This window comes from Vagococcus fluvialis, from assembly GCF_003337315.1.
Classification (GTDB): Bacteria; Bacillota; Bacilli; order Lactobacillales; family Vagococcaceae; genus Vagococcus; species Vagococcus fluvialis.
Window position 1 is genome coordinate 57,672 of record NZ_QPJV01000006.1, and the last position, 57,671, is coordinate 115,342.

Consider the following 57,671-nt stretch of genomic DNA (forward strand, 5'->3'; position numbering starts at 1 on the left):
TCCATAAAAATAGTGCGAAGCAATTCTCTTGTTGGTAAAGGGTTTATGTGATTAATTTGAGGCATAACATTCTCAGAAAAAAAATAGGGCAGAGAAGTCTTTTTTAAAATATTATCTATAGTAGGATTTGCATCCTCATTTCCGGCAATAACAATAGGAATATGTAATTTAAGACGCGTCAGTTGTTTTATATCATTGATAATTCCTGTTGTGTTCCCTCCAGTTGTTCCACCACTAACTAAAATAATATCTGGAGCAAGTTCCTCAATCTCCTCAATGTCAGCCTCTTTTAAGCCGTAACTATAAACATTTAACATTCTTGTACCAGCACCTAGTGCAACTCGTTTACTCGCTTCCGCAGTTAAAGTTTTAGATAACCCAATAGCAATCATTTTAAATCCGCCTTTAGCTGAAGAGCAAGCTAATTGATGTTTGAAGGTTATATGAGGTTTGTTTATTTTCTCTAATAACTCACCCTTAGCTAACTCAAAACCTTCCATTATATTAGTAGAAACAGTTGTCTTACTTTTAGCTGTAGCCAAAATTTCTTCTATTTCTAAATCAACAGCTGTTAATTTAGTGAAGGTACTACCGAAATCTATTAATAAACAGGCTTCCATTTATAACAGTCCTTTCTATTGTAAAATCAAAATAGGTATTATTTATAGAAAATAAAAAATTAATCAGAAAAAAATATTTGTTATTTTATTTTTATTTTTTTAAAAATAAACGTCTAAAACTCGTCTAAGAGAATAGAATAAGATATTAATAAGCACTATTAAATTAGATAATTCATTTAAAATTATTTAGGTTAAGTTCAATTTGAATAGAAAAGTAAGAAACTTGATTATTTTTATCTATCTAAAATAGGAAATAACTATAAGGGGAGCAATCATCTGAAAGGTTTTAGCGCTCTTAGTTCATAATAGAAAGTTTGGTGTCAAAAAAATGTCAAAAATTTTTTAGTCTGATTGTTAAAAAAAATACAAAATAAAACAGTCGGTTTTTCATTTTTAAAATTGTTGGTTAAAAAGAATAAAAGTAGTGTCAAAAGCTTGTAATTTAAGCCTTCTTAGTGGTTGACACTCTAATAAGCTGATGTTATTCTTTGGGTGTCAATGAAAGCGTTATATTTTTTTAGGTAGAGTGAATAATAACAAACTAAGGAGGTTCATCTTGAAATAATTTTATTTATTTTATTTAAGTATAAGGTATAGTTAACTTAGTAAACAAAATTCTTGTTTATTAATAAGTATAAAATAGAAAGGATGTTGTCTCAATGGCAAAAATTATTGAATGTGTTCCAAATTTTAGTGAGGGTCAAAATGAAGCAGTTATTAATGGATTAGTTTCAGTTGCTAAAAGCGTAGGAGGCGTAACACTTTTAGATCATTCTTCAGATGCAAGTCATAACCGTAGTGTATTTACTTTAGTAGGAGATGAAGAAGGAATCCAAGAAGTGGCTTTCCAATTAGTAAAATATGCAAGTGAAAATATTGATATGACAAAACATCACGGAGAGCATCCTAGAATGGGAGCAACTGACGTTGTACCATTTATTCCTATAAAAGACTCATCAGTTGAAGAATGTATTGAAATTTCTAAAAAAGTTGCAAAACGAATCAACGATGAATTAAATATACCAATCTTCTTATATGAAGATTCAGCATCAGTACCAGGACGTAAAAACTTAGCAAGAGTTCGTAAAGGACAATTTGAAGGTATGCCTGAGAAATTATTAGAAGAAGAGTGGGCACCAGACTTTGGTGAAAGAAAAATTCACCCTACAGCAGGAATTACAGCTGTTGGAGCAAGAATGCCTCTTGTAGCCTTTAATGTTAACTTAGATACAGATGATATTACAATTGCAAATAAAATAGCTAAAATTATCCGTGCTTCAGGTGGTGGATTCAAATATGCTAAAGGTATTGGCGTTATGTTAGAAGATAGAAATATTGCTCAAGTATCAATGAACATGGTGAACTTTGAAGGAACTCCATTATATCGTACATTTGAAACAATTCGTTTTGAAGCAAAACGTTATGGTGTCAACATTATTGGAAGTGAAATTATTGGTTTAACACCAGCTAAAGCTTTAATTGATTGTGCTGAGTACTACTTACAAGTAGAAGACTTTGATTACGGCAAACAAGTATTAGAAAATCATTTATTAGGATAAGGAGAGATCATCTAAATGAAATTAGTAGACTTAACAGTAAAAGACTTTGTAGAAGTACTAGGCTCAGACGCTCCAGCTCCTGGTGGAGGATCAGCTGCAGCATTAGCAGCTTCAATGGGAATCTCATTAACTAAAATGGTTTGTGAATTAACAATCGGAAAGAAAAAATATGCTGAATTTGAAGATGAAATTAAGTTAGTATTCGATGAATCAAAAGCCTTACAAAAACATTTATTAGATGCTATTGATAAAGATACAGAAGCCTTTAACGCTGTTTCAGCAGTTTTTGATATGCCAAAAGAAACAGATGATGAAAAAGCAGCAAGAAGAGTTGCTATGCAAACAGCTTTACAAGGAGCGGCTGAATCACCATTTTACATGATGAAATTAATGGTTAATGCCTTAGATGTCACTAAACGTGCTGTTGGAAAATCAAATACTAATGCAGCAAGTGATTTAGGTGTTGCTGCACTTAACTTAAAATCTGGGCTTCAAGGAGCTTGGTTAAATGTGTTAATTAATTTATCAAGTATCAAAGATGAAGAGTTTGTTTTACAACACCGTCAAGAAGGTGAAAAATTACTAGCTAAAGGTAGCCTGCTAGCAGATGAGATTTACGCAGAGATTTTGAAAGTGGTTTAATTAAAAAGATTTTTTTCTAAAACAGAAAGGATGAACGTTTATCTATGTCACATTTATCAGATATCGAAATTGCAAATCAAGTAGAAATGAAACCTATTAAAGAAGTGGTGAAACCTTTAGGAATTGAGGAAGATCAACTCACTTTATATGGTAACTATAAAGCCAAATTAAGTGCGCATGAATTAGAAGCTTTAAAAGAAAAAGAAGATGGCAAGTTAATCTTAGTAACAGCTATTACACCAACTCCAGCTGGAGAAGGTAAGACAACAACTTCTGTTGGTTTAGCTGATGGTTTTAATAAACTAGGTAAAAAAGCAATGATTGCTTTAAGAGAACCTTCTTTAGGACCAGTTTTTGGTGTTAAAGGTGGAGCTGCTGGTGGAGGTCATGCACAAGTAGTTCCAATGGAAGATATTAATTTACATTTTACAGGTGACTTCCATGCCATCGGTGCAGCAAATAACTTACTAGCTGCTTTAATTGACAATCATATCCACCATGGTAATGCTTTAGGTATTGATAGCCGTAATATTACTTGGAAACGAGTAGTGGATATGAATGACCGTCAATTACGTCATATTGTTAATGGTCTTCAAGGTCGTGTGAACGGTGTGCCACGTGAGGATGGTTATGATATTACAGTAGCATCAGAAATTATGGCTGTTTTATGTTTAGCTAACGATCCAGAAGATTTAAAAGTTAAATTAAAACGAATGATTATTGGTTATAATTTTGAAGGTCAACCAGTTACTGCTGGAGATTTAAAAGCTGAAGGTGCTATGGCAGCTTTACTAAAAGATGCGATTCATCCTAACTTAGTCCAAACACTAGAACATACACCAGCGATTATTCACGGTGGACCATTTGCTAATATTGCTCATGGTTGTAACAGTGTTATTGCAACAAAATTAGCTTTAAAATATGCAGATTATGCTATTACAGAAGCTGGATTTGGTGCTGACTTAGGTGCAGAGAAATTTATTGATATTAAATGTCGCTTAGGTAACCTTAAACCAGATGCTGTTGTTTTAGTAGCAACAATTCGAGCACTTAAAATGCATGGTGGAGTTCCTAAGAAAGAATTAGAACCAGAAAATGTTGAAGCCGTTATTGCTGGGTTAACTAACTTAGATAAACATATCCAAAACATTCAAGAAGTATATGGAATGCCAGTAGTAGTAGCTATTAACAAATTCCCACTTGATACAGATGCTGAATTAGTAGCTGTCGAAGAAGCTTGTAAAGAGCGTGGGGTAGATGTTGTTCTTTCAGATGTATGGGCAAATGGTGGTGCAGGAGGAACAGATTTAGCAGAAAAAGTTATTGAATTAACTGAACGTCCTAACAACTTCCAATTTGTTTATGATTTAGAAGATAGTATCGAAGAAAAATTAAACAAAATTGTTCAAAAAGTTTATGGTGGTAAAGGGGTAGACATCGTACCAGCTGCTCGTAAACAATTACAAAAATTAGAAGAGCTAGGGTTTGGTAATATGCCAATTTGTATGGCTAAAACACAATATTCGTTCTCTGATGATCAAACATTAATTGGAGCACCAAAAGATTTTACGGTTACAATTCGTAACTTAAAAGTATCAGCAGGTGCAGGATTTATCGTTGCCTTAACAGGTGCTGTTATGACAATGCCAGGTTTACCAAAATCTCCAGCTTCAGAAAGAATTGATATTGATGCTGAAGGTAATATTACAGGTCTATTCTAAGACTGGGTAAGTAATATGAAAATAATTATAATCTCTGAGGCAGATTATAAAACCTCAACTTGGAGTGGAGGAGAGACAACAGAATTGTTTCTCTTCCCACCAAATGGGGATTATGCCAAAAGAGAATTTGATTTCAGATTATCAACAGCAACTGTTGAGTTAGAGGAAAGTGACTTTACAAGTTTACCTGGATTTGAAAGGTTGATTATGTCTTTAGATAATTCATTAGAATTACATCATCGAAATGTAGATAAGCTAAGAGTCGTTGAGCTTGAACCTTTTGAAGTCGATCAGTTCAGTGGAAGTGATTTAACAAAAAGTTTCGGTAAATGCCAAGATTTTAATCTTATTTATGCTAATGGTTATAAAGGCAATATGAAAACTAAGTATAGTGGAGATGTCACCCAGATATTAAGCGGTGTGACGTGTATTTACTATGCCCTAAAATCAGCAGAATTGAAGATAAAGACTGAAGAATTGGAGCAACAAATAAAAATTAACACAGGAGAATTACTCGTTTTAAGTGAGTTAAAAACGACAACTAATATAGAAATAAATAGTGATAACAAAAAAAGTGAACCTTTAGTAATAGAAGTTAATATTAACCGATCATAAATGATAAGAGAAGATCAAAAATTGTCAAAGCATTCATGACTAAACTTGAAATAGAACGTAAGTGAACCGTCCGTTTCGTCATAAATTTGATTTGGATAGGAAGTCTTTTGATAATCTCTTCATATATATATACAAGATTAGATTAAAAGAACCAAAGTTAGATGATATGACCGATTAGAAAGGGGAAACACTATGAGTTCAGAAACAGAAAATGCAAAATTTAGTTTAGGAGGAGCGACGTTATACGGAATAAACGCCGTTGTCGGCTCTGGGATCTTCTTATTACCAAGAACAATTTATATGGATTTAGGTCCAGCTTCATTACTTGCCATGCTTTTTGATGCTGTTTTAGTTTTATTATTAGCTGTTTGTTTTGCTGAAGTGTCTTGTTACTTTGATAAAAATGGAGGTGCTTTTCAGTACTCAAAATCAGCTTTTGGAGATTTCTTTGGATTTATAGTTGGTTTATTAGGTTGGTTTGTAACTATTATAGCCTGGTCAGCAATGGCATCAGGTTTTGCTAAATTATTAATTATGGCTTTTCCTGCATTAACAGGAATGAATACTATTATTAGTATTGCACTTGTTATTACTTTATCAATTATTAATAGTACTGGATTAAAAACATCAAAAATTTTTACAGTGACAATAACAATTGCTAAGTTAATTCCAATTATTGCCTTTGTTTTTATTGCAATATTCTTCCTTAAAGGTGGCTTTGATAATGGAAACTTTACACCGTTTCTACAGTTAAAAGAAGGAATGACTTTATCAAAAGCCTTAGCTTCAACGTCAATGACAATCTTCTATGCCTTTATTGGATTTGAAGCATTACCTGTTGTAGCAGGTGAGATGAGAGATGCTAAGAAAAATGTACCTAAAGCGATTATAGGTTCAATTAGTATCGTATCAGTTCTTTATTTTATGATTATTGCTGGAACGATTGCCATGTTAGGTGTTGGGATTTTAGAAAGTGGTGCACCAGTACAAGATGCCTTTGGTATGATGGTTGGGCCATGGGGTAAATGGTTAATTTCAGTGGGTGCTTTGATTTCAATCTTAGGACTTAACGTAGGTGATTCTATGATGATTCCTCGTTACGGTGCATCAATTGCAGATGAAGGTTTACTACCTAAAGTTGTTTCTAAGAAAAATTCTAAAGAAGCGCCTTATATCGCTATCATTATATCTTGTGTATTAACTTGTTTATTATTACTAAGTGGTAGTTTCGAACAATTAGCTGAGCTAAGCGTTGTGTTTAGATTCATCCAATACATTCCAACAGCTTTAGCAGTAATATTCTTACGTAAGAAAAACCCAGATATGAAGACAGCTTTTAGATTACCATTTGGTCCGGTGATTCCTATATTAGCAATTGCAGTAAGCGTTTGGATGTTAGCTCAAGGTGCGGATGCTAAGAGTCTGATTGCCGGAGCTGCAGGTATTGTTATTGCAGCAATTGTTTACTTTGCCTTAAATGGAAAAAGAAAACAAGCAAGTTAATTAAGTGATATTAAGGATAAATAAATGGTAATATGAATGAGTTAACTAAATAAAATAGGTTTAAGTCAGTAGGAGGACATGAAAATGAGTGAAACAATTATATTAAATGGTAAAGATTTAACATTGGAACAAGTAATTGAAGTGTCACGTGGTGGCGTTAAAATAGAATTATCAAGTGAAGCGGTTGAAGCAGTAAATGCCTCAAGAAAAATTATTGATGATATTGTAGAAAGTAAACGTACTGTTTACGGAGTTAATACAGGATTTGGTTCATTAGTTAAAGTGAGTATTCCTCAAGAAGAAACACGTCAACTACAAGAGAACTTAATTCGTACTCACTCAAGTGGTTTTGGAGATCCATTAAAAGAAGATGAAGTTCGTGCGATTATGTTAATTCGTGTCAACTCATTACTTAAAGGTTATTCAGGAATCCGTTTATCAACAATTGAAACATTAATGGGTATGTTAAATAATGGAGTGGTTCCTCATATTCCTGAAAAAGGATCATTGGGAGCATCTGGAGATTTAGCGCCATTATCTCATATGGTCTTACCAATGTTAGGATTAGGTCGTGCTTACTTTAACGGTGAATTAATGACTGGTAAAGAAGCAATGGAAAAAGCTGGTGTGCCAGTTATCCATTTAGAGGCAAAAGAAGGTTTAGCATTAATTAATGGAACAACTGTTTTAACAGCTATCGGTGCTTTAGCAACTTATGATTCAATTGAATTATTGAAACTAGCTGATATTGCTGGAGCTTTATCATTAGAAGTTCATAACGGTATCGTTAATGCCTTTGACGAAGAATTACATATTATTCGTCCACATAGTGGTCAATTAGCAACAGCTAAAAATATTCGTCATTTAATTGCTGGTAGTACATTAACAACTCCTGCAACAGCTGAACGTGTGCAAGATGCTTACTCATTAAGATGTATGCCTCAAATTCACGGTGCAAGTAAAGATGCGATTGCTTATGTGAAAGAAAAAGTAGAAATTGAAATTAACTCTGTAACTGATAACCCAATCATTACTCGTAGTGGTGATGTTATCTCTGGTGGTAACTTCCACGGTGAACCAATGGCGCAACCTTTTGATTATTTAGGAATTGGGGCAGCTGAAATTGGAAATGTTTCTGAACGTCGTGTAGAACGCTTAGTAAACACTAACTTAAGTGGCTTACCATCATTCTTAGTTAAACATCCAGGTGTGAACTCTGGTTTCATGATTACTCAATACGCAGCAGCATCATTAGCATCAGAAAATAAAATCTTAGCTCATCCAGCAAGTGTTGACTCAATTACGTCTTGTGAAAACCAAGAAGATTTTGTAAGTATGGGAACGACAGCAGCTCGTACGGCTCGTGATATTTTAATTAACTCACGTCGTATTGTTGCTACTGAAATTATGGCAGCTTGTCAAGCGATTGATTTTGTTTCAGATCGTGGTGTTATGGGTAAAGGAACACAAATTGCGTATGATACATTTAGAAAATATGTTAACTTTATTGATTATGATAAAGACATTGAAATCTATGATGAATTAGAAAAAGCAACAGAAGTTATTACAAGTGGTGTTCTTCTTAAAGCTGTTGAAGAAGCCGTTGATTTAGAAATAGAATTCGATTTTTCTAAATAAGTAGCAGAATAAGTGATAAAAAAGGGAGTTGCTCTTGTGTGGACTCTCTTTTTTTTGTACTATGAACATAATGATAAATAGAGGAAGTGGTTTATAAAATGGGTTATCAAAAACCAAAGGGAACTATGGATATTCTACCTGGTGAAGTAGAAAAATGGCAATACGTAGAAAGTGTTGCAAGAAATGTATTTAAAAAATATGATTTACACGAAGTTAGAACACCAATGTTTGAACATTTAGAAGTTATTATTCGAGGTGTTGGAGATACAACTGATATCGTAACAAAAGAGATGTACGATTTTGAAGACAAAGGCGGACGCCATATTACTTTAAGACCTGAAAACACAGCACCACTTGTTAGATCATATGTAGAAAACAAATTATTTGGGCCAGAGCATCAAAACCCATATAAAGCATTCTACATTGGACCAATGTTCCGTTACGAACGTCCACAAGCTGGTCGCTTGCGTCAATTCCACCAAATCGGAGTAGAGATTATTGGAAGTAGTAATCCAGCTGTTGATGTGGAAGGTATTTTATCTGCCTTAGATTTTTACAAAGAACTGGGAGTAGAGCATACAAAATTAGTTATTAACTCTCTTGGAACAAGAGAATGTCGTATGAAATACCGTCAAGCTTTAATTGATTATTTAGAGCCTAAATTTGATGAGTTGAGTAAAGATTCCAAGCGCCGTTTACATGACAACCCTTTACGTGTTTTAGATAGTAAAGATGAAAAAGATAAAGTGATCGTTGAAAATGCACCTTCTATTTTAGATTATCTAGATGAGTATTCGGCTAATTTCTTCAATGAAGTTAAAGCATTATTAGATGGTTTAGGTGTTGACTATGAAATTGATCACCGCATGGTACGTGGATTAGATTACTATAACCATACCGTATTTGAAATTATGAGTAATGCTCCAGGATTTAATGGTGCCATTACAACTATTTGTGCAGGTGGACGTTATGATGGATTAGTTAAAGAATTTAATGGACCAGAAACTCATGATGCAGCTTTTGGCTATGCCTTAGGTTTAGAAAGAGCAATCATTACAATGGAAGCTGAGGGAGTTGAGATTCCAACAGCGACTGATGTTGATGTCTATGTAGTTGGTTTAGGTGAAACAACTAATATGGAAACGCTGAAATTAACTCAAGCAGCAAGAAATGCAGGTTTTGTTAGTGAGCGTGATTATTTAAACCGCAAAGCAAAAGCGCAATTTAAATCAGCTAATAAAATGAATGCTAAAGTAGTCTTAACTATTGGGGAAGACGAATTAGCTAATAAGATTGTTCGTGTTAAAGATATGGCTAAAAAAGAAGAAGTAGAGATTTCTTTATCTGAAATGTATGCTGATTTTGGTCAAATTATTGGTAAAATAATCGCAGGTTAGAGAAGTAAGAAGGAGTTTTAATTCGTGCATCCGCAATTGAAAGAAAAAGAAGGAACTATTTCAGAATATACACATAAGCTAACGGTTGCTTTTTTGTATGCCTTATTGTATGCTGTGGCATTAAATTTTTTCTGGCGACCAGCTAATATTTATACAGGTGGAATAACAGGTTTTTCTCAAATTTTAACAACTTTATCAGAGAAATTTTTAGGATTTGAACCCTCAATTTCTGTGATTTATTATATTTTAAATGTTCCATTTCTAATTTATGGTTGGTTTAAAATGAATAAAAAGTTAGTTATTTTCACCTTAATAAGTGTTACTTTTGCAACTTTCGCTATAGCTTTAGTACCGCGAGTTGTGTTAACTGAAGATCCAATAGTCTGTGCATTATTTGGTGGAGCTGTTGGAGGGAGTGCTTTAGGTTTAGCCCTTAAAAATGGTATTGCAACTGGTGGTCTTGATATTGGGATTATTGCTATCAGACGTAAAACTGGCAAAAGTATAGGTTCAATTTCAGTGATTATCAATACAATTATTGTTATTGCTGCTGGTTTTTTATTTGGATTTCCCTATGCTTTTTATAGTGTGATTTCTATTTTCGTTAGTGGAAAAGTAACTGATTTTGTTTATACAAAACAACAAAAGATGCAAGTCTTAATCATTACTCGTCAACCTGAAAAAGTTATTGCTTCACTTAAAAAAAGACTTTTAAGAGGAATTACAGTTTTAAATGATGAAGCTGAAGGTGCTTATGACCATGCGCAAAAATCAGTTCTATTAACTGTTATTACAAGGTATGAGATGCAATTATTAGAAGAAGCAATTGAGGAAGCTGATCCAAAAAGTTTTGTTAGTATATCAGAAAATGTTCATACAATTGGTAAGTTTGATGACTTTGGGTTGTAGTCAAAACTTAAGGAGAGCACTATGCTAAATATAAAAAAATATTTGTTTCATGATTTAAAACAACAAGAATTACAGGAATTAGTGTCACTTTATAATCAAATAAGAAAAGAAACGACTACTTGGCTTGATAAAGACGAGGTTACTTTAGAAGATTTCAGTGATCAAGTTGAAGTCGAAACTATTTATATTGCTTATGAAGAAGAAAAAATGGTTGGATTCTTAACTTTTTATGTTCCTGACAATTTTATCCATTTGTTTTTTGTTGATGCAACTAGTCAAGGCAGTGGTATAGGAAGTAAATTGTTAGCAGAAATTGTTTCTGATTTTGAAGGTGAAGAAATTAGTTTGAAATGTTTGATTCACAATAATGCTGCTATTTCATTTTATGAACGTAAGGGATTTACTATAGTTGAGACACATGAATTAGAAAAGAATCAAGGATATCATTTAATGAAAAAATAGGATTGGCTTATGCCAATCTTATTTTTTTCTTTATTTAGTAAGTGATAACAGAAGTATTCTAGAATTTTTGTTACACTTAATGGATAAGAAGATTAGTAAAAGGAGGCCTGTTTATGAAGATATATGGTATATTTTTTAATCCAAATGCTGGAGATGGAAAATCAGAAGAAACAGCTAATCTATTAAAAGAAGAGCTAAGCAAAATTCAGATTGAGTCGAAATTTTTAACAGCCCCTAGTGAAGAGTTAGCTATTGAAAAAATAATGACTTCCTTAGAAACTCTAGATGGCGTAGTGGCAATCGGTGGAGATGGTACACTAAATTGTGTAGGGACAGCATTTATTAGAAGTCAAAAAAGCATTCCCCTTGGCATTATTCCAGGAGGAACCATAAATAATTTTGCCAAGAGATGGCATATTCCACTTAATGTAGAAGAAGCAATTAAAGTTATTATAGAGGGAAAAACAAGAAAAATTAGTATTGGAAAATGTCATGACCGGGCTATAATCAGCTCCTTTACATTTGGTCGCTTGGCAGACATGTCAAATGATGTCAGACAAAGTGAAAAACAAAAATACGGTTTAATTGTTTATCCGTATCAAGCTTTAAAACATATTGGTAGAAAAACTTCTTATTTAATACGTTACAAAACAGAAAAAGAAACAAAAGAATTGAAAACGTGGGTAGCTTTAGCGACAACCACTTCTTATGTCGGTGGGTTACATTATACGATTCACGATGCTAATGCTTTTCATGTTAGTATTTTAAATAATATGTCTTTTTCTAAAGTATTAACTTATTTAAGATATGCGTTTACAGGTGAGCTGAAAAAAGGCAAAGCTGTAACCTATATTGAAACGGAAAAGTTAGAGTTAACCAGTATGGAACAAGGTGTAGATATTCAGTCAAGAATAGATGGAGATAAGGGGCCAAGTTTACCACTAACTTTAGAGTGGGAAAAAGATTTTATCGATTTAATGATACCTATTAAAAACGACTAATCCTTTTTAGGATTAGTCGTTTTTAATTAAATCAGTTGTTGTTTTTTAACAACAACTTCCCCTCTTTTATAAACATCTTCAACTAAGTTAGTTGCAAAGAAATAAAGTGGATAATCTACATTTGGTGCGTCCCAAATGGCAATATCAGCTTGTTTTCCTTCTTTGAAACTACCAATTTTCTCACCTAAACCAACAGAGTAAGCCGCATTAATTGTTACAGCATTAAAGACTTGGATAGGTGTTAACCTCATTTTGAAACAACCAAGTTGCATAATGAATTGTAAGTTAGAAGTTGGGCAACTTCCTGGGTTATTGTCAGTTGATAGGGTAATAGCCATATCAGCTTCTAACATTTTTTTAGCAGGAGCATAAGTATCAGCCATTAAACTGAAAGTAGTTCCTGGTAGTAAGTTACCAATGACATTATTTTCACTCATTTTTTTAATACCTTCATCAGTTGCAGCCATTAGATGCTCAGCGCTTACTGAATGAAGCTCAGCTGCTACATCAACGCCACCAATTGAATCAATCTCATCTGCATGAATACGTAATTTAAAGCCCATTTCTTTAGCAGCAGATAAAAGACGATGAGATTGTTTAGCAGTAAAGACTCCTGTTTCACAGAAAATATCACAAAATTCTGCTAAGTTATCTTCTTTTACTTTAGGTAACATCTCAGCAATAATCATTTCAATAAATGCATCCCCGTCACCGTTATACTCAGGTGGAATAGCGTGAGCTGCCATGAAGGTTGATACTAAATCAACTGTATGGGTATGATTTAGTTCTCTAACAACTTCTAATTGACGTTTCTCAGTTTCCCAATCTAGTCCGTAACCACTTTTAGCTTCAACAGTTGTTACACCATGAGCTAACATTTGGTTAAGTAGACGTTTTGATTTATTGTATAAATTATCAAAAGAAGCTTCACGAGTTGAACGAACAGTACTTAAAATACCGCCACCTTCTTTTAAGATATCTAAATAACTAACACCATTTAATTTTTTAGCAAATTCATTTTCACGACTTCCACCGTATACTAAATGAGTATGGCAATCAATTAAACCAGGAGAAGCCAGTTTTCCACTGTAATCAACTAATTTAGTTCTTTCACCAATTAAACTAGCATCAGGTGTTCCTTGACCTACTTTTAAAATAAGACCATCTTTAATGGCAATATAGCCATTTTCAATAATTGTAGCTTCACTCATTTCTTTTCCTTTTAAAGCTCTCCCTAAATCAGTAGGGCAGAAAATCTGACTGAAGTTTGTTAAAATTTTGTCTGCGATCATGTTGTTTTTTTCCTCCTTTGATTTACAATATATTATAACAATATTTATTCGTAATTACTTTACTCTTTGCCCATCTAATTTTAGTCAAATTTGAGAAAACGGTTTTTTGACGTTTTATTTTTTAAAATAAATTGCATTTATCTTGCAGATAGACTCTAAATTGACTAAAGTAATTTATAGTATGGGTATAACCTAAAGGAACGATAACTTTAAAGAAGATATCGTAACGTATCATATTTTGTTGACTTTTTTGAAAAATATTAAGGAGGAAGTAAAATGATTAGTAACCAAACTATTAGTGAGGCAATGACAATTAAGTTGCCAGAAGTTTTACCAGATATGCCTGTATTCCAAGAGGGAATTAGACGGGCTCCAGATAGAGGATTTAGACTCTCAGAAGCACAAACTAAATTGGCATTAAAAAATGCGTTGAGATATGTACCAGAAAAATTCCATGATCAAGTAATTCCAGAATTTTTAGAAGAGTTAAGAACTCGCGGACGAATTTATGGTTATCGTTGGTATCCAAAAACTCGTGTTTACGGAAAACCAATTGATGAGTATAAAGGAAAATGTGTTGCTGCTAAAGCAATGCAAGTTATGATTGATAACAACTTAGATTTTGATATTGCTCTTTACCCATATGAGTTAGTAACTTATGGCGAAACGGGACAAGTTTGTTCAAACTGGATGCAATATCAATTAATCATGCGCTACTTAGAAGAAATGACTGATGAGCAAACATTAGTTGTTGAATCAGGACATCCATTAGGCTTATTTGCTTCTAAAAAAGATGCACCTCGCGTTATTATTACAAACGGTTTATTAGTTGGTGAGTATGATAATATTCATGACTGGGAAATCGGAGAACAAATGGGTGTAACTAACTACGGACAAATGACTGCTGGTGGTTGGATGTATATTGGACCTCAAGGAATCGTTCATGGAACATTTAATACATTATTAAATGCTGGACGTTTGAAATTAGGAATTGCTGATGACGGTGATTTAAGAGGGAAATTATTTATTACATCAGGACTTGGTGGTATGAGTGGTGCTCAAGGTAAAGCTGGAGAAATTGCTAAAGCTGTTGCAATTGTAGCTGAAGTTGACCGCTCTCGTATTGATACTCGTTTAGAGCAAGGATGGATTTCTCACGTAACTGAAACACCAGAAGAAACAATGAAACTTGCTAAAGAGTATATTGAAAAGGAAGAAACAACTTCAATTGCTTACCATGGTAATATTGTTGATTTACTTGAGTACATTGACGAAAATGATATTCATGTAGATTTATTATCTGACCAAACTTCTTGTCATAATGTATACGAAGGTGGTTATTGTCCAGCTGGAATTTCATTTGAAGAAAGAACACGACTTTTAGGTGAAGACCAAGAAACATTCCATAGATTAATTGATGAAACTCTAAAACGTCATTTTGAAGTGATTAAATCATTAACATCTAAGGGAACTTATTTCTTTGACTATGGTAACTCATTTATGAAAGCTATTTATGATACTGGAATTAAAGAAATTTCTAAAAATGGTATTGATGATAAAGATGGATTTATCTGGCCATCATACGTAGAAGATATCATGGGACCTATGTTATTTGACTATGGTTATGGACCATTCCGTTGGGCATGTTTAAGTCGTAAACATGAAGACTTAATGGCTACAGATAAAGCAGCCATGGAAGTAATTGACCCAACACGTCGTTATCAAGATCGTGATAACTATAATTGGATTCGTGATGCTGAAGATAATAAATTAGTTGTTGGTACAGAAGCTCGTATTCTTTATCAAGATGCTATGGGTCGTGTTAATATTGCCCTTAAATTTAACGAAATGGTAAGAGAAGGAAAAATTGGACCTGTTATGATTGGTCGAGATCATCATGACGTATCAGGAACAGACTCACCATTCCGTGAAACATCAAACATTAAAGATGGAAGTAATATCACAGCTGATATGGCAACACAATGTTATGCTGGTAACGCTGCTCGTGGCATGAGTTTAGTTGCTCTTCATAATGGTGGTGGTGTTGGTATTGGTAAATCTATTAACGGTGGATTTGGTTTAGTACTTGATGGTAGCGAGTTAACTGATGAAATCATCAAATCAGCTATCTCATGGGATACAATGGGTGGAGTAGCTCGTCGTAGTTGGGCACGTAATGAGAATGCTATTACAACTTCAATTGAGTACAATGAAATGCGTAAAGGTAGTGATCATATCACAATACCTTATATTGCAGATGAAACTAAAGTAGATGCAGCAGTAAGTAGTTTGTTTAAATAAAAAATGATCTGAACTTCCTATCCAAATCATTTGAATATTAGTAAACTTAGGGAGTAAAGTTGATAGCTTTACTTTCTAAGTTTTTTTATTAGTAGGTAATTGTAACGATTGTTTATTTTTGCACAAAAAAAAGTTATAATTGTGTAAGGGGTTACTTTTTTAGTGGGAGGGAATTAAATGTCAAACAAATTAACATGTCAGTTACTAGGAAACCCGGAAATTAGATTGAATGATGAACTAATGTTATTTTCGTTTTCTAAGATAGATGCCTTACTTTATTATTTATTAGTCACTAAATCTGCAAGTCGGGATGAGATGGCAGGTCTTTTTTGGCCAGATAAAAATGATCAAAATGCCAAGAAGAATTTAAGGAATGCTATCTATCAAGCCAATAAAATGTTTGGTATTGAAGTGATTAAATCTCCAAACAAGGCATTGCTGACTTTGAGTGAAGAATTAGATATAGAAGTTGATATTGATTTGTTTATGCAACATCCTAGGGAGCAACTAGAATTATACAAAGAATCATTTTTAAAAGGTTTCTTTCTTAAAGATTGTGAGAGTTTTGAGTTTTGGGTTGTTAAAATGAGAAGTTTTTACGAAAAAATATTTCTTCAAGAATGCTTTAAAAAAATAGAAACTGATATTGAAACAGGTCATTTTGATGATGTTGAAAAAAATGTGCAACGTTTAATTAACATAGATGAGTTTGATGAAACGAATTATCAATTATTAATGAAGTTTTACCAAATGAGTTACCGCGATGAAAAAGTAGTAGAAACCTACTATAACCTATCTAATTTATTAAAAATAGAATTGGGAATTACACCTAATAAACAGAGTAAACAAATCTATGAAACTTCTCTAGAAAGGCTTAATGAAGAACAGAATAAAGGTAAACAGCGATTTAGTGGTGTGTTTCATGGAAGATTTACTGAATTAAAAGAGATAGAAACAACAATTAATGCATTTAAAAACAACTTACCTTACGAGCACTTACAAATAAGCGGCGAGGCGGGTATTGGAAAAAGTACGCTAGTTGATGTGGTTTTAGATCATGTAGCAGATGATTTTACGATTATTGAGACCCAATGTTATCAAGTGGAAGAAAAGTATGCGTTTAGGCCTTGGAAAACTGTTATTAGTGAGCTGTCTAACTTAGTAAAAAAAGAGAAGATTGTAGAGTTTGAAACATGGCAAGAAGTATTGACGATGTTTTTCCCGAACTTAGATGACCACTTATTAAAAGGGAAAAATGACCATTTAACAGAAGAAATTCCTTTAGAATCTTTATCAGAGATTTTAAGTGAAACCTTGAATTTATTAGGTGCAGATAAAAAAATTATTGTGTTATTTGAAGATATTCAGTGGATGGATACTTCTAGTATGGATTTACTGACATCGATTTTATTAAACGTCTCTTCAAATGTTCTATTTATGTCAACCTCTAGAAATGAACAAAAAAATGAGTTAGAAAAATTTACAAATAATTTAGTTAAATGCCAATTACTATCAGAGATTACATTGAAGCCTTTTACTTTTGAAGAAACAGAAAGCTTTATATTTAAAATGTTACCAGATCATAAAATTAACCAACAAGGGATTAATAATGTCTTTGAACATACTGAAGGGAATTTATTCTTTCTAATTGAGTACATTTCTTTACTAAAAAGTAATGCTAATTTAAATACGATGACTGTTAAAATGAAGGATGCTTTAAAAAATCGATTCCTCTATTTAACGGAAGATGAACAAACTGTTGTTAATTTAGTTTCTTACTTTTATGACTATGTACTGTTTACAGATTTAGTAACGATTTTAGAATTACCTGAAATTCAACTAATTGATATTGTTGACTCTTTAGTTGCAAAAAATATATTAAAAGAATTGAATGTTGAAGGAGAAATGGCAGTTACATTTACTCATGTCAAATTAAGACAGTTTATCTATTTAAATCAATCAATAGCGAAAAAAAGAATTTACCATAAAAAAATTGCCGAGTGTCTTGAAAATAGTTTAACTAATGGACATACAGATTATTTGATTTATGACAATTTAGCTTTTCATTATAAAATGTCTCGTCAGGAATTAAAATCTTTAACATATAAACTGATTTACTTAGAAAAACATTTAGGCTTTTATCATGAATTATTTCCTGTTGAAGTTAACCGAGAAAATAAAAGTATGAATAGTCTACTCTTTAATCAAGAAAATGTGTTAAGAGATTTTGAAAGTATTAGAGGGATTTTTAATCAACTTGAAGAAACATATAAAGATGATGAGACTTATAAAGAATTGTTCTGTCAGTTCCTGTACTTAGAAGGTCGATTTTTAATTAAGTATGGTGAATATGAAAAAGGTGTCGCTTGTATTGAAAAAGTCATTAATCAATCTAAAGAGTTAAAAAATAATACATACCTACTACCAGGTTATAAACAAATGATTTATTATTACATTCAAATAGATGAACCAGAAAAAATGATTCACTATATTGAACTTGCTTTAGATTTATCAATTAAGCAAAATAACCATCAATCGATTGGTGTCTTATTAAGACTTAAAGGATTAAATCAGATGATGAATGGCAATAATTTAATGGCTGAAAAACTATTAAAAGAATCGATTAACACCTTCATGTTAACAGATTCCATTGCTAAAAAATATGCCGTTAATATTGCTGCTGCTTATAATTATTTAGGTGAGATTAGATTTAATGAATCTCGATTTGAAGAAGCTTATGATTATTTTTTAGAAGCGATTAATTTATGTTCAAATAAAAAATCATTATCTAGTTTATCAGTTTTTTATACGAATGCTGGAGCAGCACTTTTTGCTCAACAAAAATATGAATTAGCAGAAGATTTTTTACTTAGTTCTTTGGCAATATACAAAGAATTAAATACATTTTGGAAACGTCCTAGATTAGATGCTTACTTAGCTTTAGTTTACTATTATAAAAATGATTCTAAACAAATAAAACATTTTTTAGATAAAGGACAAGAGTTTGCTGAAACTATGAAAAATGAAAGAGATATTGGGATAGTTGCTTTTTCTAAAGCCTTAGTTTCTTATTATTTATCTCAAAATGAATCACTTTTAAAGGAACAAGATTGGTCAGAAACCCTTATAAAAAGAGGTGATGAGTACGCACAAGAAGCATTAATGTTTTTAAATGATTATCAGGATGACTATGAAAAAAGTTTAATCAAAGAAATATTTTAATAAGTAAGAAGAAGCTGAAAAATCAAATTAACTCAGCTTCTTTTTTTATATATTATAAGGCGAATATCTTTGTTTAATGCTACAATTAAGAGGGATTAAATTAAAAATTAAGGAGTTGAGAATGTGTTAAATTGGATCATTGCTATTATTGTCATTATATTAATTATTTTAGTTGCAGGTTGTATGTACGCAGGGAGCTTTTTTATTAATGCAGCCCTGTTTAAAAACTCAACATGGTATGTTAACACAGGTCATAAATTATTAAACCCAGATAATTTTGATAAAGAAAGAACTGTTTATACAGATATAGAAGATTCCCAAAATGAAAAGGGGCATAAGTTTTATGAAGAAGAAATGACCTCAGAGTGGCAAATTTCTTTAGCTGGAGAAACTCTTTTTGCTAGAGAATTTTATAAACATCCTGAAACTCATCAATGGGTAATAGCTGTTCATGGGTACCGTTCATCTGGAAAAAGAGATATGAGTTTTCCGGCACTGACTTTTTCAAATGCGGGTTACAACGTACTTGTACCAGACCTTAGAGCTCATGGGAAAAGTACAGGCGAAAAAATAGGAATGGGCTGGTTAGAGAAAGAAGATGTTAAAGCTTGGGTAAATGAAGTTATAAAAAAAGATCCCCAAGCTAAAATTATTTTATTTGGTGGTTCTATGGGAGCATCAACTGTCATGATGGCAAGTGGAGATCAATTACCAGAACAAGTAAAACTGTTAGTTGCAGATTGTGGTTATTCATCTGTTTATGGTGAGTTTTCGGAGATGTTGACATCAGCTTTAAAATTACCTGCTACACCGATTATGTTTTTTGCGAATATGTTTAGTCAAAAACGCTTAGGCTTTTCATTAAAAGAAGCTTCATGTCTAGAGCAATTACATCATAATGAGTTGCCTTTATTATTGATTCACGGAACAGCTGACAAATTTGTTCCATATAAAGCAATGGCTGAAAATGCGGCAGCTTCAAAAGGCACCAGTGAAACATTGTTAATTGAAGGAGCGCCACATCTATCATCTTGGATTTATGAAGAGGAAAATTATTTTAATACAGTATTTAACTTTATTGAAACTAATTTAAAAGGAGAAAGTTAAATGGAAACTAAAAAAAATATGAAACTTGCAATGCTTTTGATTTTATCGGCAGCATTGATGAGTAGTTTAGGGCAGTTGGCTTGGAAATTTGGAGCAGATGCTACAAGTAATGGTATGGCTATATTGCTTTATGTAATTGGTTTTGTTTTAGCTGGTTTAGGAATGGTTATCTTAATGATTGCCTTTAGATTTGGGGATGTATCGATTTTACAACCTATGATGAGTATTGGCTTTGCAATGTCGATTTTCTTTGGAGCATTATTTTTGAATGAACCTATTACGATGACTAAAGTATTTGGAACTTTATTTATTATCGCTGGCTCTGCCTTACTTGGTTATGAAGGAGGTAAAGATAATGAGTAATTTATTAATTATTATTACCATTTTAATTGTCACAACTCTTTCAGGTAGTTTAGGAGCTTTAGGTTTAAAACAAGGAATGAATGAGTTAACAGAATTAACAGTTATGAAAGCTATTACGAATAAGTGGTTGCTTTTAGGAAGTTTTCTCTACATTGTAAGTGCTGCAACAAATATTGTGTTATTCAAATATTTAGACTATTCAATTGCGTTTCCTATGACTTCTTTAACATACGTTTGGACAGTTTTTATTTCTTACTTTACGTTTAAAGAAAAAATAACGCCATTAAAAATTGTTTCAATCATCTTAATCATGATAGGTGTTATAATTATTAGCCAATAAAATTTTCGTTACAATAAACAAAGTAGCTGCGCAATAAGTATTTTACTTATTTCACAGCTACTTTTTATTTTAGAGCTTTGATTAAAGTGATAGAATAAGAGCATAAAACAAAAAAGGATGAAAATTTATGCACCAATTGACGATTGATGTGGGAACAACTCAAATAAAGTTTACCCATTTTATTAATAAAAAAGAACACCTAGCTAAAAAATTTAAAGTGAATACTTATTATGAAAAGGATGGAAAAGTCTATCAAAAACCAGCTGAAATTTTAGAAAGCATTAAAGAAGGCATCGAGTTCTTTGTTAATGAAAAGCAGATAATTGATGAGATTTATTTTAGTACAGCCATGCATAGTATTATGCCAGTTTACGAAAGAAACACAAAAGAGGAAATGTTTATTTGGTTGGATCAAAGATCAAGTAAATGGGTAGAAGCTTTCAAAAAAACAGAAAAGGCAAGCGAGTTTTATCAAAAAACAGGAACACCTATTTATGAAATGTCTCCATTTTGTAAAATTGGTTATGCAAAAGATAAAAAAAAGTTCAATGATGTTAAACAGTGGATTGGATTAAAAGAATATTTAATGGACTTCTTTACTAATCAACTCGTAGTTGACTACTCAGTTGCATCTACCACAGGTCTTTTTAATAGTTTAACAAAGGAATGGGATGAGGAAATACTAGCTTTTCTAGAAATTGAAGAAGAGAAATTAGCTTCTTTAGTTGATACTAATTGGTCAACTACTATTTCAAGTGAGATAGCCAAAGAATTGCAACTATCTCCAGCTACTAAAGTTTTTGTTGGAGCAAGTGATGGTTGTTTAGCTAGTTTGGGAAGTTACGCGGCTAATGGAACTGTTAATACTGTTACAATTGGGACAAGTGGAGCGGTTAGAAAGCTTTCTAAAACAAGAGAATTGGATCCTTCTGGTCAAAGTTTTTGTTACTACATTACAGATGAGTATTGGGTGGTTGGTGGTGCAACAAATAACGGAGGAAAAGTTCTTGAATGGGCAAGTGATTTATTTTATAGTTCGGATTCTGTCTTTAATCATTTAGATGACATATTAAAGAAATCTCCTATAGGAAGTCGAGGTGTTCAGTTCTTACCCTATATTTCAGGAGAGCGTGCTCCTTTGTGGACAAGTAACGTAACAGGAGAATTTTTAGGTTTAAGATTAGGTCATGACAAAGAAGATTTCATTAGAAGTGTGATTGAGGGTATTCTTTTAAATGCGAAATGGATAGGAGAAATTATTAACCTAGATAAACGAGCAATCTCTTTAAGTGGAGGCTTTTTTGAAGATGATTTATTAGTAGAATTAGCAGCAGATATTTTAGGAAGAAAATGTTTAATCTCTTCTTACACAGAACCAAGTTATGGTTTATTATGTTTAACAAGTTCTTTAACTGATTTTAGAGTCTTAAACTCGGAAAGTATTTTTTGTAATGAGGAGAATAATCAGTTGTATGAGGAGTATTATCAAAAATTTATCAAAACAGTAAAAACGAACAATGGGTAATTATTTTTACATAAAATTCGTTAAAATGTTGACCTCTTTTTTTATACTTGATAGAATGAGTAAAACGAGAGGAGTTCTAATGATGAATGATATTTATGTTGTAATGGGAAGTATCTCTGATTGGCCAACGATGAAAGAGGCCTGTTTGATTCTTGATGAATTTAATGTTTCTTATGAAAAAAAAATAGTTTCTGCCCATAGAACACCTGATTTAATGTTTGCTTTTGCTGAGAATGCAAAAGAAAATGGCGGTAAAATTATTATTGCAGGAGCCGGTGGAGCAGCCCATCTACCAGGAATGATTGCTTCAAAAACAACATTACCTGTTATTGGGGTTCCCGTAGAATCAAAAAGCTTAAAAGGTTTAGACTCACTACTTTCGATTGTTCAAATGCCAGGCGGAGTACCAGTTGCAACGACAGCTATTGGAACTGCTGGAGCTAAAAATGCAGGCCTTTTGGCTGTTGAAATGTTAGCTATTACAGATGATAAGCTAACAAAAAAATTAACAACTTACCGAGATAAGATGAAAGAAGCTGTGTTAGAAAGTGAGGCTCATTTTGACTAATCTAATAAAACCAGGTGAAACAATTGGAATTATAGGGGGAGGCCAACTAGGTCAAATGATGGCACTTAGTGCTAAGGAAATGGGGTTTTGTGTAGGTGTCTTAGATCCAAATCCGAATGCACCAACTGCTCAAGTTGCTGATTGGTCAATAACTGCTGATTATGATGATGAAAAAGCTATAAAAGAATTAGTTGAAAAGTCATCAGTTGTAACCTATGAGTTTGAGAATGTGAATGCCGATGTATTGAAAAAATACGTACCAGAGGAAAAACTACCTCAAGGAATTCAGATGCTCATTATTAGTCAGAATAGGGAATATGAGAAAGCTTTTCTAGATAAGTTGGATTTGCCAATCGCACCATATGAGATTATTCAAACATCAAAAGAACTAAAAAATGCTGTTCAAAAAATAGGTTACCCATCTGTTTTAAAAACCTGTTTAGGTGGTTATGACGGTAAAGGACAAGTTGTTATTCATAAGAAAGAAGATATAAATGAAGCTGAAAAATTATTAGAAAAATCTACTTGCGTTTTAGAATCTTGGCTTAAATTTGAAAAGGAAATTTCTGTGATTGTTGCAGGAGATAGTAACCAAACTTATGAAGTTTTCCCAATAGCTGAAAACCATCACAAAAATAATGTTTTGTTTAAATCAGTTGTGCCAGCAAAAGTCTCTGAATTTTCACTTGAAAAGGCTCGTCAAATAGCATTAAAGATAGCCGAAGCTTTGACTATGCAGGGAGTAATGACCATCGAGATGTTTGTGACAAAGGATGAAGAGATCATAGTGAATGAAGTTGCCCCTAGACCTCATAATTCAGGACATTATTCGATTGAAGGTTGTAACGTTAGTCAATTTGATTTACATATTAGAGGGATTTCTGGTTGGCCATTACCAAAAATATATCTACATCAGCCAACAATTATGTTAAATTTATTAGGAGAAGAAGTTACTCGTTCTCAAGTTTATATTTCTGAAAAACCTGATTGGTACTTTCATTACTACGGAAAAGACGAAGTTAAAGCTGGTAGAAAGATGGGACATATCACTATTATGACTGATAACATCACTAATAGCTTAGAAGAAATTAAACAAACAAAAATTTGGAAATAGAGAGGGAAATACAATGTTAGAACGTTACACGAGAGAAGAAATGGGAAATATTTGGACAGACCAAAACCGTTATCAAGCTTGGCTAGAAGTAGAGATTTTAGCAGATGAAGCTTGGGCTGAACTAGGGGAAATACCAAAAGAAGATGCCAAAAAAATCCGTGAAAATGCTAGCTTTGATATCCATCGTATTTTAGAGATTGAAGCAGAAACAAGACATGATGTTGTAGCCTTTACAAGAGCAGTATCAGAAAGCCTTGGAGAAGAAAGAAAATGGGTTCATTATGGTTTAACTAGTACTGATGTGGTGGATACTGCATATGGTTATTTATTAAAACAAGCAAACGATATTTTACGTAAAGATTTAAACAACTTTAAAGATATTTTAGCTGAAAAAGCAAGAGAACATAAACACACAGTTATGATGGGGAGAACTCACGGGGTGCATGCTGAGCCAACAACATTTGGTTTGAAATTAGCTTTATGGTACTCAGAAATGGTAAGAAATATTGAGCGTTTCGACCATGCGGCTCGTGGTGTTGAGGCTGGAAAAGTAAGTGGGGCAGTTGGAACATTTGCTAATACTCCTCCATTTGTAGAAGAGTATGTTTGTCAGAATCTAGGTATTCGTGCTCAAGATATTTCAACTCAAGTATTACCCCGTGATTTACATGCAGAATATTTATCTTCAATCGCTTTAATAGCAACAAGTATTGAAAAATTTGCTACAGAAATTAGAGGACTTCAAAAATCAGAAACTCGTGAAGTAGAAGAATTCTTTGCAAAAGGTCAAAAAGGATCTTCAGCAATGCCTCATAAAAGAAACCCAATTGGATCAGAAAATATGTCTGGTTTAGCCCGTGTAATTCGTGGGCATATGGTTACAGCTTATGAGAATGTTTCTTTATGGCATGAAAGAGATATCTCACATTCATCAGCTGAGCGAATTATTATTCCAGATTCAACGATTCTTTTAAATTATATGCTAAATCGTTTTGGTAACATTGTTAAGAATCTAACTGTTTTCCCAGAGAACATGAAACGCAATATGGATGCAACTTTTGGTTTAATTTACAGCCAACGAGTTTTATTAAAACTAATAGATCACGGCATGTCTCGTGAGGAAGCTTATGATTTAGTTCAACCGAAAACAGCAATTTCGTGGGATAACCAAGTCCAATTTAGACCGCTATTAGAAGAAGATGAAAGAATCACATCAGTTTTATCTAAAGAAGAGATTGATGATGCTTTTGATTATAATTATCATATTAAGCAAGTTGATACAATTTTTGAGCGAGTTGGGTTATAATATTTTTTTGTGAAAAAATATTATAGTTTTAAGGAGACGTTGGATGAAAAAGATTTGGAAATTACTTTTAGTTGTTGGAGTTGTGTTGTTTATTGGGGGATGTAGTAAAGAAACTACAACCAGTTTTGAATCAGATGTAGAACCTGGAATCCACTCAGAGTTAACTTACTTTCACAAAGGAGATAAAGTAATTAAACAAACAGCTCATAATACTGTTACTTATAAAGATGCAGATGTTGAAGACCCTAAACTTCTAGAAGAGTTTTATGCGCCTGCAATTGAGCAGTACAAAGGCATTAAGGGGATTGAACATGAAGTGAAATTCTCTGATACTGAGATGGTAGAAACATTAACAATTGACTACGAAAACTTAGATTTTGAAGCAATTAAAAATGTAGATGGTATCATGGTTGATGGTAATGCTAAAAACGGTGTTAGTCTAAAAGCAAGCCAAAAATTATTAGAATCTCAAGGTTTTTCTAAAAAATAGTTTACATTGAATGAAGGAGTTATGACTTAATTATGTCATAGCTCCTTTTTATTAATGTTTAATTTATACAAAATTGTTTTATAGAAACGCTGATATAATAACGTTAGTATTATTTACATCACGTTAAGCTTCTAAAAAAAGTTCTCAATTTTTCTATTCTACTGACTTTGAATTAAACTAAAACTCGTAAGTTTAAAAAATAAAGGAGAGAGTTTTATGAGTTGGTTTAAAAAAACAAGTTGGAAATTAGTTTTATTAACCTTATTTTTATTACCTATAACAGGATTTACTGACGAGGTAGTAATTGATTATAAAAATATGTCAGCTACAGAATTAGCTGAGATGGTTAGAAATAAAGAAGTGACAAGTGAGTATTTAGTTCAAGAAGCCTATAAAGTGATTAAAGAAGAAAACCCCAAATTAAATGCAGTTATTGGATTAAGAGAAGCAGAAGCTCTAGAGGAAGCTAGAAATATTGAAGATACTGGCCAACCATTTCTTGGTGTTCCTATTTTAGTAAAAGGATTAGGTCACACAGTAAAAGGTATGCCAAATTCTAACGGTTTTCCTTTTGCTAAAGATCAATTAGCAGGTTCAAATGGAAGTTTTGTGAAAGCCCTTCAATCAGCTGGGTTTATTGTCTTAGGACAAACTAACTATCCAGAAATGGGATGGCGAAATATTACTGACTCGGCTCTTTATGGACCTACAGGAAGTCCCTGGAATCCCAGTTATCAGGCAGGAGGTTCCTCAGGTGGTGCTGGAGCAAGTGTCGCCTCAGGCATGAATCCGATAGCTTCAGGAAGTGATGCAGGTGGCTCAATTAGAATTCCTGCTTCATGGAATGGGATTGTTGGTTTAAAACCTTCTAGAGGTGTGATTAAAGCAAATAGTACATCTAATAAAGGGCAAGTAGTTCATTTTGCTAATACAAGAGATATGAAAGATACAAAGTTTTTATTTGAAGCTTTGAGAAATGAGAAAGTTTCTATCAAGGATACAGCTTTTTCGAAAGACTTAAAAATTGCTTATTCAACTGAATCACCTGTAGGAACACCCGTTACACAAGATGCGATTGATGCTGTTAACCAAGCTGTCGCCTTTTTAAGGGCACAAGGTTTTGACGTTGTAGAAGCAAAACCTGAAATAGATGGTATTAAATTAATGGAAAATTATTACACAATTGCCGCAGGTTCTGCAGGTGTAGCTGAATATTTAGGAAATCAAATACTAAAAAGACCTATTACAATTGAAGATGTGGATATACTAACTTGGGCACTTTACCAAACTGGAAAAGTAACTTCAAAAGAAGAAGTTAATGAGGCATGGGATTTTAGTCATGAAGCACAAGCAGTTATGGAAAATTTTCATCAAAGCTACCCAATTTATTTAACACCAACAACTGCTTCTACAGCACCATTAGTGGGAGATTCATTAATCACACCAGAAAATCTTAAAAAAATGAGTGAAATTGATCAAATGGAGGCTCCAGATCGTAAGAAATTAATTTATGATCAGTGGTTAGATGCTCTAACGTATACACCGTATACCCAATTAGCTAATTTAACAGGAGAACCAGCTTTAAGTTTACCAACCTTTGTTTCTAGTAACGGACTTCCTCTAGGGATTCAGTTAAATGCGGCAACTGGTGAAGATCGCTTATTACTTGAATTTGGTCAATTATTTGAGGATAATAAGCAATTTAAATTACTCAAACAAGAAGAAGTTCCAGAAGAAAGTACTGATTCTTCATCAAGTGAGAGTGAAGTTCCAGAAGAAAGTACTGACTCCTCATTAAATGAGAGTGGAAGTGTAGAAGAAAGTAGTAATAGTTCAACTAAAGAATCTTCCGAAAAAGACACTACTCCTTCAAGTAGTAAAGAAGAAATAAAAAAGACAGACTCAACTAACAATAGTCATAACAAACAAAAGAAAAGATTAGAATCGTCAAATACAAATTCACCTTCAACTCAAAGTTTACCTAAAACTGGTGAGAAAAAAATAGTTTTACTTCCCGTTATCGGAGTGATTCTACTAGTTTTATTAGGTATTATTGTTTTATTCAAGAAGAAAAATAAGTAAGAACCTCTTTTTAGAGGTTCTTTTTTTGTTCGCTTTATAAACTGAAATAGTGAACTGTCTTTGTTAAAAATAAACAAAATAAGTTAAAGGCGAACTATAAATGAAAAGTTATCTAATAAAGTTAATAAAAAGTTGACTATCATATTTTAGGTTGATACACTTTAAATGAACTGACGAACAAATTTTGTTTTTATTTTTTAAAATGATCATTAATAGGAGATGAATGAAGAGTGGATTCAACTGTTTTATATCAAGGTAAAGCTAAAAACGTACATTCAACAAAAAAAGAAAATGAGCTTAGACTAGAATATTTAGACCAAGCAACAGCTTTGAATGGTAAGAAAAAAGATCAAGTAATCGGAAAAGGTTCATTGAATAATCAGATTACATCTGAGATTTTTTCTTATTTATCCCAAAAAAATGTTCACCATCATTGGATAGAGCAGCTATCAGAAAATGAACAGCTAGTCAAAAAAGTAGAGATTATTCCTTTAGAAATCGTTCTTAGAAACATTGCTACAGGAAGTTTTGTGAAACGTTTAGGTGTTGAAGAAGGATTAGAACTTCCTAAGCCAATTATTGAGTTTTATTACAAAGATGATAGCTTAGATGATCCATTTATCAATAATGATCACATTGAATTTTTAGAAATTGCTACAAATGAAGAAATTCTTTTTTTAAGAGAAGAAACGCTAAAAATAAATAAACTGTTACAAGAGTTATTTTCATCAATCAATATTACTTTAGTAGATTTTAAATTAGAATTTGGGAAAGATTACTTGGGCAATATTATTTTGTCAGATGAAATCACACCAGATACTTGTAGACTGTGGGACAAAGAAACAGGAGAGTCATTAGATAAAGATATTTATCGTAAAGATTTAGGAGAAATTGTTCCAATTTATGAAGAAATTTTAAAACGATTAAAAGGAAGAGGAGAATAAACATGTTTAAAGTAAGAGTATATGTTAGTTATAAAGAATCAGTTTTAGATCCACAGGCTGAGGTTATTGAAGGAGCTATGAATCGCTTAAACCAAGGTGAAGTTTCTCAAGTAAAAATTGGTAAGTTTTTTGATTTTAATGTAAAAGCAGAAACCAAAGAAGAAGCAATTAAAGTTGCTGAGGCTATTAGTGACCAATTATTAGCTAACGTAAACATGGAGAGCTATCAGGTTGAATTATTGGAGGAAAACTAAGATGAAATTTGGTGTAATTGTTTTTCCAGGTTCTAACTGCGACATTGATTTATTTTTGGCAATTAAAGAGGTCATTAAAGAAGAAGTAGCTTATATTCCTCATACGGCTGATGATTTATCTGAGTTTGATGCAATTCTTATTCCAGGTGGCTTTTCTTATGGTGATTATTTAAGATGTGGAGCGATTGCTCGTTTTTCAACAGTCATGGAAGCAGTTATAAAATTTGCGAATGAAGGTAAACCAGTTTTTGGTACGTGTAATGGATTTCAAATTTTAACTGAAGCTGGACTTTTACCAGGAGCTCTTTTAAAAAATGACTCTCTGAAATTTGTTTGTAAAACTCAAGAAGTTAAAGTAGCGAATAATCAAAGTTTATTTACGTCACGTTATGAGAAAGATGACGTATTGAAATTACCGATTGCTCATGGTGAAGGGAATTATTACTGTGATGAAGAAACTTTAGAAGAACTAAAAAGAAACAACCAAATTATCTTTACTTATGAAACAGAAAATCCAAATGGTAGTTTAGAAAATATTGCAGGAATCACAAATAAAAAGGGAAATGTATTAGGGATGATGCCCCATCCTGAACGCGCTATGGAAGACTTATTAGGTAGTGATTCAGGTATAAAATTATTTGAATCAGTTGTTGATTACTTAAGAAAGGTAAGGAACTCATAATGACATTTTTATATGAACCAACACCACAAGAGGTTAAAGAAAAAAGAATTTATGCTGAGTGGGGATTAACAGATGAAGAGTATCGTTTGATTAGTGAGGATATCTTAGGTCGTTTACCTAATTACACAGAAACTGGGCTTTTTTCAGTGATGTGGAGCGAACATTGTTCTTATAAAAATAGTAAATCTGTTCTTAGAAAATTTCCAACTAACGGGCCTCAAGTTCTTCAAGGGCCTGGTGAAGGCGCAGGAATTGTTGATATTGGTGACAATTTAGCTGTTGTTTTTAAAGCTGAAAGTCATAATCATCCGTCAGCTGTTGAGCCTTATGAAGGTGCGGCAACGGGTGTTGGGGGAATTATTCGCGATATTTTTAGTATGGGTGCTAGACCGATTGCTATGTTAAATTCACTTCGTTTTGGAGAGTTGACAACAGATAGAACTAAATTTTTATTAGAGCAAGTAGTAGCTGGAATTGGTAGTTACGGTAACTGTATTGGTATTCCTACAGTTGGTGGTGAAATTGGATTTGATCCTTGCTATGAAGGAAACCCATTAGTAAACGCGATGTGTGTTGGTTTAATAGAGCATAAAGATATTCAAAAAGGACAAGCTAAGGGTGTTGATAATACAATTATGTATGTCGGTGCTAAAACAGGGCGTGATGGGATTCACGGGGCAACTTTTGCTTCAGAGGAATTTACTGAAGGTGAGGAGCAACAACGTTCTGCTGTTCAAGTAGGAGATCCTTTCATGGAAAAATTATTAATGGAAGCTTGTCTAGATTTGATTTTAAATCATTCTGATATTTTAGTAGGGATTCAAGATATGGGAGCAGCTGGACTTGTGTCATCAAGTAGTGAAATGGCTTCAAAAGCTGGCTCTGGTTTGGAACTTTATTTAGATGATGTACCTCAAAGAGAAACGAATATGACGCCTTATGAAATGATGTTATCTGAGTCTCAAGAAAGAATGCTGTTATGTATTAAAAAAGGTTCTGAATTACAAGTTGCCAAGTTATTTGAAAGCTATGGTTTAGAAGCTGTTAATATAGGAAAAGTAACTGATGATAAACATTACCGATTATTCCACAAAGGAATTCAAGTAGCTGATTTGCCAGTAGATGCTTTAGCAGAAGATGCGCCGGAATATCAAAAACCTATGGCAGAACCAGCTAGAATAAAAGTTTTTAGCAAATTAGAAAATTTTGTTCCTGAAACAAAAAATGCTTCTGATGTGTTAATTAAATTATTGCAGCAACCTCAAATTGCTTCAAAAAAATCTGTTTTTGAAACTTACGATTCTCAGGTAAGAACAAATACAGTCGTAGGTCCTGGTAGTGATGCAGCTGTTTTACGTGTTCGAGGAACGAATAAAGCATTAGCTATGACAACAGATTGTAATAGTCGTTATTTATATTTAAATCCAGAAATTGGTGGCAAAATGGCTGTGGCTGAAGCTGCGAGAAATATTGTCGCAAGTGGTGGAAAACCTTTAGCTATTACAGATTGTTTAAACTTTGGTTCACCAGATAAACCAGAAGGCTTTTGGGAATTAAGTACTTCAGCAGACGGTATTGCAGCAGCTTGTCTTAAGTTAGAGACGCCAGTTATTTCAGGAAATGTTTCTTTATACAATGAAACAAACGGGCAATCTGTTTATCCAACTCCAGTTATTGGAATGGTTGGACTTGTTGAAGACTTAACTCATATTACCAGACAAGATTTTAAAAATGCTGGAGATTTAGTTTATATGATTGGTGAAACAGGAGCCGATTTTAATGGAACTGAAATCCAAAAAATGTTAACTGGAAAAATTGAAGGACAGTTAGCAGATTTTGATTTAGAAGTTGAAAAAAGGAATCAAGATTTGTTACTTGAAAGTATTCAAAAAGGCTTAATTGAAAGTGCTCATGATTGTTCTGAGGGTGGTCTAGGAGTCGCTTTAATAGAATCATGTTTTAACAATCAACTTGGATTTAAGGGAGAGTTTCAACAGGAAGCAAATTATTTATTTGCAGAAACCCCTTCTCGTTTTGTTGTATCAATTAAAAATGAAAACCAAGAAGAATTTGAATCGTTGATGGGTAATACAGCAACATTAGTTGGAGAAACAGTTACAACTCCAAGTTTTAATTTAGTATGTCGTGATCAAGAAGTAATTGTTAATGTAGATGAGGCCAAAAAATTATGGGAGGAAGCCATTCCATGTCTTATGAAGTAAGAGGATTAAATGAAGAATGTGGTATTTTTGGCATTTGGGGACATCAAGATGCAGCTAAAGTGACCTACTTTGGTTTGCATGCTCTTCAGCATCGTGGTCAAGAAGGCGCAGGGATTGTTGCTAATGATCAAGGTGAATTAAAAGGTTATCGTGATTTAGGGTTACTCGCAGAAGTCTTTGATTCACCGGAGCATTTAGAAGCCTTAACTGGAGACGCGGCCATTGGGCATGTTAGGTACGGGACATCTGGTTCAGGAGGCATTAATAATATTCAACCATTTTTATTTAAATTTTATGATGGTAACTTTGCATTAGCTCATAATGGTAATCTAGTTAATGCCAAAAGTTTACGTCGTGAAGTGGAAAAGACAGGTGGTATTTTTCATTCTAATTCAGATACTGAGATACTTATGCATTTAATTAGAAAAAGTGAAGCTTTAAGTTTTAAAGAACGCTTAAAAGAAGCTTTAAATCAAATTAAAGGTGGATTTGCTTACCTTTTACTAACAGAAGACGCGATGTATGCTACTCTTGATCCTAATGCATTTAGACCCTTAGCTATTGGGCAAATGAAAAGTGGAGCTTATGTTGTAGCTAGTGAAACCTGTGCTCTTGATACAGTTGGGGCAACTTTTGTCCGTGATGTAGAACCTGGTGAATTAATTACGATTACTGATTCCGGTATGGAAATTGATATCTATACAGATGAAACTCAGTATTCAATTTGTGCTATGGAATATATTTATTTCGCAAGACCTGATTCAAATATTAAAGGAATTAATGTTCACTCAGCAAGAAAAAATATGGGAAAAAATTTAGCTAAAGAGTGCCGGGTTGAGGCAGATATGGTCATTGGTGTGCCAAATTCTTCACTTTCAGCAGCAAGTGGTTATGCTGAAATGAGTGGTATACCTTATGAAATGGGTTTAATTAAAAACCAATATGTTGGTAGAACCTTTATTCAACCAACCCAAGAATTACGTGAAGAAGGTGTTCGTATGAAACTTTCTGCTGTTCGAGGTGTTGTGGAAGGTCAGAGAATTATTTTAGTAGATGATAGTATTGTTCGTGGGACAACGATTCGCAGAATTGTTAAACTACTTAAAGATGCTGGTGCTAAAGAAGTTCATGTTAGAATTAGTGCCCCGCCTTTAAAATATCCTTGTTTTTATGGTATTGATATAGAAAATAAAAAAGAGTTAATTGCGGCTAATTTAAGTGTTTCAGAGATTAGAGATGAGATTAATGCTGATTCTTTAGAGTTTTTAAGTGAGGAAGGCTTAATTGAAGCAGTTGGGTTAAACTTAGATGCTCCTTACACAGGTCTTTGTATGGCGTATTTTAATGGTGATTATCCAACAAAATTATATGATTACGAATCTAATTTATTAGTGGAGCAAGGAGTGTAGAAATGGATAATGCATACAAACAAGCTGGTGTAGATGTTGAGGCTGGTTATGAAGTTGTATCAAGAATCAAAAAGCACGCTAAACGAACTGAACGATTAGGTGTTATGGGAGCAATAGGTGGATTTGGAGGTTGTTTTGACTTAAGTCAACTTCATGTAAAAAATCCAGTTCTAGTATCAGGAACAGATGGTGTGGGAACTAAACTTTTATTAGCAATTGAAGCAGATAAGCATGACACAATTGGCATTGATTGTGTGGCGATGTGTGTAAATGACATTTTAGCTCAAGGAGCAACTCCACTTTACTTTTTAGATTATTTAGCAACAGGAAAAAATAACCCTCAAAAAATAGAGGAAATTGTTGCTGGTGTGGCTGAAGGTTGTGTTCAAAGTAATATGGCTTTAATTGGCGGTGAGACCGCTGAAATGCCTGGAATGTATACTGATGAAGATTATGATTTAGCTGGTTTTTCAGTAGGAGTGGCTGAAAAGGAACATTTATTAACACCAGAAAAAGTTCAAGCAGGAGACATTTTAATTGGTTTACCCTCAACTGGTATTCACTCTAATGGCTTTTCATTAGTCAGAAAAATCTTTTTTAACGATAATGACTATACCTTAGATACTAGATTTGATGAATTAGATAATAAAACATTAAAAGAAGTTCTACTTGAACCAACCAAAATTTATGTCAAAAGTGTTTTACCTTTAGTTGAGAAACAATTAATTAATGGTGTTACTCATGTGACGGGTGGCGGTTTTGTAGAAAATTTACCACGTATGTTGACTAAGAATTTAGGTGTTGAAATTAATCTAGGTTCATGGAATATGCCTCCTATTTTCCCACTTATGGAAAAAATAGGTAAATTAAATTCTTCTGAAATGTATGAAATTTTTAATATGGGAATCGGTATGGTATTAGCTGTGTCACCTGAAAAAATCGAACAAGTAAAAAATGAATTAGCGCAACAAAAAGAGCAGTTCTTTGAAATTGGAAAAGTTATTTTAAAAGATGAAAAAGAACTTATTTTTAATGAGAGTCATTTATGAGAGTAGCGATTTTTGCCTCAGGAAGCGGTTCTAACTTTCAAGCTTTAGTTGAGAGTTTTAAGCAAGAAGAAATACCTGGTAAATTAGTTTGCTTATTTTGTGACCAAGAGGAAGCTTATGTGATTAAAAGAGCTGAGAAAGAAAATGTACCTTACTTTGTTTTACCAAAGAAAAAGACACAAACTAAAGCTGATTATGAAAAACAAATTATTCATTTGTTAGAAACAGCTAGAGTTGATTTGATTTGTTTAGCAGGTTACATGAAAATTTTAGGTAAAGAGTTACTTGAAGCTTATCCTAATCGAATTATTAATCTTCATCCTTCTCTTTTACCAAAGTTTCCTGGAGCACACAGTATTGAAGAGTTTTATAACTCTTCTGAGAAAGAAACAGGGATTACGATTCATCTAGTGGACAAGGGAGTAGATACAGGGCCAATTATTTTTCAAAAAAAAATTAGCCGCCAAGAACAAGATAGTTTAGAAGACTTAACGGGAAAAATACACGAATTAGAACACAGGTATTATCCAAAAATTATTGCAGAATTTATAAGGGAGAATGTAGCAGAATGACAACTAAACGAGCACTTATTAGCGTTTCAGATAAAACTGGCGTTGTAGAATTTTCAAAAGGATTAAGAGAATTAGGTTATGAAATCATCTCAACTGGAGGCACGCAAAAAGCTTTAGAAGAAGCAGGTATCACGACTTTAAATATTGAAGATGTGACTCATTTTCCAGAGATGTTAGATGGCCGAGTAAAAACTCTACACCCAATGATTCACGGAGGTTTACTTGGAAAAAGAAGTCTAAGTACTCATGTTGAAACAATGAAAGAACACAATATCATCCCCATTGATCTAGTATGTGTAAACTTATATCCCTTTAAAGAAACATTAGAAAAACCAGGTGTTTCTGAAGATGAAATCATCGAAAACATTGATATTGGTGGACCTAGTATGCTAAGAAGTGCGAGTAAAAATTTTGAAAGTGTGACAGTTGTTGTTGAAGCTAGTGATTATGAAACGGTTCTTGCTGAAATAAAAGAGTTCAAGGAGACAACTCTAGAAACAAGAAAAAAATTAGCTGCTAAAGCCTTTAGACATACAGCTAGTTATGACGCCTTAATTGCTGATTATTTAACAAAATCAGTTGGAGTAGTAGAACCTGAAAATTTAAGTTTAACCTTTGAATTGCAACAATCACTTCGCTACGGAGAAAATAGTCATCAAAAAGCAAGTTTTTATGCTGATAAACAAAGAAAACCTTACGCTATTTCATCAGCTAAACAACTTCACGGAAAAGAATTGTCATTTAATAATATTAAAGATGCAGATGCTTGTTTACGTATTATTAGAGAATTTGAACGGCCTGCAGCTGTGGCTGTTAAACACATGAATCCTTGCGGAATTGGACTTGGTGAAACTATTTTTGAAGCTTTTAATTATGCTTATGAAAGTGATCCAGTTTCTATTTTTGGTGGCATTATTGCTTTAAATAGAGAAGTTGATTTAGAGACAGCAGAAAAATTAAGTCATATTTTCTTAGAAATTATTATTGCACCAAGTTTTTCAAAAGAAGCTTTTGAATTACTTAGTCAAAAGAAGAATATTCGTTTATTAACTCTTGATATGACAGCAACAGATTCAACAGATGGTAAAGAATATACCTCTGTCTTAGGTGGCATACTAGTTCAAGAGTATGATGAGTTAAAAGAAAGTAGAGAAAACTTTGAAGTGGTGACTAAACGTGAACCAACACAAGAAGAGTGGGAAGCTTTAATTTTTGCTTATAAATCAGTTAAACACGTTAAAAGTAATGCGATTGTAGTTGCTAATAACCACCAAACATTAGGTGTTGGAGCAGGTCAAATGAACCGTGTTGGCTCAGTTCAAATTGCCATTGAGCAAGCAAAAGAAAGATTAGATGGTGCTGTACTTTCTAGTGATGCCTTTTTCCCAATGTCTGATAGTGTTGAAACTATTGGGGAAGCTGGTATTAAAGCAATTATTCAACCAGGTGGAAGTATTAAGGACCAAGAATCTATTGATATGGCTGATAAATACGATATTGCCATGGTCTTTACAAAGGTAAGACACTTTAAACATTAAAAGGAGCTAATCATGAAACGAAATATTCTAGTTATTGGTAGTGGTGGTCGTGAACATGCTTTATGTAAAAGGCTTTTAGAAAGTTCTAAAGTAAATCAAGTTTTTTGTGCAAAAGGCAATGATGGTATGAAGCGTGATGGCATTCAAATAGTTGATATTTTAGAGGATAATCATGAAGAGCTGATTAACTTTTCTAAAGAGAAAAAAATTGATTGGGTACTAGTCGGACCAGAAGTACCTTTAATGAATGGTTTAGTGGATGATTTTGAGGCAGTAGGTATTAAAGTTTTTGGACCTAAAAAATCAGCTGCTATGATTGAGGGTTCTAAAGAGTTTGCCAAAGAATTAATGACTAGATTTAATATACCAACAGCTAAGTATGAAAGTTTTTCTGATTTTAATTTAGCTTACGAATATGTGGAAAACAATTCTCTGCCAATTGTAATCAAAGCAGATGGACTTGCTGCTGGAAAAGGTGTTGTGATTGCTGAAACCTATGAGGAAGCTAAACAGGCTTTAAAAGAAATGCTTGTTGAGAACACCTTTAATAACGAATCGCCAAAAGTTGTGATTGAAGAATTTTTAGTGGGTAAAGAATTTTCATTGTTATCATTTGTTAGTGAAACTGGCATCTATCCTATGGTAGCAGCTAAAGATCATAAGGCTATTTTTGATAATGATAAGGGACCTAACACAGGTGGTATGGGTGCGTATAGTCCAGTATACTATGTAACAAAAGAGATAGAAGAAACTGTTCTTGAAACAATTATTAAACCAACTATCGCTGGAATGAAAAATCTAGGAACGCCTTTTATAGGTATTTTATATACGGGTTTGATACTTACAGCTAATGGACCTAAAGTAATTGAATACAATGCTCGTTTTGGAGATCCTGAAACACAAGTTTTACTAGAAAGACTCGATTCTGATTTTGTTGAAGTTATTGAAAGTCTACTTAATAATCAGGAACCAGTCATTAATTGGAGAGAAACGGGTGTTACTTTAGGTGTTGTTGTTGCTGCTAAAGGCTATCCTAGTAGTTATGAGACAGATGTCAGTTTACCTAATTTTAAAAAGGAAGAGACAACAAAAATCTTTTATTCAGGTGTAAAAGAAAAAAATCAACAATTAGTTTCAAATGGTGGACGAGTTTTTCTTGTTGCTTGTAGTGATGTGTCAAAAGACGTGGCACATGAAAAAGTTTATAGATGGCTTAATGAGCAAAAATTATCACCGTTTTATTACCGAAAAGATATTGGTAGAACCATCTAAATAAATAAATTAAACCGCTAGTGAAAACTAGTGGTTTTTTCATCGTTTTTAATGAATTATTTAAAGAAATAGCGTATAATAGGGAAAAGTGTGGGAGACGAGGCAAGTCTCCTATTTTTTATGAAAGGAAGTCAAATATGTTTCTTAAATATAAACCAACATGGATGATTGAAGCGATTTATGATATTACGCCAGAACAATTGAGAAATCACGGGATTGAAGCTGTTTTAACTGATTTGGATAATACATTAATTGCTTGGAATAATCCAGATGGGACACCAGAGTTATTTAATTGGATAGAGACAATGAAAGAAGCAAATATTCCAGTGATTGTTGTTTCTAATAATAAGGCTAGCCGAATTGATAGAGCAGTGAAACACTTAGGTCTTGAGTATGTTTCTCGTGCGATGAAACCATTCCAAAAAGGGTTTAATGAGGTTGAAAGACGCTATAACTTACCAAAAGAAAAGTTACTTATGGTTGGTGATCAGTTAATGACTGATATAAAGGGTGCTAATAATGCAGGTATCCGTAATGTATTAGTTAAACCAATTATTGAAACAGATGCATGGAATACTAAATTTAACCGCGCAATGGAAAAAAGAATTAAAAAATATTTACATAAACATCATGATGATATGAAATGGAGGAAATCACTAGATGACTGAGATAAATGAAATCAATGAAGAAATTCGCTGTATTGGTTGTGGAACAGTGATTCAAACAACAGATAAAGAGGGAATGGGATACACACCAAACTCAGCACTTGAAAAAGGTTTAGAAAGTGGCGACGTTTATTGCCAACGCTGTTTTAGATTAAGACACTATAATGACATTCAAGACGTTGCAATGACAGATAAAGAATTCTTAGCTCTTTTAAATAGTATTGGTCAAACAGATGCTTTAATTGTTAACGTTGTTGATATTTTTGACTTTAATGGTAGCCTTATTCCAGGTCTTCATCGTTTTGTAGGAGACAATCCTGTTTTATTAGTTGGTAACAAAGTTGATATTTTACCAAAATCACTTAAGAAACCTAAAATGATTCAGTGGATGAGAGAAAGAGCTCATGAAGTTGGATTAAGACCAATCGATGTGACTTTAACAAGCGCTAAAAGTAAATCTGATATTGAAGATTTACTAGATTTAATTGAAGAGTACCGCGATGGTCGAGATGTTTACGTTGTTGGTGTAACAAATGTTGGTAAATCAACATTAATTAATGCGATTATTAATCACTCAGCAGGCATTAAAGATTTAATTACAACATCACAATTTCCTGGAACTACTTTAGATAAAATTGAAATTCCTTTAGATGATGGTCAATTTTTAATTGATACACCAGGTATCATTCATCGCCACCAAATGGCTCATTACTTAGGTAAAAAAGACTTAATGTTAGTTTCACCAAAAAAAGAAATTAAACCAAAAGTTTATCAACTAAATGAAGGTCAAACATTATTCTTAGGTGGATTAGCGAGATTTGATTTTATTAAAGGAGCTAAGCAAGGATTTATCACTTATGTTTCTAATGACTTAAATATTCATCGAACAAAATTAGAAACAGCAACTGAGTTTTATAACAAACATGCGGGAGGTTTACTGCAACCACCTCGTGAAAACGAAATAGAAGAATTTCCAGAATTAGTTCGTTTTGAGTTTTCTGTCAAAGAAAAAACGGATTTAGTATTTGCAGGGCTTGGTTGGGTAACCATTCCAGAGGCTGGTGTCGTTGCTGGTTGGGCTCCAAAAGGTGTAGACGTTATTCAAAGAAAATCATTAATATAAAAGAGGGTAAATAAAAATGGCATTAAGAGGAAAACAAAAAAGCTTTTTAAGAAGTCAAGCACACCATTTAAATCCAGTCGTTCAAATTGGAAAAAATGGTATTAGTGAAACATTATTAGATCAAGTAGATGAGTTACTAGAAAGAAGAGAACTAATCAAAGTAACTCTTTTACAAAATACAGATGAAGAAGCAAGTGACGTAGCAGAAGTATTTGAAGCAACGTTACACTGTCAGGTTGTTCAAACAATTGGCCGTATTTTAGTTGTGTATCGTCCGTCTTCAAAAGAAAAATATCAAACTATTTCAAAACAAGTTCGCTCAATGTAATTTGTGAGGTGTCTTATGAAACAAAAGATTAGTGTACTAAACCAAGTAGAAGAACAAGTGTTAGAAAAACCAATTAAACGAAAAAGAGTTGGTATTCTTGGTGGAGGGTTTAATCCAGTTCATGTTGGACATTTAATTATTTCAGACCAAGTAAGTGCTCAATTAGGACTAGATGAATTTTATTTAATGCCTTCTTGCCAATCGCCACATGTTGATAAGAAAACAACCATTGATTCATCCCACCGAGTTGAAATGTTAAAATTAGCAACTGAAGATAATCCAAAACTAAGTTTGGAGCTTTCAGAAGTTGTTAGACAAGGGAAAAGTTATACGTACGACACCATGAAAACCCTAAAAGAGATGAATCCAGAAACGGATTATTATTTCGTGATTGGTGGCGACATGGTAGAGTATTTACCTAAGTGGTATAAGATTGATGAGTTAATGGAAATGGTCCAATTTGTTGGGGTTAATCGCCCTGGTAGTAAACAAGAATCACCTTATCCTTTAATCTGGGTTGATGTACCATTAATGGAAATCAGCTCAAGTACGATTCGAGAAAAAATAAAAATGAATTGTTCTGTTAAATACTTTTTACCTGATAATGTGTTAGAATATATTCATAAAAAAGGATTGTATCTAAATGACACAGACAATGACTTATAGTACGACATATATAACTTATTCAAGAGAAGAGTTAATAGAAAAAGTTTCAAGTCAAATGAGTAAAAGAAGATTTGAGCATGTGTTAAGAGTGGAGAAGAAAGCTTGTTTTTTAGCTAACCTTTATCAAGTTGATGTAGAAAAAGCAAGTATAGCAGCTTTAACTCATGACTATGCCAAAGAAAGACCAGACGAAGAAATGATTTCTTTAATCAAAGCACACAACTTCAATCAAGAATTACTTGAGTATGGAAACGCCATTTGGCATGGTGTTGTAGGAGCTCATTTAGTTAAAGAAGAACTTGAAATAACCGATAAAGATATTTTAGAGGCAATTGAGTTACATACAACAGGTGCAGCTAAGATGAGTGAGTTGGCTAAAGTTATTTATGTAGCAGATTACATTGAAGATGGTAGAAACTTTAATGGTGTAGAAGAAGCAAGAAAATTAGCAGAAGAAAATTTAGATAAAGCAGTGGCATTTGAAACAAAGCACACCTTACTTTATTTAATCGGAAAAGGATTTAAAGTCTATCCAAAAACAATTGAAACATACAATCGTTGGGTAGCGCAAAATTAGGAGGTAATTATTATTAATAGTCAAGAAATGTTAGAATTAGTCGTTAAAGCAGCAGATTCAAAAAGAGCAGAGGATATTGTAGCACTTGATGTCACAACAGTTTCTCTACTTGCAGATTATTTTGTTATTTGTCATGGTAACAGTGACAAACAAGTTATGGCAATTGCTAATGAAATAATTGAAGAATCACATAAAAACCAAGTTGAAGTGAAACGAATTGAAGGAAAAGAATCAGCTCGCTGGGTACTTATTGATTTAGGAGATATTATCGTTCATGTCTTCCATAGTGAAGAAAGAGAATTCTATAATTTAGAAAAATTATGGTCTGATGCACCATTAGTAAATATTTCAAGTATGGTTGATTAGAAATGGCTACTTACGAAACTTTTGCTAAAATCTATGATGAGGTCATGGATGAAAACCTGTATCTTGATTGGCTAGATTTTACGTGTCGTCATTTACATAAAAAACAACAAAATCTTTTAGAGTTAGCCTGTGGTACAGGAATTTTATCTGTGGAGTTAGCTAACCTTGGTTTTAATGTAACAGGATTAGATTTATCAGAAGAAATGATAGAACTAGCACAAAAAAGAACTTCATCAGATGATCAAGGATTATCATTTGTGGCTGGCAATATGCTAAGTTTAACTGATAAAAATAAGTATGATGCTGTTACTTGTTATTCTGATTCTTTATGTTATATGAAAAATGAATCAGAGGTTGCTCAAGTTTTTGCTGGTGTTTATGAGAGTCTAAAAGAGAATGGCACTTTTTTATTTGATGTTCATTCAACTTATCAAATAGAAGAGGGATTTGCTGAGTATAGTTATCACTATCAAACAGATGATTTCGCCTTTTTATGGGAAAGTTATCCTGGAGATGAAGAGTATAGTATTGAGCACTTCTTAACGTTCTTTGTTTCTGATAAACAAGGTAAATTTGAGCGATTTGATGAATTACATGAAGAGAGAACCTATGATTTAACAACTTATAAAAACTTGTTAAAACAGGCTGGCTTTACATCAGTTGATGTCTTTGCTGATTTTGAAGATCATCAACCAGATGAAGAATCAAAACGTTGGTTCTTTGTGTGTAAAAAATAAAGTTAAAAGCTGTCTGTCCAAATCAGGATAGTCAGCTTTTTTTGTGAGGTGAAAGAGTGAAAAGTTGTGGTGTTATTGTTGAATACAATCCATTTCATAATGGGCATAGGTATCATTTGGAAGAGGCTAGAAAAGAATCGCAAGCTGACGTCATTGTTGCTGTAATGAGTGGTAATTTTTTGCAACGCGGTGAACCAGCTATTATTGATAAATGGCAACGAGCTGAAGAAGCCCTGAAAAATGGAGCGGACTTAGTGATTGAGTTACCTTTTGCCTATGCTGTTCAATCAGCAGATTATTTTGCAAGAGGTGGTGTGAGTTTGCTGCATCATTTAGGTGTTGATGCTTTATGCTTTGGGACAGATAGTTCGTCAGATTTAGATTATGAAAAATTTGGTATTAGCCACATAAGAAACGAAGAAACAATCAATCAATTGTATCAAGAGATAAAAAATAACGGTCAAAGTTATCCTCAACAAATGACTGAAATTTATCGCAAGCTTTTACCAGAATGGTCACTGGATTTTTCTTCTCCTAACCATATTTTAGGTATGGGCTATGCAAAAGAAAATGCCAAGTTTCAAAAGTCAATGAAATTAATTCCCATAAAACGAGTTGGAAATGCTTATCATGATGAGGAAGTATCTCATCAAGAGTTTGCCAGTGCTACATCTATCAGAAAAGAAACTTTAGCAGGTCATTTAGATGCTCTAAAAAATGTTTTACCAGAAAATATGATAAAGACATTAAGTCATTCAGAATTAATTGATTGGGAGAAAGCTTGGCCGCTCTTAAAGTATCAATTATTAAGTAGTACAACTGAGGAGCTAAAAGAAATTTATCAAATGGTAGAAGGTTTAGAGTATCGATTTAAAGAAGGAGCTAAAAAATCAAATTCCTTTAATGAATTTATGGAAACTGTTAAGAGCAAACGATATACTTGGACGAGAATACAGAGGTTATGTTTGTATGTGTTACTTCAAATAAGAGAAAGTCAAATTAAGTCTGTTTGGGATAACAATTATTTAAGAGTTTTAGGATTTAATGATACAGGACGTCAATTTTTAAAACTGAAAAAGAAAGATTTGTCTGTTCCACTAATTACTAATATAAATCAAAAAAATGAATTGTTACTAGAATTAGATATTCAAGTAGGAAGAATTTATGCTCTTTTATTTGAAGAATACCAGGAGCAGGATGTTTATAAAATGCCAATATATATCAAGGAGGAATAAAAATGAAAGTTGTGTTTCACGTTAATGAATTAGAAAAATGGTCTACAGTAGTTGGAAATATTAATAACTTATTAAAAGCTGATGCAAAAATGAAAGCTATTGAAATTGTTGCAAATGGTGAAGCAGTAAAGGGATATTTACAAGCAGATTTAGGAATAGCTTTACATGAACTAGCAGAGAAAAGAGTCATTTTAAGCTCTTGTCAAAATGCAATGAATCATTTTGAGATGACAAAAGAAACTCTACCTCCTTTTGTAGGAGTAGTGCCTGCAGGTGTTTTAAGATTAGTAGAATGTCAGACAGAAGGATATGCTTATATTAAATCTTAAGAATATTATAAAACAACACATTTTTATCGTTAAACGATAAAAACATGTTGATTTGCGATTTATTTGTTGCTATATTTAAGCTATCAAAAGAAAGAAGGTTTTAATATGACACAGACAAATAAAGCACCTTTATTAACTAAAATTTCTCTCGTTTTTTTCATACTAGGTTTACTAAGCTTAATAACAAAAAACTTTATGCCAGAGTGGGTAGATGCCTCAGGAATGTTACATGAACCCTATTTTTTTATGATTCCTATTGGCTTTTTTAGTGTCTTTTTAGGTTTAATATTAGGTTCAGTCGCTTTTATAAAAAATATGACAGGGTTAAAAAAATAAATAAGAAGCTAAGACGAATACATTTCTCGTCTTAGCTTCTTATTTTTTAAAACTAGCAATATGTTATAATGACGAAAGATAACTTAAAGGGGATTAGTTTAGTATGTCGGTGAAAAAAATTAATACTTTATTTAAATCAATTATTATTATTTTAGGTTTGAGTGGGGCAAGCTTATTATTATTTGTGGCTCCGAAAATCTCTAACTATTTAGAGGGTTCATCAACAAACCTCATCATTCAATTTTTATTTTGGTTAACAGCTATACCTGTTTTTTATATCTTAACTAGTTTATGGAAAATAAGTTCAGACTTAGGGAAAAATCAAATGTTTACACAGAAAAATAGTCAAAGACTTGTAAAAATAGCTTATGCAGGGCTTGTTGAAAGTAGCATCTACGCTATTGCCACTATCATTGGTTTATTTCTTTTTAAAGGTAATTACCCTTATCTTTTAATTTGTTTCTTTTTCTTCTTTTTAGGACTTGTGATAGCTATTATTTCGTCACTCTTGTCCTATATTTTTGAAATGGCTAGTCAGCTTAAAGATGAAAATGATTTAACTATATAAAAGAAAGGGTGACAGAAAATGCCAATTCGAGTAAATCTTGATGTGATGTTAGCTAAAAGAAAAATGTCTGTTACTGAACTTTCAGAACATGTGGGTATTACAATGGCTAACTTATCTATTTTAAAAAATGAAAAAGCCAAAGCTATTAAGTTTTCTACACTAGAAAAAATTTGTGAAGCTCTAGATTGCCAACCAGGAGATATTTTAGAATATGAAAAAGAGACTCAGACATAAAATAATGTCTAAGTCTCTTTTTAGTTATGATTAAATAAAATACGGCGTTCTTTACACCAATTGTTTAATTCAGGAGAAAGTACAAGAGCTTTTTTCTCGATGTCCTCGATTGATTTAGCACCAACTAAAGCCATTAAAGCTGATAGTTCATACTTCCATTCGTTGACTCGTTTAATAGTTGATTCATTTCCTTTAGTTAAGATCATATGTAAAAATTCACCTGAAATACCAGCAACTTTAGCACCTAAGCCAAAAGCAGCTAACATATGAAGTGGATTTCTAATACCACCAGAAGCAATAAAGTCTGCTTGTTTGCGGTAGAAATGAGCTTCTAGTAATGATTCAGCAGTATTTTGTCCCCAATTAAGTAAATAGTCAAATTCCTTTTCTTCACGGCGTTCATTTTCAATATGAACGAAATTAGTGCCACCACGTCCTCCAACATCAATCATTGTGACACCGATATCTATGAGTTGTTGGATCGTTTCTTTAGACATACCAAAACCGACTTCTTTAACAATGACAGGTACATGAAGTTCTTTAACAATCTCTTCAACGTTAGATAACCAGTTTGTAAAGTTACGATCACCCTCAGGCATGACAATTTCTTGAGGTGTGTTTAAATGGATTTGAAGAGCGTCAGCCTCAATCATATCAACAGCGATTTTAGCATTTTCTAAAGAATGGTGAGCTCCTAAATTTGAAAATAAGATACCATTAGGATTCATTTTTCTAACTACTTTAAAACTATCAGCTAACTCCGGATTTTTAATAGCTGTACTAACAGAACCAACCGCCATTGCTAAGTTAGTTTCTTTTGCAATAATGGCTAGATTTTTATTAATAACATGGGCTTTATCACTTCCACCAGTCATCGCATTTATGAAGAAAGGATAGTCTAATGAAAGACTACCCAGTTTAGTTGTTAAATTAACATCATTAATAGACATTTCTGAAAAAGATTGATGAACAAAGCGAACTTGATCTAATCCATTGTCGCTTTGTTGTTGATATTGCATTTCAGCATAATGAATATGTTGATCTTTTCTGTTCCAACTCATCACTTTTCCTCCCAAATAATTGACTCATAATTAGTCATTTTTTCTTTGTAGACTTGTAGTGGTAAATCTACAATCCCTTTTTCTCTCCAAGCAGTAATCATTGGTAGGATTTCATCTTGTTGATTGAATAAAACAATTCCACAATCACCACCACCAGCACCAGATGATTTAGCAGCACCATTAAAACTTTCTGCAATCGTACAAAGATCAGTTAAAGCATCTGTTTCAATATTAACACGACTTTTAGCAGCCAAAGACTTTAATAAATGACGATTAATTCGAATACCTTGTTGAATTTTTTCAATATTCTTTTCTTTAAAGGCTTCAATAATCCACATAACACATTGATAGCTATCATCTAAAAACTGTTTGTAAAAATCATACATATCGTTTTGCTCATCATGTAATTGGTCTACTAAAGAAGTTGTAGAAGCAGGAGAACCTGTCCAGCCAATTAATAAACGTAAATCAGCAGGAGCTTTTAAAGGTTCAATTCTTAGTTTTGGCCATTTTTCTGTTACAAGCTTACTAATTTTCTCGCGAGTGCTTAATTTTTCGATGACCCATTCTTTTTCAAAACAAGAATAAGCAATCCAACCACCGTAAGAACTAGCAGCTAAGTCACCAAAAGAGCCATTACTATTTAATGATAAGTGAGTAATAGCAGCTAATTTATAAAGCAGCTCCGATGTGTAATCAATCTCATATAATGAGAGAATAGCTTTAATCGTTGCAATTGTAACAGCTCCACTTGAACCAAGACCATATTTACGACCATCTTTATTATCTAATTCACTTTCAATGGTCAAATCAAAATATTTTAAGTCATAGTTTAATTCTTGTAAATATTGCTCAACAAGAGTAACTGATTTTGTAATATAAGAAAATGGATTTTCCCGTTCATCCATGTAAAATTTTCCGTTTTTTCTGGTCCACGGAATGGAAATTCCGTTAGAATAGCTAGAACAAATACTACCTTGTTTGTCCGCTTCTTTTAATGTAACTGTAATAAATTGATCCAGGGCAACAATTAAAGCAGGATGACCGGGTTCTAAAACCGCATATTCACCTGCAATATATAGCTTTCCTGGAGCACTTGCTTTTATCAAGAAAAATCTCTCCTTTAGTAATTCCATTCAGAGTCACTTAATAATTTTATACCTTCACCAACTGTTGTTGGAATAATTTGTTCACGTTTAAATTCTTTTAATAGTAATTCTTCAATTTTTGTCATGTCAGAAGCTTTGCATAACACTTTAACATTTGGGCCAGCATCCATTGTAACATAGCAAGGAATACCCATTCCACGTATTTCTTTGACTGTTTGAATAGCTTTAACACTATCAGGTTCCCAGTAAGAAATAGGAGGAAATGCTCCTAACATAGTTGCATGCATTTTCATTCCGTTTGATTCAGTGATCTCACCTAAGGTAATGAAGTCTTTTTGCTTAATTGCATCTTTCATTTTTGTAAGGTCACTAGTAGCAGTTTCCACCCATGAAGAATAAAAAGGAGAGGTAGCAATTGTTTGTTTCATTCCAACACGACTAGAAAGTTTTTTTCGTCCTGTATTAACAGCAATGACTATCATTCCAATATCCCAAGAAGCATCATCAACAGGAATAGCATGACTTGTTTCGGATAAATCATCTTCACCCATATACCACTCAACAAAGCCACCGTAAATACTTCGAGTCGCACTACCACTACCACGTCTAGCGTATGTTGATAAGGTTTTTGGATCTAGGTTAAGACCACTTGCTTGGTTCATAGCACCAGCTAATGCTGAAAAAGCAGAAGCTGATGAGGCAAGTCCTGCAGCAGTCGGCACATGATTATAACTCTTTACACATGCTTTTGTCTCCATGTTTACTTCATTTCTAAATAAATTTAAGAATTTTGTAATCTTTTCAGTCTCTTTTTTATCTTGTTTAACGTCATTTAGAAAAAAAGTATCTGATGTAAAGTCAGAATCGAGAACGACTTCAGTATCTGTGTAAAAAGCATCTAATGTTAATGAGAGGCTACTATTCATTGGTAAAAATAGCTCATCATTTCTTTTTCCCCAGTATTTAATTAAAGCGATATTCGTATGTGCACGACATCTTCCTACTTGTCTCATGTTAACTACCTCTCATTTCATAAACCCATGTTTGTTTAGCACCAGTATTTTTTAAAGCTAAACTAATAGATTCCGCATCTTTTTTAGTTTTAGCAAGGGCAATCATACAACCACCACGACCACCACCAGTTAGTTTAGCACCTAGAGCTTTATTTTTCATAGCAGTTTCAACTAAAAGGTCAAGTTCAGGGCTAGATACTTCAAGTTTTTGTAGCAGTCCATGAACTTTCGACATCGTATCTCCCAGTTTGTCGCCTTGATTTGTTTCTAAATAAAAACGACCTTGATTTGCTAAAATGCCTAACTCTGTGATAGCTTCTTTCGCCCATTCTTTAGAAGAGTCAGAAACTTTTAGAGCAATACTTTCAACAGCTTCTTTTGTTTGTCCAGTTACACCAGTATCACCAACAATTAGAAAACCATCTAAATTCATATTTAATTTTTCAAATTCTTTTCCTTTAATAAAATAAAAAGGAGTATAGCTACTAGTCATTAAAGCATCTAAGCCACTTGGATTACCATGAGCAATTTTTTCAGAAATATGAACAATTTCTAGTAATTCACTTTGAGTTAAATTAGCTTTAAAAAAATCAAACAAGGCTCTTGTTGTAGCAACTGAAACAGCAGCACTAGATCCCATACCTCTTTCAGCAGGGATTTGGCTATCAATAGTTAGGTGTAGTCTAGCCTCACTCTGATTTAATCTAGCTAAACAAACACGAATTGTTTCTTTTAAGCTCTCTAACAACTCTGGCATTTCATCTAACAATCCATGGTAAAAATCACAGTCAATTCGAGTTGGCTCACTTGTTTTAACGACAGTGGCGACTACTTTTGTTCCTAAAAAAGGAATCGCAATCGAAGGCTCTCCGTAGACAACAGAGTGCTCACCAAGTAGAATGATTTTTCCATGGGATTCACCAATTCCCTTAGATGGATGATTCATAACAAAACTCCTTTAACAAATCTCTTATATAACGCATTAATAGGTAAAATCTACCTCAACTGATTTAGTTTAACATAATTAGACATAATAAAAAATATCTGAAATAAAAAGAGTTTGTTCAGATATTACTTTATGATTGATTTAAAAGAACACTACTTATAATAACTAAAAAAACAGGAACTTCCTATCTCAATTGGTATTTGTTAAATAAATCTTATATTGTTTTTAAAACTTTTTAAGGATAGATTAAAAATAAATGAGAAAAATGTAACAAGGTGTGATAGAATAATAAAAAGTGTAAAAGGTGGTTACGTTAAATGGTAGATATAAATTGGGAAGAACTAGGTTTTTCATACATAAAAACTCCTCTAAGATACCTTTCTTACTGGAAAGACGGAGAGTGGGATGAAGGTGTTTTAACAGAAGATAATCAATTACATATTAGTGAAGGCTCTCCTGCTATTCATTATGGTCAGCAATGTTTTGAAGGATTAAAAGCTTATCGTTGTAAAGATGGTTCAATAAACTTATTTAGAGTGGATCAAAATGCTAAAAGAATCAATACAAGTGCACGTCGTTTGATGATGCCTGAGATTCCAGAAGAAAAATTCATTGAAGCAGTTAAACAAGTGGTTCTAGCTAATCATGAATATGTGCCGCCTTATGGTTCAGGAGGAACTCTTTATCTACGCCCATTACTAATTGGGGTAGGGGATTCTATTGGTGTGAGTCCTGCTAAGGAATATATTTTTACTTGTTTTTGTATGCCAGTTGGACCTTACTTTAAAGGTGGGATGAAACCAACAAACTTTATCGTGTCAGATTATGACCGTGCTGCACCAGTTGGAACCGGAGCTGTTAAAGTTGGTGGAAACTATGCCTCAAGTTTATTACCAGGTTCAGAAGCGAAAGAAAGATCTTATTCAGATTGTATTTACTTAGATCCTCAAACTCATACTAAAATTGAAGAGGTTGGTTCAGCAAACTTCTTTGGAATTACAAAAGATATGAAATTTATTACACCAATTTCGCCATCTATTTTACCAAGTATTACAAAATACTCTCTACTTTATTTAGCAAAAGAGCGTCTAGGGCTTGAAGCTATTGAAGGAGATGTAAAATTAAGTGAATTGGATCAATTTAGTGAAGCTGGTGCTTGTGGTACTGCTGCTGTGATTTCACCAATTGGCGGGATTCAATTTGATGACACTTTCCATGTGTTTTATTCAGAAGAAGAAGTAGGGCCAATCACTCAAAAGCTTTATGCAGAATTAACAGGTATTCAGTTTGGTGATGTTGAAGCCCCTGAAGGTTGGATTACTAATTTAAGCATCAATAAATAAAAAAACGTTAGGAGAAATAAATTCTCCTAGCGTTTTATTTTGCTTCTTGTAAAATATTGATTTTCTCAATTTTAATGTCTTTGGCAGGTTTGTCACCAGCTTCAGTTTCAGCAGCTGCAATTTTATCTACAACATCCATTCCTTCAACTACTTGACCAAAAACAGTATGTTTACCATCTAAATGGTGAGCACCACCGTTAGCATAAGCATCAATGATTTTAGTCGGAACATCTTCAGCTAAAATACCATCAGAAATGTCGTCTTTATTTTGAACAATAAAGAATTGGCTACCATTTGTTCCAGGGCCAGCATTGGCCATAGATAGAGCACCTCTTATGTTATAAAGTTGATTTGAAATTTCATCTTCAAAAGAATCACCCCAAATACTTTCACCACCCATGCCAGTACCATCAGGGTCGCCACCTTGAATCATAAAGTTGTTAATGACTCTATGGAAGATAACTCCATCATAGTAGCCGTCTTTAGCATGAGTTAAAAAGTTTTCAACTGTTTTTGGAGCTTGTTCTGGGAATAATTTAATTTTAATATTTCCTTCAGTTGTTACCATTTCTACAAGTGCTTCGTTCTCAGCTACTTCTGGGTTTAACTGAGGTAATTCAAGAGAATTAAGATCTACTTTTTCTTTTTGAGAAGTTGATGTTTCAGTAGAAGCTTTTGTTCCCTTTGAGCTATTTGTGTTCCCATTACCACAGGCACCAAAAAGTAATAGAGTTGCCATTAAAGAAGCAGAAGCAATAATTAATTTATTTCGTTTCATGAGTTTATTCCTTTCGTTTTTAGGGGATTATTTCTTATTAATAGTAACAAAAATAACAAAGAGTGACAACCATGTTTCTAATTAAATGGTCTATACAATCGTATTTTATAATGTTATAATGAATGCGTATTCTAAAATTTTAGGAGGGTTTCATTAATGGGAAAATTAGGTATTTCGATTTATCCAGAGCGTTCAACTTTTGAAAAGGACAAAGCATATTTAGACTTAGCACACAAATACGGTTTTAAACGAGTGTTTACAAGTCTACTGCAAATTGCGGATGATAAAGATAAAGTAATTGCAGAATTTAAGAAAGTTGTTGATTATGCAAATGAATTAGGATTTGAGGTTATGGTAGATATCAATCCAGCTTTATTTGATCAGTTAGAAATTTCTTATGATGATTTATCATTTTTCCATGAGTTGGGAGCAGATGGTATCCGTCTTGATATTGGATTTACAGGTGCTGAAGAAGCTAAGATGACCCGTAATCCATACGGTATTAAAGTTGAAATTAACATGAGTGGTGGAACTAAATATGTTGATAATATTATGAGTTACTCACCAAATACAAATAATTTACTTGGTTCTCATAACTTCTACCCACATCGTTATTCAGCACTAGGCTACGAGCATTTTGTTGAATGTTCTAAACAATTTAGACAATATAACATAAATACAATGGCTTTTGTTAACTCGCACGATGCAACTTTTGGACCATGGCCAACTCAGGATGGTCTATGTACATTAGAAGAGCACCGTGATTTAGAAATTGCAACTCAAGTGAAACATTTTATGTTAACAGGCTTGATTGATGATATTACAATTGGTAATGCTTATGCATCAGAAAAAGAATTAAAAGCAATGTCAGAGGCATTCTTTGCTGATAATCCTAAAATTAAAGTAGATGTTTTAGATACGATTACTGAAGATGAGCGTGTCGTTTTATTTGAAAACTTACACCGTTACCGCGGAGATCGCTCAATTTATATGCTACGCTCAACTATGACTCGTATTAAATATAAAGATTTACCATTCCCAGCAACTAATACACCAGATATGGTTAAAGGTGATGTTTTAGTTGATAATGTTGGTTATGGTCAATATAAAGGTGAAATGCAAATTGCTTTAAAAGAAATGAAAAACGATGGACGTGTAAACGTTGTGGCTCGCATTTCAGAAGATGAATTATTCTTATTAGATTTCTTAAAACCTTGGTCTAACTTTGAATTAATCGAAAATAAATAAAATTTGAGGCAAATCGATTTATCGGTTTGTCTTTTTGTTTATCTTTCATAGAATTTAGGCTATCATAGTCTAGAAGATATATGAAAGGAAGCATCTAGATGAACCAAGAAGAGATCATTGCTCTTTTAGAAAAAAATTATGACATATTAAGCCAAACGAATGCTAAATGGTTAGATAAACGTGTTAAATATTTATTAGCTAGAATTTTTACAGGACAAAAGGAAATAATGCCGATTGAAGATTTTGAATGGCTGGATATAGCACTTTTACATAAAGCAGGGATTTTTAGCAGTTTAACCAAAGTCACTAGACAAACACTTACAGGATTAATGATTTCTAGTAGTAAAAATTCAGTTGAAGGAATTGAGGAGTTATTCTTTAATAAAAAAATACTTAAAGACAACGGTTTTAAATCATCAAGTTCAACGTATTTTGCTTCGTATCAATTATTTTTTTCAGATAGTGATAAACGAATTGAAATAGCTAAAAGAGGTCACTTAATATATGAGGGATTGAAAAAAAGTCATCCTTTTATTACAACAAGCAATGATTACAGTTCAATCATATCTTTAGCCCAAGCTGAACAACTAAACCATTTAAGTGAAGAGAAGGTGTGCCAGTTAATTGAGTTTTATTATGAGGCCTTACAAGAAATTGGCTTAAAAAATAAAAATAGTTGTTTGGTTGTGTCAACTCTTATAACCTTGTTAACAGGAGAATTAGATGAGAAATTTATGACAGCTATCAATGAATTAATTCTATTTTTTGAAAAAAATAAAATTAAAATAAAAAGTGCTCATTTTGTACCTTTAGTATCTTTAGCCTATATAATGGAAGAAACAAAAGAAATTGACTTAAATGAATTACTTATTTTTATTGAAGAAATAGAAGAAAATATCAAACTGTATTTTGAAACAGACTATAAGCAAGCGTTGGCGATTAGTTTATTTGTAGAAAGTAAATCAAGAGCTCTCAATAAGATAAATTTAATGACACTTTCGGTATCTTTAAACCGAATTATTGTTCAAGAGCAAACGATGTTAGCAGATAACACAGTGACCCTACTTAGTTAAAATAAAATAAAATTTGTTAGAAAATCGCAATCAAATTGGACAAACAAGCAGGTAACAGATACAATAATGAAGAGATTTTTTTAGGATGAGGAGGACAAAAAGATGTCCATGTTTTTAGATCAGGTAACAATTAATGTAAAAGCTGGTAAAGGTGGCGACGGAATGGTTGCTTTCCGCCGTGAAAAATATGTACCAGACGGTGGTCCAGCAGGTGGAGATGGTGGTAAAGGTGGTAGTGTTATTTTAAGAGTTGATGAAGGGTTACGTACCTTAATGGACTTTAGATTTAACCGTCATTTTAGTGCCACACCAGGTGAGAATGGTATGAGTAAAAGTATGCACGGTCGCGGTTCAGAAGACCGTTTTGTTAAAGTGCCACCTGGAACAACTGTAAGAGACAAAGAAACAGGAGCTTTATTAGGTGATTTATTAACTCATGGTCAAGAGTTAGAAGTTGCTCGTGGAGGACGCGGGGGACGTGGTAATATTCGTTTTGCTACGCCAAGAAATCCTGCACCAGAAGTTGCTGAAAACGGGGAACCGGGTCAAGAAAGAGAAATTGAACTAGAATTAAAAGTTTTAGCTGATGTTGGTTTAGTAGGATTTCCTTCTGTTGGTAAATCAACGATTCTTTCTATCGTATCAAAGGCAAGACCAAAAATTGGAGCGTATCACTTTACGACTCTTGTACCAAACTTAGGAATGGTGGCTACTGGAGATGACCGGAGTTTTGTTATGGCTGACTTGCCAGGGTTAATCGAAGGAGCATCACAAGGAGTAGGACTTGGAACTCAGTTTTTACGTCATATTGAAAGAACGAGAGTTATTCTACATGTTATTGATATGAGTGGAATGGAAGGCCGTGATCCTTTTGAAGATTATTTATTAATTAATAAAGAGTTAGAATCACATAACCTAAGATTATTGGAACGTCCACAAATTATTGTAGCTAATAAAATGGATATGCCAGAAGCAGAAGAAAATCTAAAGGAATTCAAAAAACAAATTGAAGCCTTAAAAGAAGATGAGTTTAGCGACGGTATCCCAATTTTCCCAATCTCAAGTGTGTCACGTACAGGAATTGAGCCGCTACTTAAAGCAACGGCAGATTTAGTAGATATCACACCAGAATTCCCAATGTATCAAGATGAAGAAATTGAAGAGGTTGTTCATTATCAATTTGTTGAAGATGAGCCAGACTTCCAAGTGACTCGTGATGATGATGCAACTTGGGTATTGTACGGAGCTAAGTTAGAGAAATTATTTATTATGACTAACTTTGACCGTGAAGAAAGTATTATGAAATTTGCACGTCAGCTTAGAGGTATGGGTGTTGATGAAACACTACGTAGCATGGGAGCTAAAGACGGTGACTTAGTAAGAATTAAAGAATTTGTCTTTGAATTTGTAGACTAAAGTTTAAGAACTAGTGAGAGATTCTCATTAGTTCTTTTTTTGTAAAAAAAATTTTATCGTATTTATATAGTAGTAAGTTGAAAAAAGTTATCAGAAGAAAGTTTTCTGATAACTTTTTTGTGTTTTTTGCTTGTGATAATGAATCTCATTTGTTATACTTTATTTAAGAAGTTTAGGCAAACCTAAAAATATAATTAATAAAACCAAAAGGGAAGGAGCGTTATCAGTATGATGAATGCTACGACAGCGTCAGCAGTGATGCACGAAGACTTAACTAAAAAGCCAATTGATGTAAACCATCTAACAGTGGCTTACCAACATAAAAAAGCAATAGAAAATGTAAGTGTTTCTATTCAACCAGGAAGAATCACAGGAATTATCGGTCCTAACGGTGCTGGTAAATCAACTTTTCTAAAAGCAGTAATCGGCTTAATAAAATCTGAAACAGGCCAAGTAGGAGTTGGTGGTCAATCTTTAGATGTTATCAGAAAACGAATTGCTTATGTAGAACAAAGAAGTGCTATTGATTTAACATTTCCGATTAAAGTGGATGAAACAGTTCTTTTAGGAACTTTTCCAAATCTAGGTTTATTTAGAAGACCTAAGAAAGCACAAAAAGAAAAAGTGATAGAATCTCTTAGACAAGTTAAAATGGAAGATTTCGCTAAACGTCAAATTGGTAATCTTTCTGGAGGACAATTGCAACGAGTGTTTATTGCAAGAGCTCTAGCACAAGAAGCGGATATAATTTTCTTAGATGAACCTTTTGTAGGAATTGATATGGTTAGTGAAAAGCTAATTGTAGATTTATTAAAAGAATTACGTGATCAAGGTAAAACAATAGTAATTGTTCACCATGATTTACATAAAACTAGAGAGTACTTTGACAACTTAATCATATTAAATAAAACTTTAGTTGCTGAGGGTAGTGTTAATCAGACATTTACGACAGAAAATATTCAAGCTGCATATGGAGAATCTATGGGTGAGATTATTATCAAGGGAGTGAATGATTAATGATTCAAAATTTTATTAGTGGTTTAATGGAATACCAGTTTTTACAAAATGCATTGATTACATCAATTATTGTGGGGATTGTATCAGGGATAATAGGAAGCTTTATTATTTTACGTGGAATGTCATTAATGGGAGATGCTATCTCTCATGCTGTTCTTCCCGGTGTAGCGATTAGTTACATGATGGGAATGAATTTTATGATTGGAGCCTCAATATTTGGTATGGCTGCAGCAGGACTAATCGGCTTTGTTACACAAAAAAGTAAGATAAAAAATGATACTTCAATCGGAATTGTTTTTAGTTCATTCTTTGCCTTAGGAATTATCTTAGTCTCTTTTGCTGAAAGTTCAACAGACTTAAACCATATCTTATTTGGAAATGTGTTAGCAGTTAGACCAAGTGACATGTACACAACTCTTGGTGTAGCAATTGCTGTTATTGTTTTTGTAGCTTTATTTTATAAAGAACTACTTGTAAGCTCGTTTGACCCTGTAATGGCACAGGCGTATGGCTTAAAAGTACAAGTTATACATTATGCATTAATGTTTTTCTTAACACTAGTTGCTGTATCTTCACTTCAAACAGTAGGAACAGTACTAGTAATAGCGATGTTAATTACACCTGCAGCAACAGCCTATCTTTTAACAGATAAATTATCTATTATGATTGTTGTTGCAAGTCTTTTAGGAGCTATTAGTGCAGTGGTAGGTTTATTCTTTAGCTATTCATATAACTTAGCTTCGGGAGCTACAATTGTGTTAACATCAGCTGTATTTTTCGTTATTGCATTTATATTTTCACCAAAACAAGGAATTGTATTTAAAAGAAAAGAGGAACTGATCATTGAAGAAAATTAAATTATTAGCCGTAACATTTGCAGCAGCTCTTGGAGTAGTAGCTTTAACTGCTTGTAGTTCGGGAGAAACGAAAAAAGAAGAGGCAAAAGACAATAAAGCAAATGAAGAACAATTACTAAAAGTAGTGACAACTAACTCAATTTTAGAAAATATGGTTGAAGAAGTTGGTAAAGATAAAGTGGATATTCATAGTATTGTACCACGTGGTAAAGATCCTCATGAACATGAACCATTACCAGAAGATATTGCAAAAGCAACAGATGCAGATGTTATATTTTTTAATGGATTAAACCTTGAAACAGGTGGAGACGGTTGGTTTGTTAAATTAATGACAACAACGAAAAAAGAAGAAGGTAAAGATTATTTCGTTGTTAGTGAAGGTGTTGAACCAATGTATTTAACAGGTGAAGGACAAGAATCAGAACAAGACCCTCACGCATGGTTATCACTTGCAAATGGTGTGAAATATGTTGAGAATATTACTAAAGTGTTAGTTGAAAAAGATCCAGAGAATAAAGAGTTTTATGAAAACAACTCTAAAGAGTATATTGCTGAATTAAATAAATTACATGAATCAAGTATTGATAAATTTAATGATGTACCTAAAGAGAAGAAATTATTAGTAACAAGTGAGGGAGCATTTAAATATTTCTCAAAAGCATACGGATTAGAAGCTGCTTATATTTGGGAAATTAATACTCATGACCAAGGAACACCTGAACAAATGAAGGCTGTTTTATCAAAAATTAAAGAAACTGAAGTACCATCATTATTCGTAGAACAAAGTGTTGATGCTCGTAGTATGGAAGCTGTCTCAAGAGAATGTAAATTACCAATTTATGAAACAATTTTTACAGATTCTTTAGCTAAAAAAGGCGAAACAGGAGATACTTACTTATCAATGATGGAGTGGAATTTAGATAAAAT

The 57,671-nt window shown here is 33.0% G+C and carries 56 protein-coding genes (2 of these 56 cut by a window edge); 49 read left to right on the top strand and 7 right to left on the bottom strand.

The window, feature by feature from the left end; all coding sequences use genetic code 11:
* Window positions 1-620, bottom strand: partial view of a methylaspartate mutase accessory protein GlmL gene (gene glmL / locus DFR54_RS07435; RefSeq protein WP_114289689.1) — the beginning only. The gene continues 769 nt to the left of window position 1, outside the view; 620 of the gene's 1,389 nt are visible here — the first part of the coding sequence; the start codon lies at window positions 618-620; the stop codon falls past the left edge of the window.
* Window positions 621-1,279: 659 nt separating this feature from the next.
* Here glmL and ftcD point away from each other — a divergent pair.
* The 10 genes from ftcD to DFR54_RS07485 all read left to right on the top strand — a co-directional run bounded on the left by ftcD (window position 1,280) and on the right by DFR54_RS07485 (window position 12,067).
* Window positions 1,280-2,179 (top strand): glutamate formimidoyltransferase, encoded by a 900-nt coding sequence (ftcD, locus tag DFR54_RS07440; protein WP_086342384.1) that lies wholly within the window; start codon window positions 1,280-1,282, stop codon window positions 2,177-2,179.
* Window positions 2,180-2,194: 15 nt separating this feature from the next.
* Window positions 2,195-2,821 (top strand): cyclodeaminase/cyclohydrolase family protein, encoded by a 627-nt coding sequence (locus DFR54_RS07445; RefSeq protein ID WP_114289690.1) that lies wholly within the window; start codon window positions 2,195-2,197, stop codon window positions 2,819-2,821.
* A gap of 44 nt (window positions 2,822-2,865) precedes the next feature.
* Window positions 2,866-4,542 (top strand): formate--tetrahydrofolate ligase, encoded by a 1,677-nt coding sequence (locus DFR54_RS07450; RefSeq protein ID WP_086342386.1) that lies wholly within the window; start codon window positions 2,866-2,868, stop codon window positions 4,540-4,542.
* Between the two features lie 15 nt (window positions 4,543-4,557).
* The gene (locus DFR54_RS07455; protein ID WP_114289691.1) at window positions 4,558-5,157 is read left to right on the top strand and encodes a HutD family protein; all 600 of its coding nucleotides are present in this window, start codon (window positions 4,558-4,560) and stop codon (window positions 5,155-5,157) included.
* 192 nt (window positions 5,158-5,349) lie between these two features.
* Entirely contained in the window at window positions 5,350-6,660 is a 1,311-nt protein-coding gene (locus DFR54_RS07460; protein WP_114289692.1) for an APC family permease, read from the top strand.
* An 84-nt stretch (window positions 6,661-6,744) separates the two neighbouring features.
* A complete protein-coding gene (gene hutH / locus DFR54_RS07465) occupies window positions 6,745-8,298 on the top strand; it encodes a histidine ammonia-lyase (RefSeq protein WP_114289693.1) in 1,554 nt (517 codons plus the stop codon).
* 98 nt (window positions 8,299-8,396) lie between these two features.
* Window positions 8,397-9,695, top strand: coding sequence for a histidine--tRNA ligase (hisS, locus tag DFR54_RS07470; RefSeq protein ID WP_114289694.1), 1,299 nt, complete (start codon window positions 8,397-8,399; stop codon window positions 9,693-9,695).
* A gap of 36 nt (window positions 9,696-9,731) precedes the next feature.
* Window positions 9,732-10,604: a YitT family protein gene (locus DFR54_RS07475; RefSeq protein ID WP_114289760.1), complete on the top strand. Its 873-nt coding sequence runs from the start codon at window positions 9,732-9,734 to the stop codon at window positions 10,602-10,604.
* A 21-nt stretch (window positions 10,605-10,625) separates the two neighbouring features.
* Complete coding sequence (locus DFR54_RS07480; protein ID WP_086342391.1) at window positions 10,626-11,066, top strand: GNAT family N-acetyltransferase; 441 nt, start codon at window positions 10,626-10,628, stop codon at window positions 11,064-11,066.
* Between the two features lie 113 nt (window positions 11,067-11,179).
* Window positions 11,180-12,067, top strand: a complete 888-nt coding sequence (locus DFR54_RS07485) for a diacylglycerol/lipid kinase family protein (protein WP_114289695.1) — start codon at window positions 11,180-11,182, stop codon at window positions 12,065-12,067.
* 26 nt (window positions 12,068-12,093) lie between these two features.
* Here the strand turns inward: DFR54_RS07485 and hutI are convergent, their stop codons facing one another.
* Window positions 12,094-13,359: an imidazolonepropionase gene (gene hutI / locus DFR54_RS07490; protein ID WP_114289696.1), complete on the bottom strand. Its 1,266-nt coding sequence runs from the start codon at window positions 13,357-13,359 to the stop codon at window positions 12,094-12,096.
* 276 nt (window positions 13,360-13,635) lie between these two features.
* Here hutI and hutU point away from each other — a divergent pair, with 276 nt between their 5' ends.
* The 32 genes from hutU (at window position 13,636) to DFR54_RS07650 (ending at window position 44,883) form a co-directional block, all read left to right on the top strand.
* A complete protein-coding gene (gene hutU / locus DFR54_RS07495) occupies window positions 13,636-15,660 on the top strand; it encodes a urocanate hydratase (RefSeq protein ID WP_114289697.1) in 2,025 nt (674 codons plus the stop codon).
* A gap of 177 nt (window positions 15,661-15,837) precedes the next feature.
* Window positions 15,838-18,882 (top strand): ATP-binding protein, encoded by a 3,045-nt coding sequence (locus DFR54_RS07500; RefSeq protein WP_114289698.1) that lies wholly within the window; start codon window positions 15,838-15,840, stop codon window positions 18,880-18,882.
* A 123-nt stretch (window positions 18,883-19,005) separates the two neighbouring features.
* The gene (locus tag DFR54_RS07505; protein WP_249033377.1) at window positions 19,006-19,989 is read left to right on the top strand and encodes an alpha/beta hydrolase; all 984 of its coding nucleotides are present in this window, start codon (window positions 19,006-19,008) and stop codon (window positions 19,987-19,989) included.
* Window positions 19,990-20,352 carry an EamA family transporter gene (locus tag DFR54_RS07510; RefSeq protein WP_086342396.1) on the top strand — a complete coding sequence of 121 codons (363 nt, stop codon included), beginning with the start codon at window positions 19,990-19,992 and terminating at the stop codon, window positions 20,350-20,352. It abuts the gene before it with no gap.
* Window positions 20,345-20,692 carry an EamA family transporter gene (locus DFR54_RS07515; RefSeq protein ID WP_114289699.1) on the top strand — a complete coding sequence of 116 codons (348 nt, stop codon included), beginning with the start codon at window positions 20,345-20,347 and terminating at the stop codon, window positions 20,690-20,692. The genes DFR54_RS07510 and DFR54_RS07515 overlap by 8 nt, the downstream gene beginning before the upstream one ends.
* 127 nt (window positions 20,693-20,819) lie before the next feature.
* Complete coding sequence (locus DFR54_RS07520) at window positions 20,820-22,217, top strand: gluconokinase (RefSeq protein WP_114289700.1); 1,398 nt, start codon at window positions 20,820-20,822, stop codon at window positions 22,215-22,217.
* Window positions 22,218-22,296: 79 nt separating this feature from the next.
* Entirely contained in the window at window positions 22,297-22,785 is a 489-nt protein-coding gene (purE, locus tag DFR54_RS07525) for a 5-(carboxyamino)imidazole ribonucleotide mutase (protein ID WP_086342399.1), read from the top strand.
* Window positions 22,778-23,899 carry a 5-(carboxyamino)imidazole ribonucleotide synthase gene (gene purK / locus DFR54_RS07530; protein WP_114289701.1) on the top strand — a complete coding sequence of 374 codons (1,122 nt, stop codon included), beginning with the start codon at window positions 22,778-22,780 and terminating at the stop codon, window positions 23,897-23,899. Before purE ends, purK begins: the two co-directional genes overlap by 8 nt.
* A gap of 13 nt (window positions 23,900-23,912) precedes the next feature.
* Complete coding sequence (gene purB / locus DFR54_RS07535) at window positions 23,913-25,205, top strand: adenylosuccinate lyase (protein ID WP_114289702.1); 1,293 nt, start codon at window positions 23,913-23,915, stop codon at window positions 25,203-25,205.
* A gap of 43 nt (window positions 25,206-25,248) precedes the next feature.
* On the top strand, window positions 25,249-25,695 hold the full coding sequence (locus DFR54_RS07540; RefSeq protein WP_114289703.1) for a YehR family lipoprotein: 447 nt from the start codon (window positions 25,249-25,251) through the stop codon (window positions 25,693-25,695).
* Window positions 25,696-25,911: 216 nt separating this feature from the next.
* Window positions 25,912-27,777, top strand: a complete 1,866-nt coding sequence (locus DFR54_RS07545) for an amidase family protein (RefSeq protein WP_170126939.1) — start codon at window positions 25,912-25,914, stop codon at window positions 27,775-27,777.
* A 230-nt stretch (window positions 27,778-28,007) separates the two neighbouring features.
* Window positions 28,008-28,721: a phosphoribosylaminoimidazolesuccinocarboxamide synthase gene (gene purC, locus DFR54_RS07550; protein WP_114289704.1), complete on the top strand. Its 714-nt coding sequence runs from the start codon at window positions 28,008-28,010 to the stop codon at window positions 28,719-28,721.
* 2 nt (window positions 28,722-28,723) lie between these two features.
* Window positions 28,724-28,975, top strand: a complete 252-nt coding sequence (gene purS / locus DFR54_RS07555) for a phosphoribosylformylglycinamidine synthase subunit PurS (protein WP_114289705.1) — start codon at window positions 28,724-28,726, stop codon at window positions 28,973-28,975.
* Between the two features lies 1 nt (window position 28,976).
* The gene (purQ, locus tag DFR54_RS07560; RefSeq protein WP_114289706.1) at window positions 28,977-29,657 is read left to right on the top strand and encodes a phosphoribosylformylglycinamidine synthase subunit PurQ; all 681 of its coding nucleotides are present in this window, start codon (window positions 28,977-28,979) and stop codon (window positions 29,655-29,657) included.
* A complete protein-coding gene (gene purL, locus DFR54_RS07565) occupies window positions 29,657-31,879 on the top strand; it encodes a phosphoribosylformylglycinamidine synthase subunit PurL (protein WP_114289707.1) in 2,223 nt (740 codons plus the stop codon). Before purQ ends, purL begins: the two co-directional genes overlap by 1 nt.
* Window positions 31,864-33,288, top strand: a complete 1,425-nt coding sequence (gene purF, locus DFR54_RS07570; RefSeq protein ID WP_114289708.1) for an amidophosphoribosyltransferase — start codon at window positions 31,864-31,866, stop codon at window positions 33,286-33,288. Before purL ends, purF begins: the two co-directional genes overlap by 16 nt.
* A 2-nt stretch (window positions 33,289-33,290) precedes the next feature.
* Window positions 33,291-34,337 carry a phosphoribosylformylglycinamidine cyclo-ligase gene (purM, locus tag DFR54_RS07575; protein ID WP_114289709.1) on the top strand — a complete coding sequence of 349 codons (1,047 nt, stop codon included), beginning with the start codon at window positions 33,291-33,293 and terminating at the stop codon, window positions 34,335-34,337.
* Complete coding sequence (gene purN, locus DFR54_RS07580) at window positions 34,334-34,909, top strand: phosphoribosylglycinamide formyltransferase (RefSeq protein ID WP_114289710.1); 576 nt, start codon at window positions 34,334-34,336, stop codon at window positions 34,907-34,909. The genes purM and purN overlap by 4 nt, the downstream gene beginning before the upstream one ends.
* The gene (gene purH / locus DFR54_RS07585) at window positions 34,906-36,447 is read left to right on the top strand and encodes a bifunctional phosphoribosylaminoimidazolecarboxamide formyltransferase/IMP cyclohydrolase (protein WP_114289711.1); all 1,542 of its coding nucleotides are present in this window, start codon (window positions 34,906-34,908) and stop codon (window positions 36,445-36,447) included. The genes purN and purH overlap by 4 nt, the downstream gene beginning before the upstream one ends.
* Window positions 36,448-36,459: 12 nt before the next feature.
* A complete protein-coding gene (purD, locus tag DFR54_RS07590; protein ID WP_114289712.1) occupies window positions 36,460-37,719 on the top strand; it encodes a phosphoribosylamine--glycine ligase in 1,260 nt (419 codons plus the stop codon).
* Between the two features lie 113 nt (window positions 37,720-37,832).
* Complete coding sequence (locus DFR54_RS07595) at window positions 37,833-38,387, top strand: YqeG family HAD IIIA-type phosphatase (protein ID WP_346243193.1); 555 nt, start codon at window positions 37,833-37,835, stop codon at window positions 38,385-38,387.
* Window positions 38,388-38,397: 10 nt separating this feature from the next.
* Window positions 38,398-39,507, top strand: a complete 1,110-nt coding sequence (yqeH, locus tag DFR54_RS07600; RefSeq protein ID WP_114289762.1) for a ribosome biogenesis GTPase YqeH — start codon at window positions 38,398-38,400, stop codon at window positions 39,505-39,507.
* 16 nt (window positions 39,508-39,523) lie between these two features.
* Window positions 39,524-39,835, top strand: coding sequence for a ribosome assembly RNA-binding protein YhbY (yhbY, locus tag DFR54_RS07605; protein ID WP_114289714.1), 312 nt, complete (start codon window positions 39,524-39,526; stop codon window positions 39,833-39,835).
* 15 nt (window positions 39,836-39,850) lie between these two features.
* Window positions 39,851-40,501 (top strand): nicotinate-nucleotide adenylyltransferase, encoded by a 651-nt coding sequence (locus tag DFR54_RS07610; protein WP_114289715.1) that lies wholly within the window; start codon window positions 39,851-39,853, stop codon window positions 40,499-40,501.
* Window positions 40,491-41,078, top strand: a complete 588-nt coding sequence (yqeK, locus tag DFR54_RS07615) for a bis(5'-nucleosyl)-tetraphosphatase (symmetrical) YqeK (RefSeq protein WP_114289763.1) — start codon at window positions 40,491-40,493, stop codon at window positions 41,076-41,078. The genes DFR54_RS07610 and yqeK overlap by 11 nt, the downstream gene beginning before the upstream one ends.
* Before the next feature lie 27 nt (window positions 41,079-41,105).
* The gene (gene rsfS, locus DFR54_RS07620; RefSeq protein ID WP_086342417.1) at window positions 41,106-41,444 is read left to right on the top strand and encodes a ribosome silencing factor; all 339 of its coding nucleotides are present in this window, start codon (window positions 41,106-41,108) and stop codon (window positions 41,442-41,444) included.
* Window positions 41,445-41,446: 2 nt separating this feature from the next.
* Entirely contained in the window at window positions 41,447-42,181 is a 735-nt protein-coding gene (locus DFR54_RS07625; RefSeq protein ID WP_114289716.1) for a class I SAM-dependent DNA methyltransferase, read from the top strand.
* Window positions 42,182-42,237: 56 nt separating this feature from the next.
* On the top strand, window positions 42,238-43,416 hold the full coding sequence (locus DFR54_RS07630; protein ID WP_114289717.1) for a nucleotidyltransferase: 1,179 nt from the start codon (window positions 42,238-42,240) through the stop codon (window positions 43,414-43,416).
* A 2-nt stretch (window positions 43,417-43,418) separates the two neighbouring features.
* Window positions 43,419-43,745 carry a DsrE family protein gene (locus DFR54_RS07635; RefSeq protein ID WP_086342420.1) on the top strand — a complete coding sequence of 109 codons (327 nt, stop codon included), beginning with the start codon at window positions 43,419-43,421 and terminating at the stop codon, window positions 43,743-43,745.
* 105 nt (window positions 43,746-43,850) lie between these two features.
* Complete coding sequence (locus DFR54_RS07640; RefSeq protein WP_114289718.1) at window positions 43,851-44,081, top strand: DUF3955 domain-containing protein; 231 nt, start codon at window positions 43,851-43,853, stop codon at window positions 44,079-44,081.
* Window positions 44,082-44,184: 103 nt separating this feature from the next.
* On the top strand, window positions 44,185-44,649 hold the full coding sequence (locus DFR54_RS07645) for a DUF2975 domain-containing protein (protein ID WP_086342422.1): 465 nt from the start codon (window positions 44,185-44,187) through the stop codon (window positions 44,647-44,649).
* Window positions 44,650-44,667: 18 nt separating this feature from the next.
* Window positions 44,668-44,883, top strand: a complete 216-nt coding sequence (locus tag DFR54_RS07650) for a helix-turn-helix domain-containing protein (protein ID WP_086342423.1) — start codon at window positions 44,668-44,670, stop codon at window positions 44,881-44,883.
* Between the two features lie 20 nt (window positions 44,884-44,903).
* On the opposite strand, the gene fni is transcribed toward DFR54_RS07650, so the two are convergent.
* From fni to mvk, 4 genes are read right to left on the bottom strand one after another with little or no spacing between them, the layout of a single operon-like run.
* Window positions 44,904-45,944 carry a type 2 isopentenyl-diphosphate Delta-isomerase gene (fni, locus tag DFR54_RS07655; protein WP_114289719.1) on the bottom strand — a complete coding sequence of 347 codons (1,041 nt, stop codon included), beginning with the start codon at window positions 45,942-45,944 and terminating at the stop codon, window positions 44,904-44,906.
* Window positions 45,944-47,053, bottom strand: coding sequence for a phosphomevalonate kinase (locus DFR54_RS07660; RefSeq protein ID WP_086342425.1), 1,110 nt, complete (start codon window positions 47,051-47,053; stop codon window positions 45,944-45,946). Before DFR54_RS07660 ends, fni begins: the two co-directional genes overlap by 1 nt.
* A gap of 14 nt (window positions 47,054-47,067) precedes the next feature.
* A complete protein-coding gene (gene mvaD, locus DFR54_RS07665; protein ID WP_114289720.1) occupies window positions 47,068-48,066 on the bottom strand; it encodes a diphosphomevalonate decarboxylase in 999 nt (332 codons plus the stop codon).
* Between the two features lies 1 nt (window position 48,067).
* Window positions 48,068-49,012 carry a mevalonate kinase gene (mvk, locus tag DFR54_RS07670; RefSeq protein WP_114289721.1) on the bottom strand — a complete coding sequence of 315 codons (945 nt, stop codon included), beginning with the start codon at window positions 49,010-49,012 and terminating at the stop codon, window positions 48,068-48,070.
* 317 nt (window positions 49,013-49,329) lie between these two features.
* On the opposite strand from mvk, the gene DFR54_RS07675 reads away from it, so the two are divergent.
* A complete protein-coding gene (locus DFR54_RS07675; protein WP_114289722.1) occupies window positions 49,330-50,355 on the top strand; it encodes a branched-chain amino acid aminotransferase in 1,026 nt (341 codons plus the stop codon).
* A 34-nt stretch (window positions 50,356-50,389) separates the two neighbouring features.
* On the opposite strand, the gene DFR54_RS07680 is transcribed toward DFR54_RS07675, so the two are convergent.
* Window positions 50,390-51,133 (bottom strand): peptidylprolyl isomerase, encoded by a 744-nt coding sequence (locus DFR54_RS07680; protein WP_114289723.1) that lies wholly within the window; start codon window positions 51,131-51,133, stop codon window positions 50,390-50,392.
* Between the two features lie 156 nt (window positions 51,134-51,289).
* Between DFR54_RS07680 and DFR54_RS07685 the strand changes: the two genes are divergently transcribed.
* From DFR54_RS07685 to efaA, 6 genes are all read left to right on the top strand, one after another.
* Entirely contained in the window at window positions 51,290-52,381 is a 1,092-nt protein-coding gene (locus tag DFR54_RS07685) for a DUF871 domain-containing protein (protein WP_114289724.1), read from the top strand.
* 98 nt (window positions 52,382-52,479) lie between these two features.
* Entirely contained in the window at window positions 52,480-53,454 is a 975-nt protein-coding gene (locus tag DFR54_RS07690; protein ID WP_114289725.1) for a DUF4003 family protein, read from the top strand.
* A 102-nt stretch (window positions 53,455-53,556) separates the two neighbouring features.
* Window positions 53,557-54,870 carry a GTPase ObgE gene (gene obgE, locus DFR54_RS07695; RefSeq protein WP_086342432.1) on the top strand — a complete coding sequence of 438 codons (1,314 nt, stop codon included), beginning with the start codon at window positions 53,557-53,559 and terminating at the stop codon, window positions 54,868-54,870.
* A 231-nt stretch (window positions 54,871-55,101) separates the two neighbouring features.
* Window positions 55,102-55,887: a metal ABC transporter ATP-binding protein gene (locus tag DFR54_RS07700; RefSeq protein ID WP_376716403.1), complete on the top strand. Its 786-nt coding sequence runs from the start codon at window positions 55,102-55,104 to the stop codon at window positions 55,885-55,887.
* On the top strand, window positions 55,887-56,744 hold the full coding sequence (locus DFR54_RS07705; protein WP_114289726.1) for a metal ABC transporter permease: 858 nt from the start codon (window positions 55,887-55,889) through the stop codon (window positions 56,742-56,744). The genes DFR54_RS07700 and DFR54_RS07705 overlap by 1 nt, the downstream gene beginning before the upstream one ends.
* A protein-coding gene (gene efaA, locus DFR54_RS07710) for an Mn/Fe ABC transporter substrate-binding lipoprotein EfaA (RefSeq protein WP_167798930.1) crosses the window boundary here: on the top strand, window positions 56,731-57,671 show its 5' portion. The gene runs 22 nt beyond the window's last position; the window shows 941 of its 963 coding nt (coding positions 1-941); its start codon is at window positions 56,731-56,733; its stop codon lies beyond the right edge, outside the window. The genes DFR54_RS07705 and efaA overlap by 14 nt, the downstream gene beginning before the upstream one ends.

Excerpts from the sequence above, each read along its gene's own strand:
- ftcD (WP_086342384.1), top strand. The coding sequence starts at position 1,280 with ATGGCAAAAATTATTGAATGTGTTCCAAATTTTAGTGAGGGTCAAAAT.
- DFR54_RS07445 (WP_114289690.1), top strand. The coding sequence starts at position 2,195 with ATGAAATTAGTAGACTTAACAGTAAAAGACTTTGTAGAAGTACTAGGC.
- DFR54_RS07450 (WP_086342386.1), top strand. The coding sequence starts at position 2,866 with ATGTCACATTTATCAGATATCGAAATTGCAAATCAAGTAGAAATGAAA.
- DFR54_RS07455 (WP_114289691.1), top strand. The coding sequence starts at position 4,558 with ATGAAAATAATTATAATCTCTGAGGCAGATTATAAAACCTCAACTTGG.
- DFR54_RS07460 (WP_114289692.1), top strand. The coding sequence starts at position 5,350 with ATGAGTTCAGAAACAGAAAATGCAAAATTTAGTTTAGGAGGAGCGACG.
- hutH (WP_114289693.1), top strand. The coding sequence starts at position 6,745 with ATGAGTGAAACAATTATATTAAATGGTAAAGATTTAACATTGGAACAA.
- hisS (WP_114289694.1), top strand. The coding sequence starts at position 8,397 with ATGGGTTATCAAAAACCAAAGGGAACTATGGATATTCTACCTGGTGAA.
- DFR54_RS07480 (WP_086342391.1), top strand. The coding sequence starts at position 10,626 with ATGCTAAATATAAAAAAATATTTGTTTCATGATTTAAAACAACAAGAA.
- DFR54_RS07485 (WP_114289695.1), top strand. The coding sequence starts at position 11,180 with ATGAAGATATATGGTATATTTTTTAATCCAAATGCTGGAGATGGAAAA.
- hutI (WP_114289696.1), bottom strand. The coding sequence starts at position 13,359 with ATGATCGCAGACAAAATTTTAACAAACTTCAGTCAGATTTTCTGCCCT.
- hutU (WP_114289697.1), top strand. The coding sequence starts at position 13,636 with ATGATTAGTAACCAAACTATTAGTGAGGCAATGACAATTAAGTTGCCA.
- DFR54_RS07500 (WP_114289698.1), top strand. The coding sequence starts at position 15,838 with ATGTCAAACAAATTAACATGTCAGTTACTAGGAAACCCGGAAATTAGA.
- DFR54_RS07510 (WP_086342396.1), top strand. The coding sequence starts at position 19,990 with ATGGAAACTAAAAAAAATATGAAACTTGCAATGCTTTTGATTTTATCG.
- DFR54_RS07515 (WP_114289699.1), top strand. The coding sequence starts at position 20,345 with ATGAGTAATTTATTAATTATTATTACCATTTTAATTGTCACAACTCTT.
- DFR54_RS07520 (WP_114289700.1), top strand. The coding sequence starts at position 20,820 with ATGCACCAATTGACGATTGATGTGGGAACAACTCAAATAAAGTTTACC.
- purE (WP_086342399.1), top strand. The coding sequence starts at position 22,297 with ATGATGAATGATATTTATGTTGTAATGGGAAGTATCTCTGATTGGCCA.
- purB (WP_114289702.1), top strand. The coding sequence starts at position 23,913 with ATGTTAGAACGTTACACGAGAGAAGAAATGGGAAATATTTGGACAGAC.
- DFR54_RS07540 (WP_114289703.1), top strand. The coding sequence starts at position 25,249 with ATGAAAAAGATTTGGAAATTACTTTTAGTTGTTGGAGTTGTGTTGTTT.
- DFR54_RS07545 (WP_170126939.1), top strand. The coding sequence starts at position 25,912 with ATGAGTTGGTTTAAAAAAACAAGTTGGAAATTAGTTTTATTAACCTTA.
- purS (WP_114289705.1), top strand. The coding sequence starts at position 28,724 with ATGTTTAAAGTAAGAGTATATGTTAGTTATAAAGAATCAGTTTTAGAT.
- purQ (WP_114289706.1), top strand. The coding sequence starts at position 28,977 with ATGAAATTTGGTGTAATTGTTTTTCCAGGTTCTAACTGCGACATTGAT.
- purL (WP_114289707.1), top strand. The coding sequence starts at position 29,657 with ATGACATTTTTATATGAACCAACACCACAAGAGGTTAAAGAAAAAAGA.
- purF (WP_114289708.1), top strand. The coding sequence starts at position 31,864 with ATGTCTTATGAAGTAAGAGGATTAAATGAAGAATGTGGTATTTTTGGC.
- purM (WP_114289709.1), top strand. The coding sequence starts at position 33,291 with ATGGATAATGCATACAAACAAGCTGGTGTAGATGTTGAGGCTGGTTAT.
- purN (WP_114289710.1), top strand. The coding sequence starts at position 34,334 with ATGAGAGTAGCGATTTTTGCCTCAGGAAGCGGTTCTAACTTTCAAGCT.
- purH (WP_114289711.1), top strand. The coding sequence starts at position 34,906 with ATGACAACTAAACGAGCACTTATTAGCGTTTCAGATAAAACTGGCGTT.
- purD (WP_114289712.1), top strand. The coding sequence starts at position 36,460 with ATGAAACGAAATATTCTAGTTATTGGTAGTGGTGGTCGTGAACATGCT.
- yhbY (WP_114289714.1), top strand. The coding sequence starts at position 39,524 with ATGGCATTAAGAGGAAAACAAAAAAGCTTTTTAAGAAGTCAAGCACAC.
- DFR54_RS07610 (WP_114289715.1), top strand. The coding sequence starts at position 39,851 with ATGAAACAAAAGATTAGTGTACTAAACCAAGTAGAAGAACAAGTGTTA.
- yqeK (WP_114289763.1), top strand. The coding sequence starts at position 40,491 with ATGACTTATAGTACGACATATATAACTTATTCAAGAGAAGAGTTAATA.
- rsfS (WP_086342417.1), top strand. The coding sequence starts at position 41,106 with ATGTTAGAATTAGTCGTTAAAGCAGCAGATTCAAAAAGAGCAGAGGAT.
- DFR54_RS07625 (WP_114289716.1), top strand. The coding sequence starts at position 41,447 with ATGGCTACTTACGAAACTTTTGCTAAAATCTATGATGAGGTCATGGAT.
- DFR54_RS07635 (WP_086342420.1), top strand. The coding sequence starts at position 43,419 with ATGAAAGTTGTGTTTCACGTTAATGAATTAGAAAAATGGTCTACAGTA.
- DFR54_RS07640 (WP_114289718.1), top strand. The coding sequence starts at position 43,851 with ATGACACAGACAAATAAAGCACCTTTATTAACTAAAATTTCTCTCGTT.
- DFR54_RS07645 (WP_086342422.1), top strand. The coding sequence starts at position 44,185 with ATGTCGGTGAAAAAAATTAATACTTTATTTAAATCAATTATTATTATT.
- DFR54_RS07650 (WP_086342423.1), top strand. The coding sequence starts at position 44,668 with ATGCCAATTCGAGTAAATCTTGATGTGATGTTAGCTAAAAGAAAAATG.
- fni (WP_114289719.1), bottom strand. The coding sequence starts at position 45,944 with ATGAGTTGGAACAGAAAAGATCAACATATTCATTATGCTGAAATGCAA.
- mvaD (WP_114289720.1), bottom strand. The coding sequence starts at position 48,066 with ATGAGACAAGTAGGAAGATGTCGTGCACATACGAATATCGCTTTAATT.
- mvk (WP_114289721.1), bottom strand. The coding sequence starts at position 49,012 with ATGAATCATCCATCTAAGGGAATTGGTGAATCCCATGGAAAAATCATT.
- DFR54_RS07675 (WP_114289722.1), top strand. The coding sequence starts at position 49,330 with ATGGTAGATATAAATTGGGAAGAACTAGGTTTTTCATACATAAAAACT.
- DFR54_RS07680 (WP_114289723.1), bottom strand. The coding sequence starts at position 51,133 with ATGAAACGAAATAAATTAATTATTGCTTCTGCTTCTTTAATGGCAACT.
- DFR54_RS07685 (WP_114289724.1), top strand. The coding sequence starts at position 51,290 with ATGGGAAAATTAGGTATTTCGATTTATCCAGAGCGTTCAACTTTTGAA.
- DFR54_RS07690 (WP_114289725.1), top strand. The coding sequence starts at position 52,480 with ATGAACCAAGAAGAGATCATTGCTCTTTTAGAAAAAAATTATGACATA.
- obgE (WP_086342432.1), top strand. The coding sequence starts at position 53,557 with ATGTCCATGTTTTTAGATCAGGTAACAATTAATGTAAAAGCTGGTAAA.
- DFR54_RS07700 (WP_376716403.1), top strand. The coding sequence starts at position 55,102 with ATGAATGCTACGACAGCGTCAGCAGTGATGCACGAAGACTTAACTAAA.
- DFR54_RS07705 (WP_114289726.1), top strand. The coding sequence starts at position 55,887 with ATGATTCAAAATTTTATTAGTGGTTTAATGGAATACCAGTTTTTACAA.